The organism is Parapedobacter deserti (genome assembly GCF_042646065.1).
In the GTDB taxonomy this organism is placed as follows: Bacteria; Bacteroidota; Bacteroidia; order Sphingobacteriales; family Sphingobacteriaceae; genus Parapedobacter; species Parapedobacter deserti.
Window position 1 is genome coordinate 1 of sequence record NZ_JBHRTA010000061.1, and the last position, 57,671, is coordinate 57,671.

The 57,671-nt window shown below is 51.8% G+C and carries 33 protein-coding genes (1 of these 33 running past the window's edge); 21 read left to right on the top strand and 12 right to left on the bottom strand.

What is annotated here, in order from left to right:
* The 8 genes from ACFOET_RS19415 to ACFOET_RS19450 all read left to right on the top strand — a co-directional run.
* The coding region (locus tag ACFOET_RS19415) for a hypothetical protein (protein ID WP_379025801.1) at positions 1-831 on the top strand (831 nt) is incomplete at its 5' end.
* A gap of 201 nt (positions 832-1,032) precedes the next feature.
* Positions 1,033-2,094 (top strand): hypothetical protein, encoded by a 1,062-nt coding sequence (locus ACFOET_RS19420; RefSeq protein WP_379025803.1) that lies wholly within the window; start codon positions 1,033-1,035, stop codon positions 2,092-2,094.
* Positions 2,095-2,235: 141 nt separating this feature from the next.
* Positions 2,236-3,120, top strand: a complete 885-nt coding sequence (locus ACFOET_RS19425; protein WP_379025805.1) for a hypothetical protein — start codon at positions 2,236-2,238, stop codon at positions 3,118-3,120.
* Positions 3,121-3,130: 10 nt separating this feature from the next.
* On the top strand, positions 3,131-4,198 hold the full coding sequence (locus ACFOET_RS19430) for a hypothetical protein (protein WP_379025807.1): 1,068 nt from the start codon (positions 3,131-3,133) through the stop codon (positions 4,196-4,198).
* A 60-nt stretch (positions 4,199-4,258) separates the two neighbouring features.
* Positions 4,259-5,821 carry a T9SS type B sorting domain-containing protein gene (locus ACFOET_RS19435; protein WP_379025809.1) on the top strand — a complete coding sequence of 521 codons (1,563 nt, stop codon included), beginning with the start codon at positions 4,259-4,261 and terminating at the stop codon, positions 5,819-5,821.
* A 10-nt stretch (positions 5,822-5,831) separates the two neighbouring features.
* Positions 5,832-6,839 carry a PorP/SprF family type IX secretion system membrane protein gene (locus ACFOET_RS19440; RefSeq protein WP_379025811.1) on the top strand — a complete coding sequence of 336 codons (1,008 nt, stop codon included), beginning with the start codon at positions 5,832-5,834 and terminating at the stop codon, positions 6,837-6,839.
* A 58-nt stretch (positions 6,840-6,897) separates the two neighbouring features.
* Positions 6,898-8,877, top strand: coding sequence for an OmpA family protein (locus ACFOET_RS19445; RefSeq protein WP_379025813.1), 1,980 nt, complete (start codon positions 6,898-6,900; stop codon positions 8,875-8,877).
* Positions 8,878-8,974: 97 nt separating this feature from the next.
* Positions 8,975-9,349: a hypothetical protein gene (locus ACFOET_RS19450; protein WP_379025815.1), complete on the top strand. Its 375-nt coding sequence runs from the start codon at positions 8,975-8,977 to the stop codon at positions 9,347-9,349.
* A 58-nt stretch (positions 9,350-9,407) separates the two neighbouring features.
* On the opposite strand, the gene ACFOET_RS19455 is transcribed toward ACFOET_RS19450, so the two are convergent.
* The 7 genes from ACFOET_RS19455 to ACFOET_RS19485 all read right to left on the bottom strand — a co-directional run bounded on the left by ACFOET_RS19455 (position 9,408) and on the right by ACFOET_RS19485 (position 25,621).
* Positions 9,408-10,988 (bottom strand): sulfatase, encoded by a 1,581-nt coding sequence (locus ACFOET_RS19455; protein WP_379025817.1) that lies wholly within the window; start codon positions 10,986-10,988, stop codon positions 9,408-9,410.
* A gap of 97 nt (positions 10,989-11,085) precedes the next feature.
* Complete coding sequence (locus ACFOET_RS19460) at positions 11,086-15,159, bottom strand: hybrid sensor histidine kinase/response regulator transcription factor (protein ID WP_379025819.1); 4,074 nt, start codon at positions 15,157-15,159, stop codon at positions 11,086-11,088.
* Positions 15,160-15,349: 190 nt separating this feature from the next.
* Entirely contained in the window at positions 15,350-16,762 is a 1,413-nt protein-coding gene (locus ACFOET_RS19465; protein ID WP_379025821.1) for a glycoside hydrolase, read from the bottom strand.
* A 26-nt stretch (positions 16,763-16,788) separates the two neighbouring features.
* Positions 16,789-19,269 carry a sugar-binding domain-containing protein gene (locus ACFOET_RS19470; RefSeq protein ID WP_379025823.1) on the bottom strand — a complete coding sequence of 827 codons (2,481 nt, stop codon included), beginning with the start codon at positions 19,267-19,269 and terminating at the stop codon, positions 16,789-16,791.
* A gap of 42 nt (positions 19,270-19,311) precedes the next feature.
* Positions 19,312-21,015, bottom strand: coding sequence for an FAD-dependent oxidoreductase (locus ACFOET_RS19475; RefSeq protein WP_379025825.1), 1,704 nt, complete (start codon positions 21,013-21,015; stop codon positions 19,312-19,314).
* Between the two features lie 14 nt (positions 21,016-21,029).
* The gene (locus ACFOET_RS19480) at positions 21,030-22,562 is read right to left on the bottom strand and encodes a RagB/SusD family nutrient uptake outer membrane protein (RefSeq protein ID WP_379025827.1); all 1,533 of its coding nucleotides are present in this window, start codon (positions 22,560-22,562) and stop codon (positions 21,030-21,032) included.
* 11 nt (positions 22,563-22,573) lie between these two features.
* Entirely contained in the window at positions 22,574-25,621 is a 3,048-nt protein-coding gene (locus ACFOET_RS19485; RefSeq protein WP_379025829.1) for a SusC/RagA family TonB-linked outer membrane protein, read from the bottom strand.
* A gap of 286 nt (positions 25,622-25,907) precedes the next feature.
* Here ACFOET_RS19485 and ACFOET_RS19490 point away from each other — a divergent pair, with 286 nt between their 5' ends.
* The 5 genes from ACFOET_RS19490 to ACFOET_RS19510 all read left to right on the top strand — a co-directional run bounded on the left by ACFOET_RS19490 (position 25,908) and on the right by ACFOET_RS19510 (position 33,806).
* The gene (locus ACFOET_RS19490; protein ID WP_379025831.1) at positions 25,908-26,606 is read left to right on the top strand and encodes an SRPBCC family protein; all 699 of its coding nucleotides are present in this window, start codon (positions 25,908-25,910) and stop codon (positions 26,604-26,606) included.
* 98 nt (positions 26,607-26,704) lie between these two features.
* Positions 26,705-27,316 carry a TetR/AcrR family transcriptional regulator gene (locus ACFOET_RS19495; protein WP_379025832.1) on the top strand — a complete coding sequence of 204 codons (612 nt, stop codon included), beginning with the start codon at positions 26,705-26,707 and terminating at the stop codon, positions 27,314-27,316.
* 97 nt (positions 27,317-27,413) lie between these two features.
* Positions 27,414-28,604: an efflux RND transporter periplasmic adaptor subunit gene (locus ACFOET_RS19500; protein ID WP_379025834.1), complete on the top strand. Its 1,191-nt coding sequence runs from the start codon at positions 27,414-27,416 to the stop codon at positions 28,602-28,604.
* Between the two features lie 38 nt (positions 28,605-28,642).
* Positions 28,643-33,235: an efflux RND transporter permease subunit gene (locus ACFOET_RS19505; RefSeq protein ID WP_379025836.1), complete on the top strand. Its 4,593-nt coding sequence runs from the start codon at positions 28,643-28,645 to the stop codon at positions 33,233-33,235.
* A gap of 58 nt (positions 33,236-33,293) precedes the next feature.
* Entirely contained in the window at positions 33,294-33,806 is a 513-nt protein-coding gene (locus ACFOET_RS19510; RefSeq protein ID WP_379025838.1) for a TlpA family protein disulfide reductase, read from the top strand.
* A gap of 75 nt (positions 33,807-33,881) precedes the next feature.
* Here ACFOET_RS19510 and ACFOET_RS19515 read toward each other — a convergent pair whose 3' ends face one another.
* From ACFOET_RS19515 to ACFOET_RS19535, 5 genes are all read right to left on the bottom strand, one after another.
* Complete coding sequence (locus tag ACFOET_RS19515; protein WP_379025840.1) at positions 33,882-34,721, bottom strand: hypothetical protein; 840 nt, start codon at positions 34,719-34,721, stop codon at positions 33,882-33,884.
* An 18-nt stretch (positions 34,722-34,739) separates the two neighbouring features.
* A complete protein-coding gene (locus ACFOET_RS19520; protein ID WP_379025842.1) occupies positions 34,740-36,434 on the bottom strand; it encodes a RagB/SusD family nutrient uptake outer membrane protein in 1,695 nt (564 codons plus the stop codon).
* A 10-nt stretch (positions 36,435-36,444) separates the two neighbouring features.
* Positions 36,445-39,663: a SusC/RagA family TonB-linked outer membrane protein gene (locus ACFOET_RS19525; RefSeq protein ID WP_379025844.1), complete on the bottom strand. Its 3,219-nt coding sequence runs from the start codon at positions 39,661-39,663 to the stop codon at positions 36,445-36,447.
* Positions 39,664-39,716: 53 nt separating this feature from the next.
* The gene (locus ACFOET_RS19530; RefSeq protein ID WP_379025846.1) at positions 39,717-42,587 is read right to left on the bottom strand and encodes a TIM-barrel domain-containing protein; all 2,871 of its coding nucleotides are present in this window, start codon (positions 42,585-42,587) and stop codon (positions 39,717-39,719) included.
* 137 nt (positions 42,588-42,724) lie between these two features.
* Positions 42,725-46,738: a hybrid sensor histidine kinase/response regulator transcription factor gene (locus tag ACFOET_RS19535; protein ID WP_379025848.1), complete on the bottom strand. Its 4,014-nt coding sequence runs from the start codon at positions 46,736-46,738 to the stop codon at positions 42,725-42,727.
* Positions 46,739-46,917: 179 nt separating this feature from the next.
* Between ACFOET_RS19535 and ACFOET_RS19540 the strand changes: the two genes are divergently transcribed.
* From ACFOET_RS19540 to ACFOET_RS19575, 8 genes are all read left to right on the top strand, one after another.
* Positions 46,918-47,526: an RNA polymerase sigma-70 factor gene (locus tag ACFOET_RS19540; protein WP_379025850.1), complete on the top strand. Its 609-nt coding sequence runs from the start codon at positions 46,918-46,920 to the stop codon at positions 47,524-47,526.
* 121 nt (positions 47,527-47,647) lie between these two features.
* Positions 47,648-48,646, top strand: coding sequence for a FecR family protein (locus ACFOET_RS19545; RefSeq protein WP_379025852.1), 999 nt, complete (start codon positions 47,648-47,650; stop codon positions 48,644-48,646).
* A 204-nt stretch (positions 48,647-48,850) separates the two neighbouring features.
* Complete coding sequence (locus tag ACFOET_RS19550; RefSeq protein ID WP_379025854.1) at positions 48,851-52,216, top strand: SusC/RagA family TonB-linked outer membrane protein; 3,366 nt, start codon at positions 48,851-48,853, stop codon at positions 52,214-52,216.
* A gap of 24 nt (positions 52,217-52,240) precedes the next feature.
* On the top strand, positions 52,241-54,103 hold the full coding sequence (locus ACFOET_RS19555) for a RagB/SusD family nutrient uptake outer membrane protein (RefSeq protein ID WP_379025856.1): 1,863 nt from the start codon (positions 52,241-52,243) through the stop codon (positions 54,101-54,103).
* The gene (locus ACFOET_RS19560) at positions 54,096-55,400 is read left to right on the top strand and encodes an alpha/beta hydrolase (protein WP_379025858.1); all 1,305 of its coding nucleotides are present in this window, start codon (positions 54,096-54,098) and stop codon (positions 55,398-55,400) included. Before ACFOET_RS19555 ends, ACFOET_RS19560 begins: the two co-directional genes overlap by 8 nt.
* A 51-nt stretch (positions 55,401-55,451) precedes the next feature.
* Positions 55,452-56,213, top strand: coding sequence for an RNA polymerase sigma factor (locus ACFOET_RS19565; RefSeq protein ID WP_379025860.1), 762 nt, complete (start codon positions 55,452-55,454; stop codon positions 56,211-56,213).
* A 95-nt stretch (positions 56,214-56,308) separates the two neighbouring features.
* Positions 56,309-57,364 carry a FecR family protein gene (locus tag ACFOET_RS19570; RefSeq protein ID WP_379025862.1) on the top strand — a complete coding sequence of 352 codons (1,056 nt, stop codon included), beginning with the start codon at positions 56,309-56,311 and terminating at the stop codon, positions 57,362-57,364.
* A gap of 42 nt (positions 57,365-57,406) precedes the next feature.
* Positions 57,407-57,671 carry the 5' portion of a SusC/RagA family TonB-linked outer membrane protein gene (locus tag ACFOET_RS19575; RefSeq protein WP_379025864.1) on the top strand. It continues 3,068 nt past the right edge of the window, so 265 of the gene's 3,333 nt are visible here — the first part of the coding sequence; its start codon is at positions 57,407-57,409; its stop codon lies beyond the right edge, outside the window.

Sequence of the window (57,671 nt, forward strand, 5' to 3'; positions counted from 1 at the left end):
TACAATGAGATCGTCTCGATCATCAACAACCAGATCGTTGCCAACAGCGACGCGCTTGTTGACAACGGCGACGGCACGTTCACGCACACCGCGGCCGACGGCACTGTGGTGACGTTCGATATCCCAGCGGATGTTTCCGCGGTAAATGGATTGAGCATAGACGGAACTTCAGGAGCTGTCACGTTGGGAGGTGCACTAACTGAGCCCACGGTACTGACCACAGATGCCACGAACACGCTGGCGATATCCGGACTAGGAGCAGGAGACGCGGAAACGAATCAAGTGATGTCGGTAGATCCCAGCGGCGTAATGCAAACCCTGGAAGTGGGAGACCTTGCCATCGAACCATGGTTACGGCAAAGCGATGCGGAAAAAGCTACGGAAAATACCGATGATATTTACATCATGGGTAAAGTCGGTATCGGTACCAACGATATGCTGGCCACTGCCAACCCAGATGTTATGCTGGCCGTCAATGGCGCTATCCTCACGACAAATTCCATTTATGCCGACTATGTATTCGAGGACTACTTTGAAGGACGCTCGGAGTTGAATGCCGATTACAACTTCAAGTCATTGAAAGATGTCGAGCAGTTTATCAACGAAAACAGGCATTTGCCTGGTATTACAAGCATAAACGGGTTGCAGAAAAACGAAAACGGGGATTACCTATTCAATCTGTCTGAACTCTCCATACAGGTGTTGGAGAAGGTGGAGGAGCTATACCTGCACACAATAGAGCAACAGCGCCTGCTGGAAAGTAAAGAAGAGGAAATCAGGGATCTCCGCGAACGGGTAGAACGCTTGGAAAAACTGTTGCTCGGAAAATAAGCTGGCACTTAGAAAGATGAGGAAAAAATCTAGCCGCCAGCACCGTTTGAGTAGGCCTTGCCGGACTTATCCTTGCAGTTTCTTTTGGAACCGCATAAAGCAGGCTGCTCTCAAACCGGCCGGGTTTTACTTCAGCATAACGAGATACTCAAGTGAAGCTGACAAAATGTGCATAAAAAGGACATGAATTTAACGAAAGGTATGACCACAAGATTGTTGTTTTTGATCTATGCAGTGTTAACGCCGGTCTTGCTGAATGCCCAGGTGGGAATCGGAACCACTGAGCCGCAAGCCGCACTGGATGTGAGATCCGAAAGCAGCGGTATCCTCATTCCCCGTATGACCGCAGCTCAGATTGAACAGATTGCGGGCCCAGATGAAGGTGAGTTGGTTTTCAGCACAACCAATACGGGAACGGTGGTTAACCGGATAGGTTTTTGGTACTATACGGGGAGCGGCTGGATTCCGATCATCGCCAGAAGCAATACGGGCGATAACCTATACAACACAGATGGCGACCTGGCGTCTGACCGTACAGTGATGATGGGCGGTCGCGACGTAAATATTGGTCCGACGACCTTGTTTATCAAAGGTGATGATGGATTCGTAGGGGTCAATACTGACCAGCCTACTGAAAGACTGGATGTCGACGGTCAGCTGCGTATCCGTGAATTAGCCGAGGGAAACCTTGTGACGACCGCAAGCGGCATGCTCGTGATTGATGAAGGCGCCATGCATCGGTACGGTGACGTCCGTTTCTCTTACCTTTCAACCGATCACGATGGATGGTACTTGCTCAACGGCCGGGCGTTAACCGCCTTGCCTGCCGATGCCCAAGCAAGGGCTGCCAGTTTGGGCATCACTTCGAATTTACCTAATGCGACAGGGCTTTATGCCAAGCAGGGCGCTCCGGGCACCATAACAGGCGCGACCAACGTAACCCTCTCCACGGCCAATATGCCCAACTTTATCCTCAGCGGGACTACATCGTTTAGTTCGCACTCCCACAGCCTTATCAGCCCCGGATTTAGCGTGATACGAGGCACCAACGCTACAAACGTGACAACATCGCCGGGCGCTTGGTCGTGGCAGTTGGCAGGGGGAGCTGCGCCGGGATCGGTGTCGAGAAATCGCACTTATACTTCTTCTCAAAGCGGGGCACATAGTCATACCGTAACCGTTTCAACCGGCGGAAGTAACACGCCTATTCCATTGAATCCGACTTTTCTCCAGCTCAATTATTTTATTTACCTCGGGAAATAGAAGTATATGAAAAGCGTTTTAACTTTATGTTTTTTGTCGGCCATAGCGCTTTTTGCGGAAGCCCAAACCGGTATAAATAATCCTGCTGCTCAAGCTGCGCTCGACATTAGCTCAACCGAAAAGGGAATTTTAATTGCAAGGATGACAGCCTTACAAGCGGAGGCTATCGCTACCCCACATGTCGGGGAGCTTGTTTACGCAACGACAGCCGATGGAACAGCGATTACACATACCGGTTTTTGGTTTTACAACGGGGCGGAGTGGCGCCCATTCAGCGACAACCCTTTGCCCCCACAAAATATTTATGTCAGCGATGGGACATTGACCTCCGACCGAACGGTGGGGTTGGCCGGCCATAACCTGCATTTTGATGCCGATAAACTATCGATCCTTGCTGCAGACCAGCGGGTGGGTATAGGCGAGGCGAATCCGGTAACTACGGTGGATGTCAACGGTAATGTGAGGGTTCGCAGCCTTTCAGAAGGCAACGTTGTCGCGTTGGCAGATGGCACGCTAGCGGTAGGGCCGAAGGTAGCCTACGGCACGATCAAAGAGTCCTTGCGGCAGGACGATCACAACGGCTGGTACCTGTTAGACGGCCGAGCCATTAATACGTTGTCGGCGACTGCCCAGGCGAATGCCTCGGCCATTGGTCTCAGTGGCTCCTTAGCGAACGCCAATAGCCGCTTGGCGCGTCAAGGAGCACCCCTATTAGCAGGCGGTGCAAACGCATTCGCACTGACACAGGCCCATCTTCCCGCATATAACATGACCGGCACAACAAGCACCGCCGGTGCACATACCCATAGCGTTACCCCCGGCGGGCATGGAATGACCTATGTGGCTGGCGGAAATGCAGCGCTACTTGATGCCGGTGGTACGGTGGCCGGGACAACGAATGTTGCACTGCCGTCCGCAGGTGCACACACGCATGGCGGCTTTGTCAATTCAGGGGGTAGCGGGACCGCTTTCAGTATCATTCCGGAAAGTATAACCTTTACATATTTCATCTATCTAGGCGAATAACATGGGATATATGCAGAAAACAATGTTTTGGATTATCACTGCCACCTGCATAGGTTTATCTGGCGGTATGGAAGCGTACGCTCAGGAACGGCGGGTCGGTATCGGAACTACTGAACCGCAATCGGTTCTTGACGTGGTATCGACTACAAGAGGTGTCCTAATTCCACGTATGACAGCCAGTGAAATCGAAGCGATTGTAAGTCCCAGTGAGTCGGAACTGGTCTTTGCTGTAACGGGCGATGGAACCTCGGTAAACAAGACGGGATTCTGGTTCTTTCAGTCAGGCACTTGGAAGCCGCTTACCGACGAAACTTTCGTTGCCGAAAATATTTATACGAATGATGGCACACTTGAGTCGCCCAGGGTGGTCAATCAAGACGGGAAAGCGCTGATTTTTGGTCCAAACTTGGTTCATGTCAATGGCAGTTCGGCATCTGTCGGGGTGTTGACAGATGCACCTACCCGTACCATGGATGTCAATGGCGGCTTCCGGACGCAAAGCCTTAATGCCGTGAATAATGTGGTATCCAGCCCTGAAGGCGTCTTAATGCACGAAGTTGAGTTTTTCGAGTATGGGGATGTGAAGCCCTCTTATCTATCGGCTGATCATGACGGGTGGTATCTGTTAAATGGAAGGGCCGTTAGCGAACTGCCAGCCAATGCACAAGCCAATGTGGTTGAAGTGCTGGGGAGCGTCACCAATCTCCCTGATGCTACAAACCGGTATTCGATGGGAACCACAGCGGCACCTGGAACCACTACCGGAAGCAACGCTGTTGTGCTGGCGCGTGCAAACTTGCCTAACGTATCTTTTTCTTACACGACGACATCGGCTGGTGCTCACAGCCATACATTTGCGTTCGGGAACACCCGAATCAACAGCGCCCATGGCGGTGGCAACAACATTCATGTGTATTGGTTGGGAGGCACGTTCAGCGCTGGAGCGAATTATAACATAAACACAAGCACTCTCAACCATAACCACACGTTTTCGGTAAATTCTGGAGGAAGCGGTGCGCCACTAAACATTGCCCCAAGGGCTATTAATTTCAACTACTTTGTTTATTTGGGGCAATAATGGCGGCGGCAATCGGATAAAATACAACGGCAGTAAACTGCCTGACTTTAACAGGGAAATATGCAACAGATCAGAAAGCGAATAACAATACTTACCGTTTCCTTGCTTCTCATCGGAAAGATAAGTGTCGCCCAACCGGGTAAGGCGAGCGCCACCTATGACAACTCTAAAGTGGTTATTGACCCAGGCACTACGGAGTTGATCTTCTCCGAAGGCTTCTATCTAGGTCCCGAAAGCGATTGGGAAGTCAATGGCACCCTCGAAGTATGGAGCAAGTTTATCTGGATAGCGCCGACTGCCCGATTGCACGGTACCGGCACGCTGATCATCCACGGTCCCGGCGACAACCTTTACTACGAAGGCTGGGACGATTCGCCGACATACATTGACGGCAATGACGGCGAGCCGCTAGCGATCAATATCGAGCTTCGCAATCCGCACAACCTGGTGTTGCAAAACATCGCCGTCCCCGAATTCGACTCGCGAGACGGAGTCAACCCTGAGGGCGCCGGGTTGCATATCAATGGTCAGTTTTCTTTCGGAGTTGACAACGGCGATATTATGTTGAACGGATATGATTTAAGGCTCGGTGCGAGCGCCTCTTTTTCCCGCTATAATCAACGCCGCATGATTGTGACCGGAAACAGTGTTTCGGGGCATGTGATCAAAGATTTTCCAAACAGTCAGCCGTTTGTGTTTCCTGTGGGCATCAGCGAGGGCGACTACACACCGGCTACCCTGGCCCCTTCCGGGCCAGCAACAATGTATGTTAGTGTGCAAGACTATGCGGCTGCGGGCATTGAGCTGGCAGACGCAGAGCGTGGTATGGACCGTATCTGGCATATTTATGCTAGCCAGGGCGTACAGGCCACCTATACTTTGCAGCACAACAGCATCACCAATGGGACAGCCTATGTCGATGCGGAAGCGCGTATCGTACAATACGCAGGCGGTGGAAATTGGATAGGCGATGTTACGGTGGTTGGCGGAGAGGGTATCCATACCCGCGCGGATATTATGGCGGCGGCAGGGGTAAACGACCAGGGAAGATGGTTGACCAAACTCGTCGACGGAGAAATAGAGGGTCCTCAGGCAACCGACGATGTGACAGAAGCTACCTCTGGTTCATCTACTGTAATTCTGATTTTAGAAAACGATGCGCCCGGCAGCGCCCCCATTGATGTGTCCAGCATTGAAATTGTCGAGCCACCTCGTAATGGCACGGCAACGGTAAATTCAGACGGTAGCATCACCTACGTCCCCGTACGTGGATTTATGGGCACGGATGTTTTCGTTTACCAGGTTAGCGATCTCAACGGGTTGGTATCGACAGCCACCGTAACTATTGTCGTGGCACAAGAGCCGTTGCGTATTCCTAATGTATTTACGCCGAATGGCGACGGCAGAAACGATGTGTTCGAAATCCAAGGAATGGAAGCCTTTGACCGAGTGGAGGTTACCGTTGTGAACCGTTGGGGCAATGAGGTGTACCGCAGTACCGACTACAAGAACGACTGGAATGGTGGTAGTCTGAACGAAGGCACCTACTACTACGTTATCAAAACGCATAAAGGGAGCGAAGTGGTAGAACATAAGGGATGGGTATTGATCAAACGGCTATAATATGTACGTTATGAAGCACACCAGGATACTGACAGCGATTGCAATACTTAGCCTTACTCAGGCAGTGAAAGCACAGCAGAATATTCAATTTACTCAATACATTTTTAATTCCATGAGCGTAAATCCAGCTTATGCGGGTTACAAAGAGGAGTGGTTCGGCCAGCTGGGTTTGCGCAGTCAATGGACAGGGCTTGAAGGCGCGCCGCAGACGGGGCTCCTTTCCCTCGACGGGATCCTTGACCCCACATACAAACGTCATGGAATCGGTCTACAGCTTACCGCTGATAGGTTGGGGCCACAAACGGCGACAGCTGCTTATGCCAATTATGCCTTTCGCCTGCGGCTGAATGACGAAGACACACAGCGCCTCAGTTTCGGGATAGCGGCGGGGGCCACCCAGTACAGTTTAGATGGCACCCTATTGGATGCCATAGAGAGCGGCGATCCATCTATACCGCCAAACAAGATCAGCAATTTTGTCCCCGATGTGCGATTTGGTATCTATTACTACAACCCATCATGGTACGCCGGTTTATCGGTGATGGACTTGCTTGCCGGCGACCAAAGTAATAATATCTTCCGCTGGGACAACACCACGACGGACAACATGCGACGGAAACGCCACATGTACTTTATCGGCGGAGCGTTGATCGACTTTTACAGCGGATTGAAACTCCGGCCCAGTGTATTGATCAAAGAGGATTTCAAAGGACCCACAAGTCTTGACGTGAACGCCATGTTCATCTTTGGCAACCGATTCTGGATCGGCGGAGGGTGGCGTACCGGAGTAACGGCTTTCCGTAAAGAATATCAACGCGTAACCGGCAACAGCCTGAGCAAGCGAAATTCATTTTCAGCCATTGTACAGGTTTATGCCACAGACCGACTCAGGATCGGGTACTCATACGATTATGTTGCGAGCCGGCTAAGCGGTGTACAGAACGGTTCGCACGAGTTCACGTTAGGTATTACATTTGGCAGCCAGCAAAACAGGTTGCTTAGCCCAAGATTCTTTTGACCTGTAAATATCGCGGCATACGCTAAAGGTGAAGGCGGCGTAGTTTTTAAAAGCAATTATGAAAAAAAGATTACTTATGACTTTGTTCCTTTCCTGGCCAAAAATTAAGACCTATTTAACAACGATATTATTCCTGTGCGGCCTTGTCGCAGTTGCACAAGAGCAGCCGAGCCTGCGCCAAAGGGCCGCTGAGCTTTATGACCGGTATGAGTATGCGCCGGCGGCGGTGCTATACGCAAAACTGGCCGACAGTCGGAAACCACGCCTTGAAGATCTGGAGCGGGCGGCTGATTGCTATCGGCAGATGAAGGACTATGAATCTGCAGAAAACTGGTATGCGCGGGTTGTGCAGCACGAAGAAAGCGGTCCGGAAAACCTCATTCGCTACGGCGATGTGCTGAAAAGCAACGGCAAGTATAAACAGGCAAAGCAACAGCTAGAGGCTTACGCTGAAAAAACTGGCGACCGGGAGCGGGTAGCTGCTCAGATCGCGGGATGTGATTCCGCAGTGGTTTGGATGGCCAATCCTACTATACATAAGCTGCGCAATGAGCAAGCGGTGAATACGGAGCTTTCTGAATTCGGTGTATTTCCTGCAGGCGATAAAGTGTACTACGTAGGAGAGCCGGATGCACTGATGGGGCAACAGCGTTACGGCTGGACCGGTCACCCATTTCTAAGGGTGTATATGGCAGACAGAGCCAGGGATAATCGCTTGGGCATGCCTACTATAGCAGAGCAGCACATTAACAGCGAACCGTATCACATCGGGCCTGTAGCCGCGGATAAATCCGGCACCACTTTGTATGTCACGCGAACATATCCCGGGAAGAAGGGAGCTAAAGAAAAGGAAAATGGTCGTCGGTATCAAACAAACCGACTGGAGCTATACATCCACACCAAGGATGGAAATGCCTGGACCATCGAACCGTTTGCTTATAACAATGTGGCAGAGTACTCCGTTGGCCATGCGGCACTGAGCGCTGATGGTCAGCTGTTGTATTTTGTAAGCGATATGCCGGGTGGCAACGGTGGAACAGACATCTGGTATTGCGAAAAGCAGACCGATGGGAGCTGGGCGCCACCTGTGAATGCAGGGCCGGTATTGAATAGCGCTGCAGATGAAATGTTTCCGAATGTCAGCGACGATGGCAGCCTATATTACTCGAGCGATGGCTTTCCTGGCATGGGAGGCCTTGATGTTTTCCGCAGCAAAGGCACTAAATCGACCTGGAGCCGACCCGAAAATCTGAGGTATCCTGTCAACTCGGCTGGAGACGACTTTGCGTATGTGGTTAATTTCGAAAGCGAGCAGGGAATAGCGGGCTATTTATCAACAAATCGCCGCGGTGGCGTAGGGGCCGATGACATTTATTCGTTTACCTTTGAAAAACCGAAAATTATTATTGTTTTAAAAGGCACAACCGCTGACAAGTCAACCGGTGATCGTTTGGCAGAAGTTGCGGTTGTCTTATTTGATGGAGAGCGGGAGATCGTAGCCAAGAAGTCGAGCAGCGAAGACGGGACATTTCAGTTTCTACTCAATCCAAACGAGCGGTATACCGTCCTCGGGCAAAAAAAGGGTTACCATGCCGATTCCGCCAAAGTTAGCACCGAAGGGATCACCAAGTCGGACACGCTGGAGGTGGCGCTGTTGCTGGAGCCGGTCTTTAGGGTAGGCGACTCGTTTGAGCTGAAGAACATATACTACGATTTTGACAAGCACAATATTCGTGCTGATGCAGCGGCGATACTAGACGAACTGGTTCGGACGATGCGGGATAACCCGACATTACGGATCGAGTTATCGAGCCACACGGACAGCCGCGGAAGCGATGCGTATAATATGGCGTTATCTCAGCGTCGCGCGCAGTCCGCGGTCGACTACCTCGTAAGCCGGGGTATAGCGCGGGACAGGATGGTAGCGCAAGGCTATGGAGAGAGCCGCCTCGTTAACCATTGCAGCAATGGCGTTCCTTGCTCACGGGAAGAACACCAAGCGAATAGGCGTACTGAGGTAAAAGTATTGAGTTATTAGGCCGCACGCATTCATACCTATGAGAGATTTAAACGGTGAGCAAGTTTGTTTTAACATGCTTGGATGACCTGATAGCAGACAGCTCGAAAAGAACACGATGGCACCGGATGCCCATTCGCTTATCCTTGCAGGAGAGTGCTGCGCTTTCAAGCGGCATGATTACAAAAAAGCTATACGTTTGTGCGAGCGGGCGTACCTTGCTGCTTGCCGGGAAAACAACAGTGTGTTGGAGTTCCGTTCATTGCTCCGGCTTATCCAATTCTCATTTGCAATAGGAAAGTACGAGGCAATACTCGTAAATGGCGGCAAAGCGGAGTATCTCGCCGTTAAAACCAAAAACTATTACGAATTAGGGCATATACTGCGCATGAAAGCGCGGGCGCTTGCTGCCTTCGGGTTTTATCAGGAAAGCGCTACCGAGTTGGATCGTGCCATGAGAGTTGCCGAACTTGTCGCCGATGAGGAAAAATAACCTCGGCAGGCAATCCTACAACGACTTTGCGAGTTGCTGATTGTCTGTTTTTTTAGTTTTATGGTAATTTCGGACGCACAACCTTACCGGTCTGCGCAGAAATGGGAAATTGAGCGTCTTTCTCCTGCAGTTTGCGCGACATTTCGGCCAGCAGTTCCTGCACTCTATCCGGATGGGCGTTGGCTAGGTTTTGGGCTTCGCCAATGTCGTGCCGTAGGTTATACAATTCGACATGACCAGTACCATAAAAATAAATCAGTTTCCAGTCGCCCCGCCGCACAGCAGTGGTTGGCCCGAAGCCTACGTCCTCTATGCGCATAACAGGGAAATATTTCTGAAGGGTGCCCAATCCTTGCCCCCAATTGCTCGGAAAATGCCAAAGCAATGTACGGGAGCTATCATAGGCCGTGCTGGCTTTGAGCGATGGTACAAAGCTAACCCCGTCAATACGCTGTTGGGTGGTGTAATCCGTTACACGGGCTATCTCCAGGATAGTTGGAAAGAAATCTTCGGCCTGAATGTATTGCCGGGCAATGGAACCGGGCTGGGTAACACCGGGCCAATAAGCGATCATGGGCACACGGATACCCCCCTCATAAACAGCGCCCTTGCCAGATTTAAGCGGATAATTGTGTTTGAACGGCGCGCCGCCACGAGGCGGATTGAGCGAGAGCCCCCCGTTGTCCGACATAAACAGAATAATGGTGTTGTCGCTGATGTGCCGTACATCCAGGTAGTCCATCACGTCTCCCAAACTCTTGTCCATTCCCTCCACCAAAGAGGCATATTTGGCCTCTGTAGAGTCAAGCCCGCGGTCAAGGTATTTCTGATAAAACCGATTGTCGGCCATAATGGGCGTATGGACAGCATAGTGCGAAAAATATAAAAAAAAGGGCGTGTTTAAATCCAACGCTTTATCCATGGCTTTCTGCGCTTCCAGCGTGAGTGCTTCAGACAGGAATATATCCTGCCCATGATAGGCTTCCAACCCTCTGACGCCCCGGTCAAAGGTCTTAGGCACGCTGTTGCCGAAGTTGTCAGTGCCCAAATAACTGCGCGGACGGCCGGTTGCGTCGCTGGCAACTGATTCTATAAAACCGATGTTCTCCGGATTGCTCGCCGGCACTCCATAAGGCGCGAAGTGGCCCTTGCCGACAATAGCGGTATAATACCCTGCTTTGCGCAGCAGCGACGGAAGCGGGGTGGCAACGGCTGTATTGGTCTGCCCAGGCTCGGTAGCCAGTCCATTGTAATTCCAATCGGGCCAGTTGAAGCGGGGGTAAGGCGCATCTGTAGGCTGGTTGGTGCCGCTATTGGTCCAATTCGTAACGCGGTGTCGGGCAGAATTCATGCCGGTGACCAGGCTCACGCGTGTGGGCGTACAAACCGACTGCGCATACGCATCGGAAAAACGGACACCTTTAGAAGCAAGTCGCTGCATGTTGGGGGTATCGTATACCCGGTTATTAGGGGCCGGCTCATCGCCGAAGGGAACGGAGGTGTCTGTCCAACCCATATCGTCTACCAAAAATAAAATAATATTTGGCCGCTCAGGACGTTGGTTCTGGGCATGTAGCATACTGCTGATCGTAATACACGTTAAAAGGGCAAATCCGTGAATAAGTGTTTTTTGCATCATTTAGTTTTCGCTATTTCGTACTCCAAAACTAACCAGTTGGACCTTTCTATTTGTCTCAAATCAGGAGCAATTTTGTTCCAATCACAAAATATTGTATTCACGTTCGTTCTGCACGGTTATATTCGGAGGGCAGTACACCAAATTCGGTCTTGAAACATTTAGAAAAATATCGCGGATTGCTAAAACCGGATTTATCGCTGACCTGTTTAAGCGTATAGCTGCCCGACTGTAGATACATGATAGCTTTTTTTAACCGGTATTTTTTAATAAAGGATGACGGCGGCTCATTGAACATCTCTTCCATTTTACGGTAAAATGTAGCCCTGCTCATGCAGAGTTCATCCGCAAGAAAGTCGACGTTGAGGTAATCCTTATCGATATGCCGCTCTATCGTATCGACCACTTCTTGGATAAACCGCTCGGTTACCGTTTCATGGACGACGGCTTGTGGCTCGGGAACAATGACTGTGCGAAGTTTTACCTGCCGTTCGGCGTTTTTCAATAAGCTTTTTACGCGCCAGGTGAGCAGCTCTGAGCGAAAGGGCTTTTCGACAAAATCGTCGACGCCGTGCTCAAAGGCAACCAATTTTTGGGCTTCAGATCCTTTGCCGGTAAGCAATAAAAACGGGATTTTCTCATAATCGGCATTGCGTTTCACGATGCCGCACAGGGTGAGGCCGTTCATGTCGGGCATATCCAGATCACAGATGATAAGGTGGATGGCCTGCTCTTCAATCAGTTGGAGCGCCAAAACACCGCTGCTCGCAGTATACACTGTGAAATCGGCGGACAAGAGCTCCTCGAGGTAGGCCAGGAGGTCCGGATCGTCATCAACGATCAAGAGTTTGAACTCCTTACCCGGTAGCTGTTTAACAATTCGCTTTTTGTAAGGGACGTCCGGGAAAATCAGCTCACTGGTTTCCTTAAGGTTCCGCTCTGCAATCACAATGGGTTGGCTTTTCAAGTCTGGCCTGCGTTCCTGCGCTGTGAAAGCAAGCTTATCTATAGGTAAGTAAAAGGCCACGGTGGTAAACTCATTTTGCCGGCTTTTAATCTCGAAATGGCCACGATGCTTTTTAACTAGGCGTGCCACCAGATCCAGCCCGATTCCCTTGCCTGATATTTCTTTGCGGAGCTGTTTTTCTTGCGACCTGTAGTATGGCTGAGTAACTTTTAAAATATCGGCTTCCGGTATGCCGATACCCGTGTCAGACACCATACAAACAAGGTAGTCACCCCTAACCACCATAGCATCAAACCTTTCGTCATCAGCCCCGTATTGTACGTCCAAGGCAACCTTAACTGTATCGCCGGGTCTACAGTACTTAATGGCGTTGTTAAGGATGTTGGTAATGATGATTTCTACGATTTCCGCGTCGCACCAACCGGCAACGTGTTGATCGGCCGTCTCAAACATGATATTGATGTCTTTGACCAATGCCAACGGCCGGGCATCTTCCACGATTTTTGAAACCAGTGCCGAGATATCTTCTTCCTCAACGGTGAGCAGAAAATCGCCCGACCCGCTTTTGCGGATATCCATAATCTGATCGGAAAGCCGTTCTAGCCGTTGGCCTTGGTCATAAAGTCGAGTAAGCATTTGAAAGTTGACTTTTTTGTTCTTCAGCGCGTCTTCCAACGGCCCCAACATAAGGGTAAGCCGATTTTTTATCTCGTGCGATAAGTCGGTATAGTGCACCATTTTCCGGTCGAATAACTTCACGCTTTCCATTTCGGCTTTCAGCTTGCGGTTGATGGATTTCCAGCGCAGAACAATCTTATAACAAGCCAGAATAAGTCCTCCCAACACCAGTGCATACAGCACGTGGGCCAGATCAGTCTGCCAGAATGCAGGTTTGATGGTCAACGTAATTGATTTGGGGCTATGCTGCCAGCTGTCGTCAGAATCTGTAGTCATCACCTGAAACACGTAGTCTCTGGGTGGTAGATTAACATAGCGCACGACGCTGTTTCCACCCTGTTTTACCGTCCATGTAGTATCGTACCCCAGCAAGCGATACATATAAATGTGCTGTTCGGGTACGGCATAGTCCAGCTTGGCAAATCCAATCTGCAGGCTGTTTTGATGATGTTGTAAGACGATGGCGCCTGACTCCTCGACCTTTTGAAGCATTTTGGTGGAGAAGTTGTCTGAGGAGGTTCGCTTTGCTTGCTGCTTGTTGCCGTCGATCAGGTCGATGTTGGTCCAAGCAAGAGGCACCTCCTGATAGCTTTTGGGCAGCCCCGCAAATTGGTATATGCCGTTGGCGGAGCCAAAGTAAACTGTATTGTTGCTTCCCCTTGCCGTAACGTTAAACGAAAATTCGGCGTTGAAGATTCCTGACTCTTTGTTATACGCCCGGAAAGACCAGATTCTACCCTCGCTTAGACGGGCTATGCCATTTAGTGTAGAAAGCCACAATTTGCCATCGGCACTTTCTTGGATGGCACAGACGGTGTTGGAGGGTAATCCGTATCGATGGTCGAACAACTGGAAATCGTCTGTTTCCGGCCGGTACAATAGCAAGCCCTTGTCCCGCGAGCCGACCCAGAGCCGGCCGCGGCTATCTTCTTTAATGGACAAAATCTGGTCTGGAAAATGATCGTTGCGTGAAAATTTCTTAATGCTGTGATTGGTCAGGTTAATTCGAAGCAAGCCTTCGCCGCGCGTACCCACCCAAAGATTGTTTTTGGAGTCGATTTCTAGCACATAAATGTGTACGTTTGACGAAAATGAACGTATGATCTGCTCATAAACAGGGTCGAGTTTAGCATCGGGCGGGCCGTCGTGCATGCGAATAATCTTTTGCCGCCAATGTGAAAACCAGTATTCGCCATCTCCGATTTCAACGACATCGTTTACCCCGCGCATGGCAATCTTCCGTCCGGTATCAACGGGTTGGTGCAGGCGGTGAACATCGGTCTGGTAAACCCGGTTATTGGCAACAACCAGCAAACGCCCGTTTTTTGTCTTACGCAGCAGTTTAACTTCTCGAAACGGAGTTTTTAGCGGTGTGATTTGGTGGGAACGCGTGTCCAGCCGCGCAATTCCCGAAGAATTGGCCAACAGCAAGCTGTCTTCGGTAAGCCACAGCATGTCATTTACCGCCTCCTGTTGGTAAGGGCCATTGTCAAAGCTAGCAAAACGGGTGAGCAGACGCTGCGGCGACAAGGTAAATAACCCGTTGCGGCTGCCAATCCACACAGTCTTGGTATTATCCACAAATATGCGATGAATCGCATGCTGCTCGAAAAGGGTTTTCCGCTGAATGGAGCCGGAGGCAGGAAAATTTTCTTTCTGCACAAAGAACAACCTTTTGGTGGTAGCGAACAGCAGCCCCTCATGGTTGAATGCCTTAATTTCCTGGATGCTTTCAATCTTTCCTGCCGAATCTTTCGGAATGTGCCGCCCAACCGTTGCAAACCCGCCGGCAACTACTGTACACCGGTAAATGCCGTCGAAAGCCGTGCCTATCCAAGCCGTATCACCTTCTGTATAGAGCGCGGTGACCGACCCTTTAATTGGCGTGGCATGAAGAGTGCCGTGACCCAGTATCCATAATCCATCGGCCCCGCCGATAAGGTACTGTCCATTTGCCAAAGTGGCAACCGTTTTGACGCGCAGGTTTGCCTGAGGCCCACGTTTCAAAATAGCTTCTCCTTGATAACTCTGACCATCGGAAGCGAGCTTTAAGTGGTAGACGTTGCGGTGATCGGTTATGTAAAGTATAGCGTCGTTTCCGGATTGGATGATTTGGTTAACCACCTGGTCTCGATTGCCAACCAGGGATATCGTGTTAGAATCGACCAGGAACCGTCCGATTCCACTCTGTGTGCCCACAAGAATGCTCCGATCTGACAGTCCGCAAATGCTAAACAGCTCGTTATTCAGGTATTTGTCTTTGGTGTACCGCGTAATGTCGTAATGTGCCGTGTTATTGATGTTGTGTTTATACAGGCCGGCGCTTGTTGCAACCCATATGCGTCCATCGCGGTCTTGAAAGATGTCTTTGATGGCGTAATTAGGCAGCCACTTCTGCTCAGTAAGTGCTCCGTAATGCCGCCAGATGGATTGCTGCCCAGAGGTACGGCCGTGCCAAAAGCACAGTACCCAGATCCACAGCGTAAATCGCAGAAGCGTATTGGCGAATTGCCGCGTTGTTTGTGTCATTTTTGACATCTTCAAGCTTCTCTTTGTCGGTAGCGTCATAAACGCTATTCGGCTATAATTTCTGCTTAAAAATAAGAAGCTTTTCGAAAATAGCCTTGGCGCGACAAGAGGTTTATTCGGAAAGCAAGGAGCGGTGCGGCCATTGCCAGCTCACCGCTTCCTTGCAAACTGATTTTAATCGGGCATTGGACTACTGTAAGTCGATCTTAAAGAAATACAAGGATTCTCCTTCAATATCATATGTGAAGTGATGCGTATTTGTGGCAACAAAATCCGTAGCTGCCCCGGCGTTCGGGAGGCTTTCATGCCAGTAGCTGACATTAATGGTTTTACCGGAGATGTTTCGGCTTCCAAACTCAATGGTCTGGTTAGCCACTGTTGCGGTGTCTTTGTTCAGCACCCAAACCGATAGTATATTGTCTTTCACAAAAGCAGCTGTGGAAAGCTGTTCCACGGGGCTACTCACCTCAACATAGTTTCCGCCATTAGCGTTGTTGACCACCTGTTTAAAAATCTCGTATTTCCCGGTTCTAATAATGGTTCCATTATTCCAATGTGACCAGATCATAGCATGCTGTGCACCACCAAGCGGTCCAAAGAACAGCCAAGTATCCACACCGGTAAACCCAGCTTGCATATGCCGCCAGAATACGTCAGAATTCAAGATTTCATCGCGGAGCACCAAACCTGTCCAGCCATGCATTTCAGTATTCCACGCGTCTTTGCCCCACGAATTTGCGGCAGTGACAAATGCCGGTAACGACCCTGGTGCTCCAGTATTATGGACAGACGCGACATCAAAGCCGTGTTGTTCCCCGTTTGCGGTGTTGATAGCGGCCAACCAATCGATGCCTAATTGTACGCTCCATGTCGATGGTGCAATCACCAATGGCATGTTTACCCCTGCATTCAATTTGGCGGGCAAACTATCCTTAATATGCTTCGCATATGCCGGGGTAATGATGGTCTGCTCATTCGACAGATCCAGGTAGGCGATGTCAAAACCTTCCGTTTTCATCAGGTTTAAATAGTCAGCATAGTACTGCACCAGCTTATCTACGTGAAAATCTCCTTTTGCCCATCGCGGTACCACAACACCATTGATGTTCCTAGTGCCCACGCTGTCCCACTCCTGTATCCATGCCGGATAGGGCGACCAGGGCACGTTGTCTACATGGCCCCAGGTGGTTTCTTTCTCTGCGGCAGTATATGCTTCAAATAAGGGGCGGGGGCTCGCAAAAAAGTCAATCTGCGGATTCGCTGTTTTCAATGCATTCATCAGCTCGAGTATCTGATTGTATGCCGCCGGATTGATTGTGCCCTCTTCACGCTCATAGGCGCAGTTGATGGCCACCCTTACGTAGTCTGCCTCAAGTTCTCCCACAGCCAACTGGGCCAGTTGAGATTTTATGTTGCTCCGCCAATGCCATAAACGCTCGGCGTCTATGCCCAGTTGAATGGGCTGCTTTAGTGTAGTGGTCACTGAAATTGCCGTGGGGTCGATTGTTCCGGTGAGCGGATGGAGCGACTCCATGATCCGCTGCTCGCAAGCTGAATGGACAATGGCAATGCCCACACAGACTGAAAAAAGTGAAGTTTTCATAATTTAATAATTATTGGGTAAACGAATTAATGAATTACAATGTTCTTCGGTGCCATGCCATCTGCAGAGATACGTACCGTAACATTGCCTGTTTCGCCAGTACGTTTTACGTATGCGGTGAGCGCTCCCCGAAATGCACGCTGTTTATTGTCGGTATAGTTCCCCATATCACGGTTGTTTCCTGATTCCAGCCCAAGCAGGACACCCGAACCCTCCACTTCGCAGCTGATTTCAGTATCGGCAGTGGGCACAATTACACCCTTCTTGTCAACTACCCGGATATTGAGCTGAAGCACATCGCCGTCGCCGCGGACAGCCTCGCTGGCCTGTAGAATCTGGATGGCTGCTGGTGAGCCGGCTGTTTCAATCATATAGCGGGCAATTTCTCTGCTATCCGTGCCTAATACCATCACTTCAAGTACTCCTGGCTGATAGGGAATGTCCCAATGAATTATTGCGGTTTCTGAATTGTAAGGCTTCGGCGCGCCGACCTTTCTTCCATTGAGCGTGAGTTGTGCATAAGCCCCATTGGTATAACACACCACGCGAACCAGCTCGTCAGGTTTGTAGTTCCACACCGGCCACGCATCCATAGATAATTCCGGCCTTTTTTGGTGCGATTCCGATTGGGAAAGCACGTCGTCCGATTTAACCTTAGGCTGCGCAATTGCGTATGTACCCAAGTAAGCCATCGGCTTGTCGCTCCAGAGCGACTGGCGGAAATACCCCCGTGGCTTCATTTCTCCTTTTAAATCTAGCAAACCCGAATAAAAGCCCCGCGACGGCCATCTGCCTGACTCACCCAGATAGTCAATGCCCGTCCATAGAAATTGTCCAAAAATATGTTCATTGTCGGTAACGGCCTTCCATGCGGCCAGATCATGCCGATTTTCACTACCATAGATAACCCGGTTGGGGAAATTTTTATGGTCGCTGATATACCGATTTTCAGTATAGTTATAGCCTACGATGTCCAATACCGCCGGATAAACCGTTTCGTTTGACATGGCCACACCTGCCAGCCCGGCGGTGACGCGCCGGCTGGGGTCATGCTGCCTCACTACAGTCGCCAGCCGGGAAGCGATGTCTCCAAGCCGATTTGCGTCGGGAGCGTCTTTTTTATAGCCGCCGAACCGTTTCTGCGTGAAGCCAATTGCTTCATCGCCGTCCAATATTGGATGCGAGTACGGGTCGTTAGGGTAGTCTACTTCGTTGCCAATACTCCAAGCAAAGATCGACACGTGGTTGCGGTCGCGCCGTACCATATCGGCCAGGTCTATCTCGCCCCACTCCTTAAAAAAGTCATATGAACCTTCCAATGCCGGCGTGCCGACATTCCACCCTTCTACCCACTTGCGTTTGGGGAACTCCCATTCATCGAAGGCCTCATTCAAGACAAGAATACCCAGTTCATCGCAGAGCGCATACACATCCGGATTATGTGGATTATGCGTCGTTCGGATGGCGTTGCAGCCGATTTGTTTGAGCGACAACAGTCGTTGGCGCCAAACCTCTTTTGGCACAGCTGCACCCAGCACGCCCGCATCATGGTGGATGCAAACGCCCTTCATTTTCAGCCACGCGTTGTTCAGGGCAAAACCCTTATCCGCATCGAAAGTAAAGGTGCGGAAACCTGTTATGGTGGTTGTACTGTCTACCAGCTTACCAGCCTGCTTCACTGTGGTGACGAGCCGGTATAGGACTGGCGACTCCAGACTCCAGAGTTGGGGGTTGGCTACCTTCAGCGTTGCGAAAACCGGCCGCCGTTGGTTAGCGGCAAGCGGCGTTTCAGCTTCAGCGTGCGCTACCAACCTGCCGTCGGGGCCGAACAATGTGTGGTGAACCGCCACCGCTGTTGACTGCGGAGTTTCATTGACCACCTCCACATCTACCAGCAAAGTGCCTTGCCCATCGATAACCTCCGGGCGAGCAAACACACCCCACTGCGCGATGCGCACCGGATTAGCATATACCAGCCAGGCATTACGGTATATACCGGAGCCGGTGTACCATCTGGAATCTGCATTTCGGCTATGATCTACCCGTATCGCGATCACATTGTCGCCACCATAATGAATGAAGGGTGTGGCGTTATACATAAACGAGACATACCCATTTGGGCGTTTACCGAGCAACTGTCCGTTGAGGTACACCTCACTGCGGTTGTATATTCCTTCAAAATAGAGGTATATTTTTTCCCCGCGCTTGCTGGCCGGCACCGTCAGGTGTTTCCGGTACCACCCAATGCCGCCAGGCAGATAGCCTTGGCAGCTCGCCAGCGTAGAGTCCAATTTACCCTTTATGCTCCAGTCGTGTGGAAGGTCCAACCGCTGCCACTTTCTGTCGTCGATCGCGGCACCCTCGTAGCCTTCAGCGTCCGAAAGTGTAAATAGCCAATCGTCATTCAGTAACGCTGCGCGGCCGAAGCCGGGCTGGGCTTGGGACTGAACGACCACAATCGCGAAAAAGGCTGAAAGCACAATGCGAGACAAGGAGTATCTATTCATTAAAAACTTCGTAAGGCCAAAAATAGTCGGTTTCATATATTTTCAATCTACCGGCCAGCGTAGGCGCTGCCCTCTTTCCAGTAATGCATTCTTGTATTCATCTCTGTTAATGTCCTGGACAGCGACTCCCGTTTTGAGCGCATGGCTTGCAGCGACACCGGCCGACTCACCTAAGATCATAAACACCGGTTCCATTCGCCCGGAGGCATACCCCACATGCGTAGCTGAAAAGCAAACCGGTACCAACAGATTGGTACATTCTGATCGTTTGGGAATGATTGCCCGGTAGGGGATCTGATAAGGAACTTTTGTTGGCCCAGCGTGCCCGCCGATAAACATATCGCCCTCAACAGCCACAACGGTTTCACCATTGCGATCAAGGGCATATCTTCTTGACGGATAGGTATCAATGCCATACTGCGCCAAACCCACTGGGTCAACTACCTCTTGCTTGTTGTAGACGTCGCTTTGTGATACGGTATATTCACCGGTCATACGGCGTGTTACTCGCACATAGAGCTGATGCGGCCACCCGTCCGAACCCAAAAAATGCCGCTTGTCAAATCCGATGTTTGCTGTTTTGGTTCTAAACTCCTCAGGCACCCGCGGATCAGTTGTCAAAAACGTGTAGATTCCCCGCAAATAGTCTTGGTGCAACTTCCATATTTCCGATTTCGTAGCATAATCTCCATCAGCATAAAGCTGGCTTATTCCTAAAGGAGCTATCGTAAAGACGCTGTTCCGGTGGTAGTTATAGTCCTGCACATTTCGCCACCCGGGAAAGATATTTCCCAAATAGATGAGCACACTGTCTTTCGGCTTGTTTGCCTTGACGTATTCTACATATCTGCCCAGCAGTTCGTATTGTTCTGGTTTGTAATCAGCAGGTGGCACAATGTCGGTACGGTACTTCGGTTCTTCTGTAATATAAAATCGATAGTTATAGGCCTGCGTGTAACGGTCGGCGCTGCCAATTTCCTTCTTATGATCGGCATCCACCCAAGGCAACAACCCACTGTTTTTGTCCCCTTTGATCCGATAAGGATCTATCGGAATTATGTGCGCGGGCGGTCTTACCCCGGCCAAACTTTCGCTAAATTCCGCGACAGACTCCCTGCCGGTACGATAGCTGACACCCGTGGCTGCCATCAAGTCGCCTTCATAGCTTGCATCGATAAACTGCTTTGCGTTAACAGCCAGGCTCCGTTTCGCCTGCGGTAAGGGGATAGGGCATCCGGTGGCGTCTGGCGGAGCGAAATCCAACCATATCCGCTCGATTTTGCCGCTATGCTTCTCCACTTCGGCGACTCGATGTTCGTAAACGACCGTTACCTTGTGATCAGCGAGCAACTGCTTGAAGTCTTCCTGAATGACCTTAGGACTCATGTAAGTCCGCATGGCTTGCCGTACATCCTTTTCTGTGTAATTCTCAAACCGGTTTTCCATGCCCAGGGACAATAACAGCGTCCTTGTTATGCCGCCCACGGCTTCGAAATTGGGGCAATCTTGCATGGGTTTCAAGCCCGCACCAAGAATACCTCCCGCCCACCTGCTGGGCTCTACCACAATTACTTTATGCCCTTCTTCCACGGCAGCAAGGGCAGCAGTGACCCCAGCGGGTGTGGCTCCGTAAATGCAAATATCAGCGTCCAGTTGTTTGGAAGATTGGGCAAAGGAAAACGTGACAACCCATGTGATTACTCCCAAAACCGGAAGGCTAGCTTTAATGAACCGATGTATCATCATATCCTCTCTTCTTTTTAAAAACCATCGTTTTGTCCCTGTCCGCGCAATGCTGGATTCCGATCCATCTCTGTAAGCGGATAGGGCCAGTTAAAAATCCGGGGCTCGCTATATTTTTTCTTGTTGGGCATTGCAGCCGCAGAGATGGGTCCAAGGATTCGCCACCGCTTCAAATCAAAATAACGCTGGTGTTCAAAGGCGAACTCCCACCTCCGCTCGTCACGGATGTATTGCCGCATTGCTTCCTGGCTCAGCCCTTCCGGCAGAAAGGGCATATGTACGCGGTCTCTTACGGCATTCACGGCGTCGTATACACTTTGGTCAGGCCCGTCGGCTTCGTTTTTCGCTTCCGCATACATCAACAATACATCAGCATACCGGATAGCGTAATAATTTTGAGGACCACCGTTTTCGTATTGCTGGCTTGTGATGGTTGAATATTTCTTAACGGCAAAGCTGTTATTGTTGGTAAAGTTCCAAACCTTCTTCCCCCCAGGAGTTACGTCTGCTGACGTATAAAGGTTTGCGCGTAAGCGCGGGTCGCGGTTTTCAAAAGGTTTGCTGGCATCGTATAATGGAGAGGCTTCGCCGTAAATAGGGTGTTCATAAATTGGTTTGCCGTCAGCAGCCAGGTATGAGTCCGCCAACGATTTCAGCGGCGTCCAAAAGATAGCAGGAGTACTGGGTGCTAAATTGGTGTCTACCCGCGTTGAGAAATTTTCACCCTGATCGAGTGCAGACCCAACGAAATTGATTTCAAACAAATTTTCTGAAGAAAATTCACCAGACACTGTAAACAGCTCCGCATAATCGGGATAAAGTTCATATGTCTCCGAGTTTATGACTTCCTGGAAAGCAGCTGCTGCAGCAGGCCAATCTTCACCTAACAACAAGAACTTGCCGAGCAACGCTTGGGCTGCTCCTTTGGCTATACGTCCTTGCTCTGCGGCCGCCAGTTCCTCAGATAGGTTGGGCACTACATTATTGGCCAGATCGACGACAAAAAATGCGATGATATCTTCCTTTGGCAAAGCAGCTTCAGGCGAATCAAACGCCCCCTTTGGAGTCTTGTAAAGCGGCACGTCTCCATAAAGCGCAACCAGATCATGGTATGCATAGGCCCGGAGAAACGCCGCTTCAGCTATGATGCGCAACCGTGATGCTTCGCTGATGCCATCAGCAGAAATATTAGCGGTTTTGCTCATCACTTCATTCGCGCGATTTATCACCTGGTAAAAGTTTGTCCAGAAGGCAACGACATGGTTATCGGACGGTGTATGGGTATCTGTCTCAAACGAGAGCCATCCCTGGTTTTGGCCCGTCGTTGAATTGTCTGTCAGGTGGTCAAACTCCCGATACTTTTTACCCATGAGGGGGTTTCCCTGAAACACATCAAATACGCCCGCCAAGCCCAAGATGGCATCGCGTTCATTCTTCCAGAAAACTTCTTCCGTTACATTGTTCGGGTCGGTCAACCCCAAAAAATCATTACTGCAGGATGCCGCAAACAATCCGGCGCCCAATCCCATCCATACGATAAGCTTCTTCATTTTTCTATGTATTAAAATGAAACATTAAAACCAAACGTCATTACTTTCAGTTGCGGGTAACTCACATTCCGGCTCACATCAGCCCGCCTTTCGGGGTCTATCTGCTTGATAAGCGGCGTGAACGTCAACAGGTTTTGGCCGGCAGCAAAAATGCGTACATCGGTAATACCGGTGCTAGACAGCCATTTCGTTGGCAGTGTATAACCCAGTTCAATATTTTTCAAGCGCAGATAGGAGGCATCATGCAACCAGAAGGTCGATGTTTCTCCAGACCCTGGTGCACTCCGGTTCAGCACCGGCCAGGTGCCCTCGGGATTATTCACCGCATCGTAGCGGTTGTCCCACCATTCGCGCCAGAAATTCATAATAGCGCCGTCTCCTGGCCGGTTACCCCAATCGCGGACAAAAATTGTTTTGCCTTTGACTCCCTGCAACAGAAAGGCGATGCTAAGTCCTTTGTAGGTAAATGCTCCGTTGATGCCAAATGCGTACGGGATGTTGCTGGACCCCAATACCATGCGGTCCTTGTCATCGATTTTGCCGTCTCCATTAATATCTTTAAATTTCATTGACCCAATTTCTAATGCATTCCTATTGGGAGCAGGAACCGTAGCCAACTCTGTAGAGTCTTTAATAATACCATCGAATACGAGCCCATAGAACGAATTAAACTCTTCGCCTTCGCGTAAAATAAAGGGTGACGAGAGCACTTCTTCACCACGGAGCGATACAACGTTGTTCTTGTTATAGGATAAATTTCCGCCGATCTGAAAAAAGAAATCAGACCATGATTTTTGATAGCTTACAGTAATTTCCCACCCCCTGTTAGCTACCATAGCTACGTTTTGGATTGCAGGGGTCGCACCGCCAAATGAGGGAGGCAGCGGAACACGGAACAAGATGCCATCGGTCATCCGGTCATAAATATCAACCGTAATATCAAGTGAGTTTTTCAGTAAGGTCAGGTCAACACCCAGCCCCTTGGACTCGGTGCTTTCCCAGCTAATGTCCTTGTTCGCAAAAGCGGTGATTGCCGCGCCCGGATAAAGGTTTCCTCCAAAATAATAATAGTTTTCTAAGTTGAGGGTCTGCTGATGGACGTAATTGCCTAGCTGCCCGGTGCCTGGTGCCATACGGTCGTTTCCGGACTTGCCCCACCCCGCCCGGACTTTGAACTGGTCAATTATATTTTCCAAATTCATACGCTTAAAAAACTGCTCATTAGAAATCATCCAGCCGCCGGATAATGACGGAAGCAGTATATACTGTTTGTTTTCAGGAAAGCGCGACGAGCCATCCATGCGTAGGTTTCCTTCCAGGAAATAACGGTCTTTGAGAGCATAATTCACCCGGCCAAAGAACGACTGCATACGCCAGCCCTCTTTCGTTCCATTAATACTGATGTCAGTAGTAGCACGGCTCAGCACCTGATGATCGTTTGTTGGCAGGTTTGATCCCCGGGCTTGCATGGTAGATCGATTGAAATCAATGTATTCGTGCCCTGCCAACAGCGTAATCCGATGGCCTCCTCTCATGGCTTGTGAAAAATTTGCTGTAGTGGTTGTCTGTAGCTGGTTGTCTTCCGCGCCGTTATTGATCAATGTGTTGATATTGTTCATCGCTGCAGGAGTACCGTCCGGTGCATTGTAGGAGTACGTAGGATTAAAGCGTTCGGTCATCTGATTGCGGCTGGTATAGCCCACTTGGGTTTTCAGGTTCAGTCCGCGAATGGGCTTGTACTCCAAGAAGTAAATGATATTTGAGCGCCGCTCCTTAGCATCCGTACGGCCGATCTGCGCATAAAGGGGAGCGGGAATCAAGGTACGCCCGTCGTGCAAATTATAAACTCCCCAGTCGCCGTTAGCATAGTTACGAGGCGTGATCGGATAATTGCGGAACAGGTTTGTCATCAACCCATTGATCCCGCCGAAACTTCCATGGCTTTTCAGCGTGTTTCCGGAGATGTTAAGCCCCATTTTGACTGCGGCAGAAATCTCAGCAACGGCATTTGACCGATAGTTGAAGCGGTCGCTGTTGCTTCCGATCAAAATTCCCTCTTGGTCGAGATACCCTACCGACCCCTGAAAGGAAATCGCCTTCGATCCGCCGGAAAGATTTAGGTTATGGGCATGCTGGGGTGCCAGGCGAAATACATCGTCTACCGGATTGTAGTTGGCAAACGTGTCCGTATAAATGCCATTGCGAACATTATCAATCGCCCACTGGGGGTATAGTTCTCTGTTCGCCGCCTCATTATGCAGAATCATCCACTGCCAAGTATTTACGAATTTCGGCTTTTCGGTCGCATCCTGGATGCCATAATAGCTGTTTACCGCCACCTTAAAACGCCCCTCTTTCGGAGCCTTGGTAGTCACCAGAATGACGCCGTTGGCCCCTCGTGCCCCGTAAATCGCCGTGGATGTCGCGTCTTTCAGCACGGACACCGATGCGATTTCGTTTGGGCTCAGCACGCTGAAGTCCTGCATTGTGGCCGCGATCCCGTCGATAATGACCAACGGGCTCGCGTCATTCACGGTGCCAACACCACGAATGGTGACTTCATTATTGTTGTCGCCCGGTTCACCGCTTGCTTGCACCACGTTCAAGCCAGCCACGCGGCCAGCCAACATGTTCATCGTGTTTGCCTGCGGCACATTTTGTAAGTCTTCGAAATCAACAGTAGAGACCGAGTTCGTGACATCTGATTTCTTTTGGACACCGTAACCGACGACGACCACTTCACCCAATTCGCCAACTTTCGGTATAAGTTCGACATCAATTCGATCTCCCTGTCCAACAGCTAATTCCTTCTTTTCATACCCAAGCGCGGTAAAAATTAGTATATCATTAGCCGCCGCGCTGATAGCATACACCCCTTGGTCATCGGTAACCGCCTCCTGGCTTTTGCCATGCAACTTTATACTTACCCCCGGTAATGGCGCGCCCTCTGCAGTAACCTTTCCCGTTACTTTCCGGGGCTGCGCATGTGCGGGAACGGTTATGAAACCTCCCAGCAACGCACAAAGGGCTAGCCGGGCGCTAAGAATGCACAAATTCATGGGAAATTGGATAGTTTTATACATATCTCATTATTTGATTTAATAATCGGGTCTATAACGATTCGCCTTCCAGAAGGGCGATATTGCAAAGTAACGTTACGGCAAGTAAAATAATGTCTCAATTGGGTGAGGCAATCATCTCAAAATTCACCACAAGGAAGACAGCTCCCGGCCAATGCAGCCTAACCAGCCTTAATGAGCGCTAAAGGACCGATTGCCGCGAGCAATGTAAGTTTATCCGGTACGCTGCGCTTACAGGATGAAGGACCGCTGATAGGATAAATGAATGAACACCTATAAATCAGCGGTTGAAGCCAAAAACGGCGGTCCGTTTGCTGCCTCCAATCGGCCCGTTTGTCCGGGTGTTGCTTTCCAGTGGATCGATAAGTTCGAATTTCTGAAAAGATTGTTGTCGCATATACCCCCATATATTGTCGTGTACTACCAGCGCTGTTTCGAGCATTCGATATTACCTTTGCTGTATTATACACGAACATGGAGTGACATCAAAAAACAGATGAACATGGAAAAGCTGCAATTTAAGACAACGATCAATGCCCCTACAGCTAAGGTGTATGAGACGATGATCGGCGAAACGACATTCAAACAGTGGACAGCGGTTTTCAACCCGTCTTCCGACTTTGAAAGCGACGCCGTCGGCGGAGGCTGGGAGAAGGGTTCAAAGATTCTATTTGTCGGAACCGGCGAAAACGGTAAACGCGAGGGAATGGTTGGATATATTCGGGAGAATACCCCCAATGAATATGTCTCTATCGAATACGTCGGTGTCGTAGATGGCGATATCGAAATCACCGAAGGGCCGGTAGCCGAAGAATGGCGGGGATTCGAGAACTATACGTTTACTGCCGATGGCGAGATGACCACGGTAACGGTGGACACTGATGTGAACGACCAAATGGTCGACTACTTCCGTGAAACCTATCCGAAAGCGCTTAAGAGCCTGAAGGAGCTCTGCGAAGGGTAACAAGTGAGGAATGTCACCCAATCTTCAGGTTTTCAAAATTTCCTTGCACCGATAGCCAAACCCCGTTACTTTTGCTAACAGTGTTAGGTAGTAGTTAGATGAGTATCGTTGCTGAAAGAAGAATACGGGAAAAAGAGGCCATGCGGGCCAACATCCTCACCACGGCGTGGCAGATTGTGAAGGATGAAGGGTGGCAGTCACTGTCCATCCGCAAGATTGCCGATGCGATACAATACAGTGTACCCGTTATCTACGACTATTTTGAAAATAAGGAAGCAATTTTACTCGAATTTGGCAAACAGGGATTTGAACTGGTTATCAAGAAACTGACGGCAGCGAAAGCGAGCACTAACGATCCTTCAGAACAACTCAAAGCAATGGCGGATGCGTATTGGGCTTTCGCTTTCAAGAATAAGGAGTATTACCAACTGATGTGGGGAATGAGCGCGCCCAGCTGCGAGATGGACAAGTGCATGCCCGAACGCTCGGTGTTCAGGGATTTGGTGATGGCGCCCATCATTGAAATCATAGAGACGACAAATCACGACGATGCTGAGGGCAGCGCATGCCTCAAGTACCATACCTTCTGGTCCATACTTCACGGATTGATCTCCATTAAAATGGTGGCACCGCCGGACGATACAGAACAATTGAACAAACTGGTGCTCGATGACGCCATTACTGGATTCATCAAAAATTTGAAGGGCTAATTTTTTTTGCCTGATTACCTAACGGTGTTAGGAAAGATAATAGCGATAGGAATATAGTACGCTTTTTTTACATCATCAATCACATAATAACAAGATCATGAACAATACCTCTTCAACGCACGTGAACGATAAGCTTTTCCCGTTTCCACAGCTGCTTGCATGGCTATTTATCTTGGCCGTTGCCCAAGCATGCAGCACATCTTCGGGAACTGAGCAGGCTGTCGAAGCGCCTCAGCGCCTACCGGTAATCACGCTGCATACCCAGCATGCTACCACCTACGACGAATATCCGGCAACTGTGGAGGGCAGCCGGGATATCGAGATACGTCCCCAAGTGGACGGTCAGCTCGAACATATCTATGTAGATGAGGGGGCCTACGTCGTGCAAGGGCAGCCGCTTTTCCGGATCAACGCTCGAGTATACACCGAGCAGCTCAACAACGCGAAAGCAAGCTTGGCTGCGGCAGAAGCGAACCTTGCAAATGCACGCATCGATGTGGGCAAACTTACCCCATTGGTAAAAAACCAGGTACTCTCGGATGTGCAGCTGAATGCCGCGTTGGCCGCCGAGCGGGCCGCTGAAGCCAATGTCCAGCAGGCCAGGGCTGTGGTGGAGAGTGCCCAGATAAACCTGAGCTATACTGTGATATCAGCTCCGGTATCCGGCTACATTGGGCGCATTCCCTTAAAAATGGGGAGCCTGGTCGGCACCGCTATGCCCCAACCGCTCACTGTGCTTTCGGAAATCCGGAATGTGTTTGCCTATTTCTCCTTAAGCGAAAATGACTTTATCCGGTTCAAAAGCCGGGTGCCAGGCAATACGATTGATCACAAAATCAGCAACTTGCCGCCGGTGGAGCTGGTGCTATCAGACGGGAGCACTTATTCCCACAAAGGGCAAGTGGAGGTTGTGTCCGGGCAGTTTGACAACCGCACGGGTACCATTACCTTCCGGGCGGTATTTCCCAATGAAGACGGCCTTTTGCGCTCTGGCAATACCGGAAAGGTCCGTATTCCGAATGAGTCTCCCTCGGTCATCCTCGTGCCCCAAGAAGCGACCTTCGAGCTGCAGGATAAGGTCTTCGTGTTTGCACTTGCTGATAGCAACCGCGTGGAAACCCGCCCAATACACATATCGGGCAGAAGCGGTACGAATTACCTCGTGGAAAACGGTGTGAAGGTGGGCGATCGTATCGTCTATGCTGGATTGGACCGCTTACAAGATGGCACTTCCATCATTCCGGAGCCAATGGCTCCCGACAGCTTGATTGCCCGAGCGGCAAGGTAGCGGACAATAGTTATTCTTAGTTAAAACAACCCTATTCAATGTTACAAAAGTTTATTGAACGGCCGGTACTATCGACCGTCATATCCATCTTACTGATTATTCTCGGCGCCATTTCGGCGCTTACGCTGCCCATTTCCCAATTCCCCGACATCGCCCCGCCCACTGTCGTGGTGACGGCATCCTACCCCGGAGCCAATGCCGAAGCGGTGGCCCGCTCGGTCGCCACCCCCATCGAAGAGGCGGTAAACGGGGTGGAAAACATGACATACATGACCTCCAACTCCAGCAACGACGGGAGCATGACCCTGACCGTGTTTTTTAAACAGGGAACTGATCCGGACATCGCGGCTGTAAACGTACAAAACCGGGTCTCCAAAGCCAGCAACAAAATGCCGCAGGAGGTGATCCAAGCAGGTATATCCACGCAGAAGCAGCAAAACAGCTTTTTGATGTTTGTAGCGTTGACAAGCAAAGACAGCTTATATGATGAGGCGTTCATCCAGAATTACTTGAAGATCAACGTCATTCCTCAGATGCAGCGGATACCGGGCGTGGCGGAGGTGCAGCCCTTCGGTGGCCGCGAATATGCCATGCGCATATGGCTGAAGCCGGACCGGTTGGTGGCCTACCGTCTGTCGCCACAAGATGTGATGCGGGCCATAGCCGACCAGAACGTGGAGGCATCACCGGGCAGGCTTGGACAAAGCAGTCCCGAAATGTTTGAGTATGTGCTTAAGTACAAGGGCAAACTCAGCCAAAACGAAGATTACGAAAATATCATTATCCAGGCTACAAACGACGGGCAGGTTGTCCGTCTGAAAGATGTTGCCCGAGTGTCGTTCGGCTCTTTTTCCTATGCGGCCAATAGCCGGCTAAACGGTGGGGCCACCTCCGGCATTGCCCTGCTGCAAACCGCGGGTTCAAATGCCAACGAAATTCTCATCGAAGCGAAGAGACAGATTGACCTGCTCTCGGAGACACTGCCCAAAGGCATTGAGCCGATTGTCATGTTCAACGCAAAGGACTTTCTGGACGAATCCATCAGTCAGGTAAACCATACGCTCATCGAGGCTTTTATCCTGGTCTTTCTGGTGGTGTTCATCTTCCTGCAAGACTTCCGTTCTACGCTCATTCCGGCCATAGCGGTGCCCGTAGCTATCATCGGCACGTTTTTCTTCATGCAGCTTTTCGGATTCAGCATCAACCTGCTCACATTGTTTGCCCTGGTATTGGCCATCGGCATCGTGGTTGACGACGCCATCGTGGTGGTGGAGGCCGTTCATTCGAAAATGGAGCGCACTGGCTTGCCACCGAGAGTGGCTACACAGGAGTCGATGAAAGAGATATCTGGCGCTATCGTCTCCATCACATTGGTCATGGTTGCCGTATTTGTGCCGGTCACCTTTATGCAAGGACCGGCCGGCGTGTTTTATACCCAATTTGCTTTTACGCTGGCCGTGGCCATCCTCATCTCGGCCGTAAACGCGCTCACCCTTAGCCCGGCCCTGTGCGCCTTGTTCCTGAAAGGTACACACGCAGACGGCCATGCTGGCGGACCTCGCGGAGGGCTGATGAAGCGCTTTTTCACGGCGTTCAACGTGGCTTTTACGGCTATCACTACGAAGTACCTAAAGTCTTTACAGCTATTGATGCGCCACAAATGGGTAGCAGTATCGGGCTTGGCGCTGGTGACTGCCGCAACGGCGCTGATGATTCAGCGGACACCCACGGGATTTATTCCTACAGAGGACCAAGGCTTTGTGCTCTATGCGGTAAATACCCCTCCTGGCAGCTCACTGGCCCGCACAGAGCGGGCGATGAAGCAGATCGAGGAAATCGTAGCCAACGAGCCTTTCACCCTCAACCATTATCAGGTAGACGGCCTCAACTTTATTTCAAACGCCAATGCGGCGCCGTATGGCGCGGGCTTCATCCGCACGAAGCCGAAAGACCAGCGCGGACCCATCAAAGACTATGAAGCGATCGCAGCGAGCCTCACGGAAAAGGTGGCGGCCGAGGTAAAGGGTGCGGAAGCGGTATTTTTCACCTTTCCGACCGTATCGGGATTCGGCAATGTAGACGGCTTCGAATTTATGCTGCAGGACCGCGGCAACGGATCGCTGGAAAAGCTTGACGCTACCGCAAAGGAGTTTATTGCCGCATTGACCGCGCGGGATGAAATCGCCTTTGCCTTTACCACATTTACGGCCAACAATCCGCAGTACGAGCTGGTAGTCGACGATGAAAAGGCCAAGCAGCTGGGCGTCAATGTAAGTGATCTGCTGCAAACAGTGCAGATCTATTTCGGAAGCAGCTTCGTCTCTGACTTCAACCGTTTCGGAAAATTCTACCGCGTGATAGCGCAAGCGGATATACCCTACCGTGCCAGCGCATCTTCTCTCAATGAAGTTTACGTGAAAAATGCGGACGGCGGCATGGTTGCCGCCAATACGATGGTGACGCTGAACCGCGTGTATGGCCCTGAAACCGTAACACGCAACAACCTGTATAATGCGGTGACCATCAATGGCAAGCCCAATGCAGGATACAGCACCGGTGACGCCATTTTGGCCATTGAAGAGACGGCCAGAGAGGTGCTGCCGCGAAGCTTTGCCTACGAATGGACCGGCATGACGCGCGAAGAAAAGAATGCGGGTTCACAGCTGACAGTTATCTTCATCATGAGCCTGGTATTTGTATTCTTCCTACTGGCAGCACAGTACGAAAGCTACATCCTGCCGCTGGCGGTGGTCACGACCATACCTCTTGGAATATTCGGCGTCATGCTATTTATCAACTTGATGGGCATTGAAAACAACATCTATGTACAGGTGTCGATGATCATGCTGATCGGTTTGCTCGCTAAAAATGCTATCCTCATCGTGGAATTTGCCTTACAGCGGAGACGGGCGGGCATGGGACTCATCGAATCGGCATTGGAGGCCTCACGCCTGCGGCTCCGCCCCATATTGATGACTTCCTTTGCATTTATTGTAGGAATGATACCGTTGCTTCGCGCGACTGGCGGATCTGCATTGGGCAACCATTCCATCGGCGCAGGAGCCGTGGGCGGGATGCTCACGGGGGTGTTGCTGGGCATATTCATCATCCCGATTCTCTTCGTGATTTTCCAATACCTGCAAGAGCGGGTCTCTGCCAAGCGGCAAAACCGGCCGGCCATACAGCCCGCCGCACTTGTGTTGGCGGTGTCGGCACTGGCCTACTCGTGCAGCGCCGGCAAGGAGACCGTCCGGATGGATGGCGCGATACCGGATGCATTCCGGACAGTAGCCACCCCGACAGCCGCGGCCTCAGCCGCTGCACCGTCAGCCGCCGCGACGGCAGCCGACTCGGGCAGTATAGCGCAACTGGAATGGAGACAGTTTTTTACTGACACAGCCCTGCAGGAGATCGTCGACAGTGTACTGGCCCGCAACTACGATATGCAGGTAGCCCTCAACACGATTACGCTGAACGAGGCATACCTCAAGCAGGCCAGGGCAGCTTGGCTGCCGACGGTGCAGGCCGACCTCTCGGCTAATACGTCGCGGCCGTCGGAAAACAGCCTGAACGGATTGAGCCTCAGCAATTTTATCGGTACGAACCACATCGAGGACTTTACAGCGGCTCTGGGGGTGAGCTGGGAGATTGATATCTGGGGCAAAATACGGCAACAAAAGCAGGCCTCTTTAGCGGCCTACCTCCAAAGCATGGCGGCAGTAAAGTCGCTGCAGACCCGTCTCATCGCAGCCTCGGCGTCCGCCTATTACACCTTGCTGATGCTGCACGAACAGCTCGACATCACCCACCGCAACGTTGCGTTGAATGACAGCACACTCCGTGTCATCCAACTCCAATATGCCGCTGGCCAAGCGACCATCCTGGCCGTTCAGCAGGCCGAAGTACAGCTGGAGCGAACGAAGGCATGGGTACCCAGGCTCGAGCAGGCCCTACTCATCCAGGAAAACGCCCTCAGCATCCTGATGGCGAGCGAACCGCAGGATATCAAGGTAGCTGCTCAGTTGCACAGCTTTGCAGTACCCGAACAGTTTGACATCGGCATACCGGCAGCCATGGTAAGCCGCCGGCCGGACGTCAAAGAAAGCGAGTATGCGCTCGAGATGGCCAACGCACAGGTGGGGATAGCGCAGGCCAGCCGTTATCCGGCGTTGCGCATCACCGCGGCGGGCGGGCTGAATACGTTTCAGGCGAGCAACTGGTTTGTTATGCCAGCCTCGCTGTTCGGCACCTTGGCAGGAAATGTGATGCAGCCTGTCTTTAACAGCCGCAGGCTGAAGACGCAATATGAGGCGGCCAAGATTCAGCGAGAGAATGCCGTGATCCGTTTCAGGCAGACCGTCATGAACGCGGTGGGCGAGGTATCCGATGCCCTGGCGCAGATCGACAAACTACGGGCGCAGATCGAAATGACCCAGTCGCAGAAAGACAGGCTCGAAAAGGCCATTCCCAACGCGCAGCTGCTTTTCACCAGCGGAATGGCTTCCTACCTGGAGGTGATCACAGCCCAGCGCAATGCGCTGCAAAGCGAGCTGGAGCTCGCCGATCTCAAACGCCAGCAGATCGAAGCCTACGTGTTGCTGTACCGGAGCTTGGGCGGCGGGGTAAATTGATGAACGCTGGGATGTCTATGAAATTGACCGGCCGACTGATAAACCGTATCTTTGCCCCATGAGACTCTTTTCAGCAATCTTATTCGTTGCCTGCTTCGTGCAGTTTGCGTGCGGGCAGGAAGCACCCGCCGTCTCAAAAACTGAATTTACGGCGACCGCCCTTAAGCAGCCGCTATTCGCACTCGGCGGGCAACAGACAACCGCCAAATCGGTACTAGAAGGCAACAAGCGCAAGACGGTACTGCTTTACATCTGGGCCACGTGGTGCCCCGATTGCATTGACGGCTTTCCCGCCCTTTACGCATTCCAGCAGGCGAACCCCGATGTACATACCGTCTATTTTTCCCTCGACCGCGAGGAGCAACAATGGAGGGAGGGCGTCGAGAAATTTAAACTCGAAGGAGAACATTATTGGTTTAAGACCGGCTGGAAAAACGATTTCACCACCGCCATTGATTTGAACTGGATTCCGCGCTATCTCATCATCAGCCCGGATGGCAAAATAGCCCGATATTACTCGGTGAAGGCGGACGATCCGGCGCTGCAGCAAGCCGTAGATGCCTTGCGATGATGGGGCTGGTGGCAAACAAAAATCCCCGGAACAATAGCTCGTCCCGGGGATAGTTAGTTTTAACGGCGATGCTGTTTACTCCACCGCCCTGAATACCCAAAAAAAGGCTGGATCCCAAGCACCGGAGCCGGGAGGGGCGTAGCTCAACACCATGCGGTCATCATCGAGCACGAGGATGTCGTACTCGTAAACCGGCGCATTCCCCTCATCGGGCGACTTGCCGCACAGTACGGTCACCCCACGTGTAGTGAGTTTTCCCTTCGCCCAAATGGTGCCATCATCCTGAGTGGTGGTCCGGGCCATATTGAACGAAAAGAATCCGGCTTCTTCCTGTCCGTCGGCTTTTACCTTAGTAAGCATGGCGCCCCGCAGTGAGAAAACCATTTTGGCGCCGGGTCCCTCACCCGGGGCCTGACCGTTGATGTCTCCGATCGGCACCATCCACCATTCGGGCTTGGTACTGGCCAGGTAACCGCCATTGCCCCAAACGGCGGGTTGGGTGTCATCCCATATCCACTCCCTTTCGGTACCGCCGGTGAGATAGCCCCACTCCAGCGGAACCTCAAAGCTGAGCTCATCTACCCGAACGGTCAGCGTCTTGGTGATTTTTGTGCCGTCAGGGTTCAGGCCGGTAAAGATAATTTCATTCTCCCCAGTGGTTACCAGCAGCACGGTGTCCGTTTTGCGTGCCGTGGTACCCACGCCGAAATCCCAAGAGGACAGCACCGGGCTCTTGTTGTCCAATACGATTTTGTTGGAATTCTGGCCATCCACCACCACAGGGGTGGCCGTGATGTTCAGTTGATCGGCAGTGATTCCTCCGCCCATTGCCATGCGTTCTTCGATGGGTTCGCAGCCGGAATATACCAGCGCCAGCATCATGACCCACAAACTATATATCCTATACGTTTTCATTGTCTTTAGCTTTAATGTTTACCATCCCGGAAATTCGGCGGCTGGTGTGCCCCAACCCGGATTCTGTGTCAACACCCCGTCTGACAGGTCAATTTCATTTTGCGGTATAGGCCAAAATCCGCCTGTTGCTTCATACCGGGCGCGGTAGCCGCCCCCGAAAGCCCGCATCTGGGTGTCAGCTCCCTTGTTTCTGATCGGTACGCCTTCCTGCGTGGCCAATGCGGCGGCAGCGTCATGCCAGCGCATCAGGTCGAACCAGCGCTGCCCTTCGAAAGCCAGCTCCCAACGGCGTTCGCGCTTCAGGGCGTCCAGCGAGTAAGCCACCTCAGGCAGGCTCACCCGGCGGCGCACCTGGTTAAGTCTTGTGGCATCTTCAGTAAGCTCCGCATGCATCAACAGTACATCGGCAAAACGGATCAGCACGAGATCCTGCGTATGGGCACGCTGGAAGTCGTTGATTGATCCGTCGCGCACTACAGCGTAAGACGGCACCAGGTTGCCGTTGTCGTCATAGGCAGTAACGGGCATGTATTTTTTCTGCCAAAATCCGGTTTCTTCAACCATGTTGTCTGCCCCCCACACGTAGTTTTCCAAGTCGTTTGGGGCATCGATAATGGATGCTGCGCGGCGGAGGTCGTTGGGTTCAGCCTGCCGCCATTGGCTCCACAGGTTGCTGTTTACCGGTCCAGCACCCCATCCCTGGCCGAAAGGGAACGTGCCTGCTTGCCCATTGGGCGAGCGCATGCCAAAATGGAGCACATATTGGTTTGAATAACCTAGCGTGTAATCTTGGCCCCAGTCGGAAAAATTACCAAACTTAACCGCAAACACGGTTTCCCTGTTGCCATCGCCTTCCCACCCCATATTAGGAAAGTCGTAGTCGTAGTCCTTGGTAGTGAGCGGGTTCGTATAGGGCCAGAGGTTCCTGAAGTCGCTCACCAAGCCGTGGCCGCTGTTGTTGATACAGTCATTCAGCCAAGCAATGACCTCCTGTTTGCTGACCTCGCCGCCATCGTTGGCCACCGGGAGTGCAGTCTGGTTGTAATAGCCGGTATAGAAGAGAAACACCCTTGCAGCCAGCGCCTGGGCGGCCCATTTGGTGGCGTGCCCCGCAACCACATTACTGTAGGCCACACTGGGCATCAGCGATATGGCTTGCTTCAGGTCGTACCCAATCTGCGCATACAGCTCAGCCGCTGGTGCCTTGGGCAGGTTCTCCGGTTCCGTCCGGATGGTCAGCGGCACCTCACCAAACATCTGCGCGAGTTCGAAGAAGAACAGCGCCCGGAGGAAATGAGCTTCGCCCAGCAGCTGGTTACGCTGCGATTCGCTCGCCCAACTGGTTACATTATCCAACGTTTCGATGGCGGTGTTGGCCCGGAATATCCCTTGGTAGCGCGCCCGCCAGAAAGGTTGGAAGCGGTTGGGCTGCGTATTCATCAGGTGATCCAGTCCCTGCATATCCCGGTCCTGGTCGCCCCCACCGCCGAAGCGGTCGTCCGATGCCAGTTCTGCCATATAGAAGTGGGTGTGCACCGCATCGGATATGGCGGTACTCATGGTTGAGTAGATGCCGGTGATCATCTGCTCGGCATCTGCCGCGGTGCGGGGGAAATTGCCGGTATTCTTTTTATCATAGCTTTCCGTATCCAGAAAGCGCTCGCAGCCGGTCATCGTACAGGCGAGCATCGTGATATATAGTATTCTTTTCATGTCTCAATCGTTAAAATGTAAGATTCAAACCGACCAGGAAATTGCGCGGACTCGGATAAAAACCGACGTCTATGCCAGACACCCATGCACGATCGTCTCCGTACCCGATCTCAGGGTCCATGCCCGAGTACCCGGTAAACGTATACAAGTTTTGCGCGGCGACATACACCCGGGCCTGTCCGAAGGGCATTTTCGGAAATGCCGACTTCAGGTTGTACCCGAAAGTAACATTCTGTATCCTGATGAAATCAGCCTCCTCGATATAGATGTCGGAGATATATTGCGCATTGGGATGACCGCCGGCCGTAATCCTCGGATAGCGGTTGGACGTGCCCTCGCCATGCCAGCGCTGGAAGACTTCCGTGGTGTAGTTCTGCAGCGGGCTGTCGGCGAATGATCGGTAAGATTTGGCAATCTGATGGCCGAAGGAACCGTAGGCCGTGACATTCAGGTCGAAGCCCTTATAACCAAAGTTGAGGTTCATACCGGCGGTGAAGTCGGGGTGCGGGTTTCCGATCATGGTTTTGTCGGCTTCTGTGATGGCGCCGTCGCCATTGGTGTCGACGAAGATCAGGTCACCGGGCTGTACATCGTCAATTATTCCCAAACCACGTGCGCGGTAGTCTGCAATCTGCTCGGCGTTCTGGAAGACACCAGCTGTCTGGTACCCAAAAAAGTAGCCGACCGGATAGCCCACCTGTGCCCGGTACATGGCGGTGGTTCCCTGGCTGAGCACGCTCGGCTCGCCATGAATGATGCCTTCGGCGTTGGCAATACGCGTCACAGTGTTTTTGTTGTATGCACCGTTGAGGCTGATGCCGTAGGTAAAGTCGCCCTGCGTGTCGCTCCAGTTCAGGCCAAGCTCTACCCCCTTGTTTTCGATGTCACCACCATTGATGAATGGTGGGTTTGTGCCATAGCTTGCCAATACTGGCGCTTCCACGAGCCAGTCCTTGGTGGTCTTGCGGTACCAGTCAAAAACGACCCCGAGCCTATCCCGCATAAGCCGCGCGTCGAACCCGATGTTCAGCTGCTCAGACGTCTCCCAGGAAACATCCGGGTTGGCCAGGATGTCGGGATAAGCCCCGCGGATGAGCGACCCCTTATTATTGCCGAAATAGTAGCCGTTTTGTGTGTCGATGGCAATGGTGGCCAGGTATTGGAAATTGTTGATGAACGAGTTTCCGTTTTGTCCCCAGCTTCCGCGGATCTTGAAAAAGTTCAGCCAGGAAGCAGCGGGTTGCATGAATGACTCGTTCGTCATTACCCAACCTGCCGAAAACGACGGAAAATATCCCCACCGATTGCCACGGGCGAAGTTGGCCGATCCGTCAGCCCGCATAATCACCGATGCCAGGTAGGTTTCCTTGTAGTTGTAAAGGACACGGCCAAAGAACGACGCTATGGCGTCTTCTGGCCAGTGCGTGCCGCCGACAGCACGCACAGCCCCTGTGCCGTTGCTAATCCATGCATTGCGCCACGAGCCCGGAAAAGACGACTCCGTGTTGGTGACACTGAGGTCCTCACCGATGCCGATTTTTTCCATCGACTGGCCCAGGAGGGCATCGAAGTGGTGGCCGTCGCCCACTTCGCGCTGATAAGCGACCGTGTTTTCCCAAAGCCACCGGTAGCCCTGGCTCTGGTTCTGGTGTATTTCATCGGGCGATCGCCTGGCGAACGAGGAGAGATCAAAGGCCGGCACATACGAGCGAAAAGACGAAGCATTCAGGCGGTAGCCGAAGTTGCTCCGGAAGCGGAGGTCTTTGATCGGCTGCAGCTCCAAAAATGCATTGGCCATGATCGAATGGTTCTTGCTGATGTTCTGGCCACGCTCATACTCCATCAACGCTATCGGGTTGGCTGCGGCGCCATCCAGTCCCCAGCGGTCTGCCTGCTTGCTCGCCTGGTCGTAGTAATTGCCTTCACTGTTGTGCATCGGTAGCAGCGGATTGGCTTTCAGCATGTTGTTGATATCGTTCCAATAGATGTTGCCGATACCGACGCCGGCCCGCGTATTGTAGGCATAGGTAACGTTCTCTCCGAATTTAAGCACATCAAAGTCGTCGTTTTTCCAGATGACATGCTCGGAGTTCAGGCGTACGGTGTGTCGATTGAATTGCGGCTCCACTGGTCTCCCGAAAATCCCCTCCTGTCTATTGTTAGAGTAGCCGAAGGCAAAGGTGGAACGTTCGTTGCCCCCGCTGAGGTTGACGGCATGGTTTTGGGTTGGAGCATTGCCATTATAGCCTTCTTTCAGCCAGTTTGTGCCATTCCAGGTGCCGTTCACGATCTGCTCGTACTGCACGGGGATTTCATTAGCCCAGTTGTAGGGCTGTAGCCCATCGTTGAACCGCCGCTCGTCCTGAATGGCCATGTACTCCTGCGCATTGAGCAGGGAGGGAATCTTGTATGCATTTTGCCAACCGTAGTAGGCGTCGTAGTTGAGCGTCATCCGGCCGCTTCTGCCCCGTCTGGTGGTCACCAACACCACGCCGTTCGCTGCACGGGCTCCGTAGATCGCGGCTGACGCGGCGTCTTTTAAAATGTCGATAGATTCAATGTCTGTCGGGTTCAGCGAGTTGATGTCGCCGCCGACGGCGCCATCAATGACATACAGCGGCTGCGACTGGCCGATAGTACCAATGCCCCGGATGTTCACGTTGAATCCTTCCCCCGGCATGCCCGAGCTCTGGGTGATCTGCACACCAGGCGATTGGCTTTGCATGGCGTTCAAGGCGCTTCCGGTGCTCAGTCTCTGGAGGTCTTCCCCTTTCACCTGCACCGTGGCGCCCGTGGTCAGCCGCTTTTTTTGCGTACCGTAACCGACGACCACCAATTCATCGAGGGTATTTAGTGCAGGCTCCAGCGTTACGGCTATCGATTGCCGCCCACTCAAAGCAATTTCCTGCGGTACGTATCCTATTGATGAAAACACCAAAATGGCATTTGCTGAAGATACCGTTAAACGGAAATTGCCGTCGGCATCGGTCGTTGTCGATCTATCCGTACCTTTTTCGGTAATGGTAACACCGACCAGCGGCACACCGGAATCGTCGGCTACCGTCCCGCTGACAGCTTGCTGAAGCGCGTGGAGCTCTCCCGCCGACGTAAGCGGGGGAATTCCATGAGCAGCTACGGGGCCGGGAAGCACCGTAGCATTCAAGGCCAGGCATCCCACGGTGAGGTGCAGCAGCCTTCGCCTGTACTGTGTGTAAATTATTGATCGCATGATTTCATTGTTTATAATGGTAATAACCTAAGTTTACTTATTCATTCAGTGGTTTACTTTTTGTTTAACATGATCCGCTCCTCCTTTCCAGTATAGGTAATCGTCTTGGTTACGCCTGCTTCCCTATCAAATCCCTGGGGTTTCCCTGGCTGTACATAGACAATATGAAATTTCCTGTCGGCCAACATGCCGTCAAATGCGCCCTCGCGATTGCCGATACGCAGCTCGCCCGTATCGTCGCGGTACGTGAAGGCGATCGTGCTGAACTTACCCTGCTCATAGTTATAATTGGTCCCCTCGTCTTCATACAGCGTAAACATGCCATCGTCCCCGGCATATATCCACAGCGTTATTTCGCTGGCCGGCTTTTCATCGGTATACTGCACGGCTGGGCCGATCGGTACGATGCTACCCGCTTTGGCAAACAGCGGCACACGTTCGTAGGGTGCTGGGGCGTTCAGCATTTGTCCGCCGTGATGGTATTCACCGCTGTAAAAATCGTACCAGCCCGCCCCTTCTGGCAGATAAATTTCGCGCGAGGTAGCACCGCGCCGTGTCACAGGGCTGACCATGAGCGACGGGCCGAAGAGAAACTGATCGTTGATGTTGAGCACCTGCGCATCATGCGGGAAGTCCATGGCCAGGCCACGCAGCATGGTATAGTTGTGGAGGTATACGTCGCCAGCCAGCGAATAGATATATGGCAATAGCCGGTAGCGCAGCTCGATGGAATACACCATACTGGCGTAGGCTGGGTGCCCTTCAGGGGCAATATGAAACGGCTCGCGGTAGGGGAATTGCCCATGGGCGCGAAACATGGGCAGGAACGCGCCGTATTGATACCACCTGGCGTTAAGCTCGCGCCATTCTTCCAGGTCATCCGCGTTGGGCTGGTGGAATCGCTTTTCCACCAAAAAGCCGCCCGCATCCATCGTCCAGTAGGGAGCACCCGACATGGAAAAATTGACGCCCGCGGCAATCTGGTCTTTCATGTCGTGCCAGCGAGAGGAAATATCACCGCTCCATGCGGCAGCGCCATAGCGCTGCTGGCCCGCAAAAAATGATCGTGTAAGGATAAAGACCCTGTTGTTGGGGTCAGTGCCACGCTGTCCTTCGTAGATGCCCCGCGCGTTTTCCAGCGGAAACGCATTATAGTACCTCACCGAAGAACCAATGGCAGGCTGCATGACCGATTTGCGTTCTTCAATGTTGATGTTGGAGTGAATGTCCGGCTCACTGGCGTCCATCCACCAAGCATCTACGCCTTTCTGATAAAGTTTCTCGTTCATGAGTTTCCAAAAGCCCTGCCGGGCTCCGGCGTTGAATGGGTCATAAAACGTGGAGGTGTATCCCTCGCCGATCCAGTCTCGCCGGCCATCGTAGATATTGCGCATATACAGCCAGCCGTTGTCTCGGAAAAGCGGGTATACGCTAGACTCTTCATTGATCTTCGGCCACACCGAAATCATGAGTCGGAAGTGTTGGTCGTGGAGCCGTTTGATCATGCCCTCCGGGTCTGGGAAACGGGCGGGATCGAATGTATGGCTTCCCCAGTCGTGTTCGGGCCAATACGACCAATCCTGCACCATATTGTCGATCGGTATCCGCCGCCGGCGGAACTCGCGGGCTACCTCTTCCAGCTCTTTCTGGGTCCTGTACCGCTCGCGGCTCTGCCAGTAGCCGAAGGCCCACCGGGGCATGATGGGCGCCCGTCCGGTGAGGTGGCGGTAGCCGCCGATGACCTCATCCATGTCTTCACCCGCAATGAAATAATAATTTACGCCGTCGCCCGCTTCCGAATCAAAAGAGAAGCGAGAGCGATCAGACTCCGGTATGGGGCGCTGCCATTGGACGCCGAGGTAAGATTGCCCACCGTCAGGCAACCATTCAATACGCACGTCGTGCCGTCGGCCGGCTTCCGTTTCCAAATCTATTTCAAAGGAGCCCGCGTTCCACGATTCCCGCCAGCGGTCTTCCTGCAGCTGTCCGTCTATCCATACCTTTACATAGCCCGAATAGATAAAATGCAACCGGTGCAATCCGCTGTAGGGCGATTCAAGCTGCCCTTCATAGGTTACGTGGCTGCGAACCAGGTCTATCGAATCCGGAAACTTGGTTTGGTCACTCAGGTACTGAAAGGCGATTTCCGATTCCGGGCGGGACACCCACACGGAGTCGGGCTGGTACTTATCGCGGTAGGTGGCCGTAAGCCACCCGCGTTGCCCTTCTTTGGAGTACAGCCGAAAGGCCGACAGCGGCAGTAAGGGCCGGACATCTCCGGCTTTCGTAATGGAATAGTTGTGCCATAGGATACCGTAGTTACGTGTAGAAATCAGGAAGGGGACACCGATCATGGTATTGTATTGAAGCAAGGTCACCTGCCTGCCCCGGTAGTTCATTATCCCATTCTGATGCTGGCCCAAGCCGTAGAGGCCTTCGGTATCGGACACCGTGAAATGCTGCCGGACGCGGTAAAACGCATCACCATCATACGCATCATGGGCAAATGTGGTGGCGTCTCTGCGCTGCTCGGCCAGGAGGGGCTGGCCCTGCCTGTCCAGGAAAGTGACCACGCCGGAAGCTTTGGCAACCTGCGCCGTCAGTGCCGCTGTTTTCACCAGCACGAAGTCGGCAGTCTCTTCCAGCTGCCAATCTCCCGCCGTGCGGCGCAGCGAATCGATGATAATAAGCGACTCACTCGGTTGAACGGTACTCCCCAGCGGACGTGCCACCACGTGAATGATCCGATCGGTAATGACGGCTAACTCCAGCTGCTGGTTTGCCGCCGTAGCCATACCCTCATAAGTCAGCGATATACCGTTTTCATGGCGGACAACACGAGGCTGGTCATGCTGGGCAACCAACGTTGGCGCAGCCGAGATGTAAAACAGAAAAAATAAGCCGACAGGAAATGGGCGCTTCATTTTTATCATAATGGCAATAAATGGTAACAGATGCTACATTGGTTACGGCACAAAAATACACTTGCCCGGTATAGACAGGGGGATGGTTTTGTTAATAATTGGGTATTGTTTGGTTAACTATCCGGTGGTTGAAACGGCTACTTTCGATACGCAGCAGGCCCCACACCATATAACGCTTTGAAATATTTGCTGAATTGCTTGGGGTTGTTGAACCCCACCTTGTATGCTATTTCAGCCACGGTGGTGCCCGATTGTTCCAGCAATTGCGCAGCATGCTTGAGGCGTATATTGCGAATAAATTCAGAGGGGGTATGTCCGGTCAACGTCAGTATCCGCTTATAAAGTGCTACTCGGCTTAGGTTCATCTCGCTTGCCAGGCTTTCTACCGAAAAGCCGGGCTCTGCCATATGCCGCTCTACGCTTTCGAGCGCTTTCCGCAAAAACAGCTCATCGGCAGACTCCCCCTTGGATGTCGCAGCACGCACATCGATGCGTTTCTTGTAGGTTTGCTCCATCGAATCTTTCTGTCGGAGGATGCTGTTGAGTTTCGAGCGCAGCAGTTCAAAATTGAACGGCTTGGTGATGTAATCAGTAGCCCCCGAATCAATGCCTGCCAGCTGCATGGTTTCATCGTCCATGGCGGTGAGCAGGATGACAGGGATATGCCGTGTCCGCGGATCGCCTTTCAGCCGGCGGCAAAAGGCGAGGCCATCTTCGCCGGGCATGGCCACGTCCGATACCACGATATCTGGATGCACGGCCAGCGCTTTCACCCAGCCAGTGGCAGCGTCGCCGGCTTCATATACCGCCAGACTGTCGCGGAGGTGGTCTTTTAAGTAAAACCGGAAATCCGCATCGTCTTCGACCAGCAGCATGCGTTTCTTCGCTTTGCTTTCGCCCTTGCCGCCTTCCGGGGGGTTGTTGCCCGTCTGGCCAGGGGGCGGGCTCAGCGGCAGCACAACCGTAAATACACTTCCCAGTTCAGGGACGCTCTCCACGTCGATACGCCCGCCAAGCAGCTGGACATATTCTTTGGTTATGGCCAGGCCTATGCCGCTTCCCTGATTAAGCATGCTCGAAGGCATATCGTGCTGGAAGTAGCGGTCAAATATGTGTTTTCGGGCCGTTTCGGGTATGCCGATGCCGGTGTCACGGACCACCAATGTCATGGAGTCTTCGAAACTGACCGATACCGTTACCCGGCCGCCCACCGGGGTAAACTTAAAAGCGTTTGACAGTAAATTAAATAGAATGCGCTCTACTTTTTCGAGGTCAAACCATGCCTCATACCGGGCATCGCTGAGCGAGTAGTGGTAGGTTATGTTTTTGCTTTCGGCAAGGTCGTTGAATGACTCCAAATGCTGCACAACGGCGTATGCAAGATCCGCCTGCTCCACGTGCGCCCTGAGCTCCTGCATGTCGGCTTTTCTGAAATCAAGCAGCTGGTTGACCAGGTGCAGCAGGCGGCGGGCATTGCGTTCGATAACGCTCAGGTGGCGGCTGCCTATCACCGAGCGGGTTTCCGCTTGCAGTTTATCCATCGCCGCCAGAATCAGGTTGATCGGGCTGCGGAACTCGTGGCTCACGTTGGTAAAAAAACGAGTTTTCAGTCGGTCAAGCTCCGCAACCTGGGCCGCGTGCTGCCGTTCCTGTTGCAAGGCGAACCGCGTTTTCTCACGTGTGCGTTCGACGTGCCTGATGGCGAGGATAGCGCCTGCAAAACCTGCAATGTACAGCAGATAAGCCCACCCTGTCTTCCAGAAAGGGGGCATTATCTTCACGGTCGCCATTGTATAGGGCTCGCTCCACGTTTCGCCGTCGGCAGAAACCATCACCTCAAACCGGTAGTCGCCCGGATCCAGGTTGGTAAACGTTACCTTACGGGTATGCCGGTCCATCGCCTGCCATTGCTTATCAAAGCCTCCCAATCTGTACCGAAAGTGGGCGCGGTCTTTATTAAAGAAGTACAGCGAAGCGACGACAAATCCCAATACGTTTTGGTCATATGCGAGCCGCAGTTGATTATGGCCTGTCCATTGCGCTACGTCCACGCTGCTATTAAACAGCTGAACATCCGTAAGCACCGGCCGATCCGGCGCCAGGGGAGGTGATTGTGCGCGCGCCGGATCGATGATGTTGAAGCCTGACGGACCGCCGAAAAAGAGTTCCCCCGTTGACATCCGGAAAGCGGCGTCTTCATTGAACGCGTTGGCTTGTAAACCGTCGCGGCGGTCATAGTTCCAGAAGCGCCATTGCCCCGGGCTGCCCTCCTCCTCCCGAATGGCCGATATTCCCCGCGTTGTACTCACCCAGATCGTTCCATCTCCGTCTTCGACCACTCCCAGCACGGTGTTGTCGGGCAGGCCGTCTGCCGTGCGAAAGGCCCTGAATGTGCCTGCAGACGCATCATACAGGTTGATGCCGTCGCGGGTGGCGACCCAGATCCGGTGGCGGCTGTCTTCGATAATAGCGTTTACGTGGTCGTGGCTGAGAGCTCCAGGCGTGTTTGCCGTGAAGGAAAACCGTTGGAATGTCCCGTCGGGGGTCAGTAATTCGATGCCCGAGGCGGTACCGAACCAAAGCCCCCCGCTGTGATCTTCGGCGATGGCCGATATATAAGCCGAAGACGTAAAACCCTGCTCTCCCGATCCGAGCCTTGTGAAAATGCCGGTATTGCGGTCCAACAGGGCCAGCCCCGAGGTGAGCGTGCCCACCCAAAACCGCCCTTGGCTATCTTCGTAGATTTCCCACACACTGTTGTCTGGGATAGATGCCGGATTATCGGGGTCGTGCATGTAGCGCACAAACCGTTTTCCATCAAAGCGGTTCAGGCCGCCGAAGTATGTTCCTATCCAAAGCATGCCTTCGCGGTCTATGTACAGGTTTACGACCACATCACTACCGAGGCTGTGCGGATCATCGGGGTCGTGCTGATATTGGGTAAACCGGTTCGCGCGCCGGTCATAATAGACCAATCCGCCGCCATTTGTGCCGATCCATACGTTTCCCCGTTGATCTTCCACAAACTGGTTGATATCGTCAAAAGGTAGCACCGCTTCGCCTGTACCCCGCTGCCGCTGGTGCAGCACAAACTGGATTTGGCTCGAATGGTAGTAACTGACCCCCCGCTTGAAGGTGCCGGCCCACATAATTCCGTCCCGGTCGCAGTAAAGCGTCATGACGCTGTTCTGGCTGATCGTCCGGTCATTGTATGCGTCATGAAGCAGGTATGAAACCTGGCGGGTTTTTGTATCCACCAGGTTTACACCGCCATGGTCGGTGGCAATCCAGATGTTCCCGTCGGGATCTTCAGCTATTCCAAAAATAATCGGATTGCTCAGCCGCATACCAGCAGATGACGTGGTCAGGTGCACTGGCGATCCCTGTCTTTCCGGCCACCAGTATACGCCCATAGGGCGACCGGGAGCATACACCCACGGACGACCATTGCGGTCGATCATCAACCTGAAATCGGCCATTACCCCTCCGCTTCCGATACTTTCCCGCAGCCGAGCACCTGCCGCAGGCCCGCTTCCCACTTGATAGACCGACCCATTTCGATCGACCGACCAGGCATTGCCCGCGTCATCCAGCGCAATTCCCGTGACGGGAACCTCCGGATCTGGCCATGGAAGCGAGGTAACCGCCCGCTTCCGCTCATCGAAGCAAGACACCAAGCCGCCAATTTGTAAAAACCAGCACTCGCCTCCCGGCGACCGGCGGATATCCAGTATTTCCGCTATGGGCAGCCCCAATGATAGCAGTACGCTGTCTACGTTGCGGACAAAGTGCTCCCGGGAGCCATCGTAAATGTTCATCCCCGACTTGGTCTTTACCCACAACCGGCTGTCAGGGCCGATAAACAAACCCTGTATATCATTGTCGGCTATACTGTGGGGCTTTTGGGCCTCATGCCTGAAGACCTTTATTTCGTGCCCATCGTATCGGCTAAGGCCAGCAGGCGAACCGAACCACAAGAAACCCCGCCCATCTTTCACAATGGTAGTAACATGGTTGTGGGACAGCCCATCTTCCACGTTCAATTGCTGAAACTGGAAAGGCTGCGCAGTGCTCCGAAGAGAAAGTAGCAACGCAAACCCTATTACTGATAGGTACAGCAATAGGTTCATATCTCCATCGTATTTAGCCATCCGCCAGCCAACAGCTTATCGTCCCCCGATAGGATGTGCATTATCATAATCATACGGTCTCTCCCAATTGGACGCCCCAAGTTAGCATTTTTAGGCGTTATTCAAAGAATGGGGCTCGCAGGCAGTTGTTCGTTATATCGCGTAAAACTGTATGTTTGTATAAAAGGTTAATCCATTTCATGCCAAATAAGCGAGATTTGACAGACAAGGGCCTTGTTTTGGGCATCAAAGCTGGGGAAGAATGGGCCTTCCGGGCCGCCTTTGATCGATATTACAACCGTTTATTGCGGTTTGCTGTATCCTACCTCCATGACGTTGGCTTAGCGGAAGATGTAGCACAGGATACTTTTATTTTACTTTGGGAATATCGCCCAAACCTGCAGGAAAACACCCCAAATCTGTTCGCCTTTCTAATACAAGTTGTCAAATTAAAGATGCTGAACAGTATGGAGAAAAGGCGGAGGCGCTATCAAATCGAACAGCACCTGTTTTCGCGTGGCTTACGCCAAGTGGAGCTTGATCTGCATACGCTCCAAACACTGAACACCTCGATTATCTATCTTTCAGAAATTGAGCATTTGGTAGGTGATACCTTAGCCCATATGCCCGAACAGACCCGCATAATATTCAACCTCAGCCGAGAACAAGGTTTTTCCAACAAAGAAATTGCCGATCAAATCGGGAAAACCGAAAAAACCGTTGAATATCATATCAGTAAGGTGCTTAAACTGTTGCGGCTTAGATTGTCAGACTACCTTATGTCAATCCTGCTTTTGGGTGGTTTCTAAAAAAATCCTTTCTTTCTTTAGGGGTAACGCCTGCTCGCAAAATTACTATTTACTAACGGACGAAAGCGTTAATCAAATTATAAGCCGTACCGCGGATACTTTAGTAAGTTGATTGAAAACCATGTCGGATCAACAGTTATTGGCATACATTAGAGGAGAACTTTCCGAAGAGGAAACGGACAGTTTTTTAAATTGGGTTGAGGCTTCTCCCGATCACAAGGCACGCTATCGCCTGATCCGGAATGCATGGGATTTAGTGGTCCTCAGCTATCACGACGATATGGATTCTGTCTCGGCAGACCAAGCATATGATTTGCTGAAAATCAAAATGCAAAGTTTACGGAAAGAAGTTGTAGGCGGGGAACCCCTAACATGGAATATCCGGAGCATGTTACGGGTAGCAGCCGCGATACTGTTATCTGTCGCGGGGAGTTGGTATTTTTTCAAGTATCGGAGTGATACCATAGGCCACCACCACATTGAGGTATCCGTAGGGCAACGGGTAAAACTGGTGCTTGCCGACAGTACCGTTGTTTGGCTGGCGGCAGGAAGTAAGTTTACCTATCCAGAGCGGTTTGGCCGAAACAAAAGACACGTGGTGCTTGATGGCGAAGCCCAGTTCCATGTGGTGGCAGATAAGCAGAAACCTTTTGAAGTTGAGACCGCCACCCATACTGTGAATGTATTGGGGACCGAATTTAATATCTATGCGTACGATGAGTCCTCGCATTTTGAGACAACCTTATACGCCGGCTCCGTCTCTTTAAGGCACCACAAATCGATAAACCAAGATTTTCTACTGCAGCCCGGCCAAAAGCTGAGCTATGACAAAGAAAGGGCCAGCACTAAACTTCAAAGCGATATTGACACTACGGAGATGATTGACCGGATAGAAGGTTACCTGATATTTAACAAAACGCCATTTTCTGATATGGCAGAACGGCTATCGCGCTACTATCAAAAACCTATTCGTATCAAGGATCCGGGGATCGCATCCTATGAATGTACAGGTAAATTCTATTATCAGGAGAAATTAGAAAAAATTCTCGAGGTGGTTAGGGCGGGAAGACCATTCGGCTACAAAATCACGGAACACGACGTCGAAATATTTGCAATATAAATCATCAATAGAAAAAGGAGGAGTGCCAATGAAAAAAGATTGAACGATCTGGTAAAAGGGTAAGGCGTGATTGCAGCACACCTTACCAAACTTAGCCTAAAGTAAATAGATTACAGAACTTTAAAACTAGACAAAAATATGAAGAACAATTCATATGTGATGTGTATTGCCTTACAAAATCCAATTATACGCCTGGTAATATATATGAAACTGACCATCACCTTAATAACGATCTGTTCGTTGGTTCTTAGCGGAAAGGAGGTGTACGCGCAGAAAGAGCGCATAACGCTAAAGGTTGCCGCTACAAGCATCAGCGATATCTTGAAGGGGATTGAAAAGCAGACACCCTATCTGTTTTTTTATAACCACAAGGAAATTAATGCTGAGGAGAAGCAAACGTTATCATTACAGAACGAACCGCTAGATCAGGTTCTTGCGAAACTATTTGCAGGGAAGCAAATCACCTACAAAGTGGTTGATAAGCATATCGTTTTGTCCCCGTTATCCCACCTACATTCGATAGGAAAAATTCTTCAGTCAGCAGTGTCAGGTACGGTGCAGGCGAGTGGGACACCCTTAGCTGGCGTAAACGTAGCCGTAAAGGGAACCAACATCAGCACCGTAACTGATCAAAACGGCCGGTATCAAATCGAAAGCGTACAGCAGGGAGCGACCTTGGTATTTACCTATGTCGGATATCTGGCGCAAGAAGTTGCGGTGGGCGCATCGTCGATGATTAATGTTGCTTTGCAAGAAGATGTGCAGCTATTGGAAGACGTAGTGGTAATCGGGTATGGGACGGCAAAAAAGCGGGATTTGACAGGGGCTGTTTCCAGCATCAAAGCCGCCGAACTGGCCTCGCAGGGGCCACGCAACGTGCAGGACTTGTTGAGGGCAAATGCACCGGGATTGAATATCGGAGTAGGCACGGATGCAAAAGCTGAAGCATCGCTGTCGATACGAGGCAATGGAACGCTGACAGCCAGCAACAGCCCACTAATTGTGTTGGACAATGTCATTTACGAAGGTGCGTTGGCCGATATCAATCCCAATGACATCGCTACGATTGACATCCTCAAAGATGCGAGCGCCGCCGCAGTGTACGGCTCCAGATCATCCAACGGAGTGATCGTGGTGACCACCAAGCGTGGTAAACAGGGCAAGCCATTGATCAACTTAATCAGCAACACCGGTTTTGCTACCTCGGCTAATCAGCCCGACATACTCGATCCGGAGGGCTTCCTTAAATTTCGGCAGGATTATAATGAAGGTAGGTTTTCGGAAGAATACCTTGCCCAATATCCGCAGATGTTTGTCAATCCGGATCAATTGAACGGTATAAGCCAGTTAGCATGGTATAATTATGACCAAAGCACGCCGGTGAACAGCGTCACCCAGGAACAGCTGGTGACCAAATGGCTCTCGCGCCTAAACCTGACTTCGCCAGAGATTGACAATTATTTTTCCAACAAGATCACCCGATGGGACGACCTCGTATTCCAACGTGCGCTACAGCAGGACTACAGTCTCAATATTTCGAACGCGTCTGAGTATGTCGCCCAATACTTTTCTCTGGGTTATACGGACCGTGAAGGCGTAATCACCGGGGACCGGTTCAAAAACATCCGTGCGCGGGCCAATGTCGAATCAAAAATCACCTCATTCTTGACCACCGGGGTGAACGCACAGTTCGCCTCACGCAATGAAGGGTTCCTGAAATCAGATTGGAACCAGATGACCATGATTTCGCCATACGGCTCAAACAACATCGATGATCCCAACAGCGAGTTCCAGCGCCGTCCGACCGGGCTAGACCCCGTTAACCCGTTTTACGACAATTTATATACAAACCGTATCGATAGGCGCCAGAACGTCATTGCCACCCTGTTTGCGCGAGTGTACCTACCTTTCGGCATTGAGTATAACCTCAATTTTACGCCGCGCTATGAGTGGTCTGAATACTACAACCATTTCTCGTCAAAAGGAGACCGTTGGGCCTCAATCGGTGGCGCGGCCAGCAGACAGCATACGAAAACCTTCAGCTGGCAGTTAGACAACATTTTGCGCTGGAGGAAAGAATTTGCTGATATACACAACGTCGAGGTGACGTTGTTGGCCAATGCCGAAAAAGGACAGTACTGGTCTTCGGTCGCAAACGCCCAGGGATTTTCGCCAAACGACTTGTTGGGATTCCACCGTTTGCAGGCCGGGTCCATCAACACCGTATCAAGTAACGACACCTACAAAACAGGCGATGCCCTGATGGGCCGGCTGTTTTATTCGCTGAAGGGCCGCTATATGCTGACTGCATCCGTACGGCGCGATGGCTATTCTGCATTCGGCAAGCGCAATCCAAGGGCCACATTTCCAGCGCTGGCGTTTGGATGGACATTTACCGATGAACCATTTTTTCCAGCGGTGGGCTGGCTAAATTATGGGAAACTGCGTTACTCGTGGGGCGAAAACGGCAACCGGGAGATCGGCCAGTATGCGGCTTTAGCACAAATGATTTCTGGTCTGGTGCCCTACATAGACCAATCAGGCAATGTCTACACCACGTCGCAGATTTTTGTGGAGACCATGGCCAATTATGACCTGAAATGGGAGCGAAGCGCCTCCCACAATATCGGGCTGGACTTTGGTCTGCTAAATAATCGGGTCAGCGGTTCAGTGGAAGGCTATCTGGCTACTACCCACGACCTGTTGGTAGACCGCTTGCTGCCTGATGTCACAGGGTATGGAAAAGTCACCAGCAACCTCGGCAAACTGCGCAACAAAGGACTGGAAGTGTCTATATTGGCTGGGATTATCCAGCGCGAACAACTGAGCTGGAACGCTACCGCTAACTTTTCACTAAACCGCCGGACCATCAGGTCGCTCTATGGAGATATGGTAGACGTCGTGGACGGAGCGGGGCAGGTCATTGGCCAGCGCGAATCCAACGACGAAGTAAACGGATGGTTTATCGGCCAGGATCCAGATCGCATCTGGTCTTACGAGCGGGCAGGAGTATGGCAGCTCGGTGAAGAAGCCGAAGCGGCAAAATACGGGCTCCAGCCGGGTGATTTCAAATACATAGACCAGAACGGCGATGGACTGCTGAGTAATGAGGACAAAGTGTTTCAGGGATATAGAACTCCCCGGTCACGGCTTTCTTTGCGGAATGATTTGCGGCACAAAGGATTTTCGCTGTCTGTTATGTTTTACGCCAACCTCAATTACTATGGCGAATTCCAGCGTGCGGCAAATTCATATTCCTTTCCGGACCGGACTTCGGATTATGCGTTTCCACGGTGGACGGCCTCTAACCCGATCAACGATTATGCCCGGATCGGCTCAAAAAATATCGGCACAAACTGGGTAAACAGGTCGTTTGTGCGTCTGGAGAGCGTTGTTTTGTCGTACCAATTTCCGACACCATTATTGCTGCCCTATAAAATTCAAGGATTGCAGCTTTCGGCAAGTCTTCAGAATGCAGCAGTGTTTTCTCCGCACTGGACATTCTGGGATCCGGAAAACGGCTCAATTACTCCCCGCAATTTTAATTTTGGTGTGAACATTACCTTATAATTTACTGATTTAGTCAAAGCTCATATGATCACATATAATATGATAAAGCGATACGCTGCCACTTCCATAGCCGGAATGATGCTGATGACGGGATGCAGCAAAAATTGGTTGGATCCCAACCCGCTATCTTTTTACACGCCGGAAAACACTTTCGTTGATGCGCAAGGGTTCGAATCTGCACTTGCGGCCTGTGAAAAGGTCATGTTCAGCGAGTACAACGGCGATGGCATGGCGGCGCTTACGGAAATGATCCTTTCGGATATTGCCGTAGAAGGCACAACAGATAAAGCCGGGCCGCAAATGGATATCGATATTTCGCTCTTACCTGATGCCAATCTTAACAGTACCGATTTCACGCGCGTGGGCTGGTACTGGACCAATGGCTATAAAGCGATTCAGTATGCCAATATCATCGTATCCCGTATTGATCAAGGGATTTTCGGAAGTGAAGCAGAACGAAATCGTATCCTAGGGCAAGCTTATTTCCACCGGGCGTATTGGTACTATAAGCTGGTGCATCAGTTTGGTGATGTACCGTTTATACCAAACGAAGTCACTGAAGCGCGAACCGATTACTACACCACGGACCGATGGGATATTTTGGTATTCCTCAAGCAACAGCTTGAATGGGCTTATACGGTTGTCCCCGATGCGGTTGATCGCGGACGTGTTAGCAAAAGCGCTATCGGTACGCTGTTGATCAAAATAAACATTGCCTTGGGTGAATTTGATCAAGCCATATCGATTGGCCGGGAGATTGTCGTGACACATCCATTGATGACCCAGCGGTTTACGCCCAATGCGACAAAGCCCAACACTAATCTGATGCACGACCTCCATTCCGTGGAGGCGAAGCTGGACGCATCTAACACCGAGGGCCTCATGTATATCGTTTCATATCCTGGAATCCAAGGTTCGGCTAGGTCCCAGCTCATGCGTCAGCTTTTACCGCGTATCGTGGGTGTAACTACTCCCGATGGTGCTACCGGTATTGTCTACACGGCCAATGTAGAGCCTCAGTACGAAATCAACACCACCTACGGACGTGGGATTGGAAGGGCGCGCTCTACCAACTATTACCAATATACGCTATGGACGGACAAAGAACGAGGAGATATGCGTGGAGTATACAACCGGGACAGTTGGGTCAGTCCGGCAGATCTTCGGTACAATGATCCGGCGTTGAAAAACCGTGGAAACCCGTACTATGGACAGCACCTGATTAAGAATCCGGCCATGTCTGTAGAAGACTCCATCCGATCCTGGTACCAGTGGCCCCATTTTAAGACCTTTGTGCCCGATCCGTTATCCGCTGATTGGTTCTGGGGCGGGGAAACGCCAATGTACATTTATCGCTCGGCGGAAGTTTATCTGTTGATAGCCGAAGCCCATTATTGGAAAGGCGAAAGCGCATTGGCCGCCGAGGCGCTCAATGTCGTCCGGCAACGCGCCGGTGCCGATGCTCTGACTGCCGCAGATGTAGACATCGGTGCCATTGTGGATGAACGAGCAAGAGAGCTGTATTTTGAAGAAAACAGGCACATTGAACTGACACGCATTGCCTACACCTATGCAAAAACGGGTAAGGCGTGCGAATACTTCGGTCGAACCTATACCTTGGATCGGCTTTCCGGACCTGGAGGCACCGGATCCAATATCAAACAAGAAGGGTATAATTTTTATTACGACTGGGTAACTGCCAAAAACAACTTTTACAACAAAGGCATCAAACATCGATGGGCTGAGTATAAACTCAGTGTACACCACATTCTGTGGCCGATTCCGGCAGCAGCAATTAATGCCAATACCAAAGGGGTGATTAATCAAAATATCGGCTATCCCGGTGCGGAACGGAATGTGCCGGCTAAGCGACTGGAACTTGAATAGAAACGTCAATTTCAATACCATGAAGAAAATCACGTATATTACCATTGTGGCGCTGGCCTTGTCTACGACAGGCTGGGCGCAGCGAACCGATGTCAACTATGACGAATCAAAAGTACCTGCTTATACGTTGCCGGCGCTGCTGGTGACCGATGGCGGACAGCAGGTTACCACCGTTGCGCAATGGGAGCAGGAGCGGCGGCCCGAGATCCTGGAGCACTTCACTTCCCAGATGTACGGGCGCACGCCAACGGCACATATTCCCGTGCGATATGAGGTGCTCACCGAAGATCCGCAAGCGCTTGGCGGCAGGGCCACCAGCCGGCAGGTCAGGCTCATCTTCAGCAACGGCCAGAAAACGCAGGAAGCCCTTTTGCTGCTGTACCTGCCCAACCATGTGGCGGGCCCGGCGCCCATGTTTGTCGGTTATAATTTCAAGGGCAACCACAGCACTACGCTTGATACTACCATTCTGTATTCGAAAAACTTCGCCCTGGTAAAAGAGCCCGGCCATCCCGACTGGGAGCGGGGCTGCCAAACCAACCGGTGGGCGTACGAAGACATCATCGGCCGTGGTTATGGCGTGGCCACCATGTGTTATCACGATATTTTCCCCGATAAGCCGGGCTTGAAAGACCATAGCGTCGTTTCGCTCTTCCCGGGCTACGGCGAAGGAGGGAGAGCCCCGGACGAGTGGCAGGCTATCGGTGCCTGGGCTTGGGGTTCCAGCCGTATTTTGGACTATCTGGCTACTGACCCCCGTGTGGATATGGAACGCGTTGCTATCATGGGCCATTCCCGGCAAGGCAAGGCCGCACTGTGGGCCGGCGCGCAGGATACGCGCTTCAAAGTCGTGATTTCCAATAATTCAGGCGCCGGCGGCGCTGCCCTTTCCCGGCGTAAATATGGTGAGACCATTGCCATAGTGAGCAGCATCAAGCCTGCTTGGTTTTGCCGTGCGCTTGATCAGTACCACGGCCGCGAAGAAGCGATGCCGTTTGATCAGCACCAGCTTATTGCGCTGATGGCGCCGCGGGCCGTATATGTCGCCAGCGCTGAGCGCGATCAATGGGCTGACCCTAAGGGCGAGTATCTGGCGGCTTACCACGCCGGTCCGGTTTACGAGCTGTATGGGCTGAAGGGCCTGCCCTCCCTTACGATGCCCGCTATTCATCAGCCCATTATGAATGACGTGGGGTATCATATACGTGCCGGCAAGCACGACGTCACGGCATACGATTGGCAGGCTTTTCTGGACTTTGCAGATAAGCATTTCGAAGTGAGCACAGTATCTCCATAATCGGCAAAGCCGCAAGCTGCACCGGATGCGTTTGGAGCATCCGGTGCAGCGTTGTGCCAGATAAGATGGCGCGGTGTCATCCAGCGTCCACGGCCCGGTCAGTTCGCCGCTTCAGACCGGGCGATGCCGAAGGCGTATTTGCCGGTTTTCGTAGAGCTGGAGTCGGCTCACCTACGGCTGCCTTCAAGTCGGCCGATATATGGCGTTCTGGAGATAAATGCCGTATCTTTAGCGGGCTTCACGTCAGGGGGCAAACGAAAAGGCATGGGTTCAACCTTCGTAACGTACTGGAATGAATTGAGAGCAGGCAACAAGGAGGCTCTGTATTCGCTATACACCGCGCTTTATTTCCACATGGTCCGTGATGGCTTACGTATCGGGGCCGATGAGGATCTGACTAAAGACTGCATCAACCAGCTGTTTTTGAAGCTCTGGGAGCGGCGTGCGCACCTCAAACCGGTAGCCGAGGTGCGCGGATACCTGATGACGGCTTTTCAGCACCTTGTGCATGACGAATTGCATGATCGCCGCAGGCTTGGCCAGGCGCTGGATCACCTGGCTGCTGAAATACCGAAAGCCGAACGATCGTATGAAGAAATCCTCATCAGCAGCCAACATTCAGACGAGCGGCGCATGCGGTTGGGCGAAGCCCTCTCAAAGCTTACGCCCAAGCAACTTGAGCTGATCAGGCTGAAGTTTTTCGAAAACCGGACCTATGAAGAAATCGCCTATCGGGAAAGCATTTCCATCAAAACCGCTTATAATACCATTTACGATGCTGTAAAGCGGTTGCGGACGCTGCTGAAACCCTAGCAGCGGTACTTGCAACCAAAACTTTCTTTTTTTTTAAAAAAAACCTTAGGAAAAAAGGCTAATCTGTCAGTCTTTAATAGAAAATCAGGAGCTCCATGGACTTTGAACGTTACGATGTAATCGATTTCGTCTGCGATCACAGCTTTCAGCAGTACTGTTTGGGGCAAGACGAGGCGGCTTGTCACTTTTGGGCCGGGTGGATAGCCGCTCATCCCGAAAAGGGTGCCGCTGTTGCCGAAGCTAAAGCACTATTCGCGCTGCTGAGTGCGAGGCAGGGCAATTTACAAGAGCAGCTCCGCCAGCTTAAACTCGGGCTCATAGGGGCAGAGGACTTCAAAAAGCAGATCGCCGGCGTACCGCCGGTAGGCGCAGGCCAGCGAAAGCCGCTGGCGCGGGCCATGCGGTTTGCGATCCCGATCGGAGTGGCAGCGGTCGGCGCACTGTGCTTCCTGACCATGCGCTATTGGCCGGAAGCAGGCTTTCCAACTCCTGAATTTTCGGAGCAACTCGCACCCTCCGAAACCGTGGGCGCGCGCAAAACGATCACCTTGCCAGATGGGACGGTGGTTCTACTGGCTGATAGCAGCAACATCCGCACAGCGGACGGCTTCGGCCGTACCAATCGCACCGTTTATTTGACCGGGCAGGCATATTTCGATGTTACGCATCAGGCGGACCGGCCGTTTACGGTGCTCGGCACACTGACCAAAACGGTTGTCTTAGGCACGGCGTTCACCGTGAGGGAAGATGTCCATGCCGGCATTGCCGAGGTCACATTGCTACGCGGTAAGGTCGAGGTCAACCCCCGGAAGCATCCCGGTCAGGTTGCAACCATTCTGCCGGCACAGCGGTACGTATACCGGCAGGACAGGCCCGCCAATGGAAAGCGGGATACGATTCTGGCAGCTCCTAGGGAAGTGGCCTGGGCAAAGCAGACATTCGATTTTGAAAACGATCCGTTAGAAACCATCATCGAGGAGCTAAGCGCTTGGTACGGTATCCAAGCCCGGTTTGACGATCAAGACGTGAAGCACTACCGGTATACGGGCCGCTTCCAGGGCGAAAGCATTCAGCAGATCCTGGAGTCGCTGCAGCTCTCTTATCCGTTCCATTTCCGTATGAAAGGTAACACATTATATATCAGCAAGTAAATATCACCAGATCATTCACTAACATATAATCCATTCCAAACTATGACAAAAACACGTACTATTCGGCTATTGCAGACGAAGCTGCTGATGATGTTGATGGTTCCGTTCTGCATGAATAGTTACGCGGCCGCCCAGTTCAAGATCAATCTTGAGCAGCAAGGGCAGCCGTTGAAGGCTATTTTCAGGGAAGTTGAAAAACAGACCGATTACCGGTTTGTATACAGCAACAAGGTCATTCCCGAGCAGCAGCGGGTCTCTGTACAGGCCAAAGATGCCACCTTGCAGGAAGTTATGGACCAATTGCTTG

What these genes read in the sequence shown, in the direction of transcription:
- ACFOET_RS19420 (WP_379025803.1), top strand. Translation starts at nt 1,033, where the DNA reads ATGACCACAAGATTGTTGTTTTTGATCTATGCAGTGTTAACGCCGGTC.
- ACFOET_RS19425 (WP_379025805.1), top strand. Translation starts at nt 2,236, where the DNA reads ATGACAGCCTTACAAGCGGAGGCTATCGCTACCCCACATGTCGGGGAG.
- ACFOET_RS19430 (WP_379025807.1), top strand. Translation starts at nt 3,131, where the DNA reads ATGCAGAAAACAATGTTTTGGATTATCACTGCCACCTGCATAGGTTTA.
- ACFOET_RS19435 (WP_379025809.1), top strand. Translation starts at nt 4,259, where the DNA reads ATGCAACAGATCAGAAAGCGAATAACAATACTTACCGTTTCCTTGCTT.
- ACFOET_RS19440 (WP_379025811.1), top strand. Translation starts at nt 5,832, where the DNA reads ATGAAGCACACCAGGATACTGACAGCGATTGCAATACTTAGCCTTACT.
- ACFOET_RS19445 (WP_379025813.1), top strand. Translation starts at nt 6,898, where the DNA reads ATGAAAAAAAGATTACTTATGACTTTGTTCCTTTCCTGGCCAAAAATT.
- ACFOET_RS19450 (WP_379025815.1), top strand. Translation starts at nt 8,975, where the DNA reads ATGGCACCGGATGCCCATTCGCTTATCCTTGCAGGAGAGTGCTGCGCT.
- ACFOET_RS19455 (WP_379025817.1), bottom strand. Translation starts at nt 10,988, where the DNA reads ATGATGCAAAAAACACTTATTCACGGATTTGCCCTTTTAACGTGTATT.
- ACFOET_RS19460 (WP_379025819.1), bottom strand. Translation starts at nt 15,159, where the DNA reads ATGACACAAACAACGCGGCAATTCGCCAATACGCTTCTGCGATTTACG.
- ACFOET_RS19465 (WP_379025821.1), bottom strand. Translation starts at nt 16,762, where the DNA reads ATGAAAACTTCACTTTTTTCAGTCTGTGTGGGCATTGCCATTGTCCAT.
- ACFOET_RS19470 (WP_379025823.1), bottom strand. Translation starts at nt 19,269, where the DNA reads ATGAATAGATACTCCTTGTCTCGCATTGTGCTTTCAGCCTTTTTCGCG.
- ACFOET_RS19475 (WP_379025825.1), bottom strand. Translation starts at nt 21,015, where the DNA reads ATGATGATACATCGGTTCATTAAAGCTAGCCTTCCGGTTTTGGGAGTA.
- ACFOET_RS19480 (WP_379025827.1), bottom strand. Translation starts at nt 22,562, where the DNA reads ATGAAGAAGCTTATCGTATGGATGGGATTGGGCGCCGGATTGTTTGCG.
- ACFOET_RS19485 (WP_379025829.1), bottom strand. Translation starts at nt 25,621, where the DNA reads ATGAATTTGTGCATTCTTAGCGCCCGGCTAGCCCTTTGTGCGTTGCTG.
- ACFOET_RS19490 (WP_379025831.1), top strand. Translation starts at nt 25,908, where the DNA reads ATGAACACCTATAAATCAGCGGTTGAAGCCAAAAACGGCGGTCCGTTT.
- ACFOET_RS19495 (WP_379025832.1), top strand. Translation starts at nt 26,705, where the DNA reads ATGAGTATCGTTGCTGAAAGAAGAATACGGGAAAAAGAGGCCATGCGG.
- ACFOET_RS19500 (WP_379025834.1), top strand. Translation starts at nt 27,414, where the DNA reads ATGAACAATACCTCTTCAACGCACGTGAACGATAAGCTTTTCCCGTTT.
- ACFOET_RS19505 (WP_379025836.1), top strand. Translation starts at nt 28,643, where the DNA reads ATGTTACAAAAGTTTATTGAACGGCCGGTACTATCGACCGTCATATCC.
- ACFOET_RS19510 (WP_379025838.1), top strand. Translation starts at nt 33,294, where the DNA reads ATGAGACTCTTTTCAGCAATCTTATTCGTTGCCTGCTTCGTGCAGTTT.
- ACFOET_RS19515 (WP_379025840.1), bottom strand. Translation starts at nt 34,721, where the DNA reads ATGAAAACGTATAGGATATATAGTTTGTGGGTCATGATGCTGGCGCTG.
- ACFOET_RS19520 (WP_379025842.1), bottom strand. Translation starts at nt 36,434, where the DNA reads ATGAAAAGAATACTATATATCACGATGCTCGCCTGTACGATGACCGGC.
- ACFOET_RS19525 (WP_379025844.1), bottom strand. Translation starts at nt 39,663, where the DNA reads ATGCGATCAATAATTTACACACAGTACAGGCGAAGGCTGCTGCACCTC.
- ACFOET_RS19530 (WP_379025846.1), bottom strand. Translation starts at nt 42,587, where the DNA reads ATGAAGCGCCCATTTCCTGTCGGCTTATTTTTTCTGTTTTACATCTCG.
- ACFOET_RS19535 (WP_379025848.1), bottom strand. Translation starts at nt 46,738, where the DNA reads ATGGCTAAATACGATGGAGATATGAACCTATTGCTGTACCTATCAGTA.
- ACFOET_RS19540 (WP_379025850.1), top strand. Translation starts at nt 46,918, where the DNA reads ATGCCAAATAAGCGAGATTTGACAGACAAGGGCCTTGTTTTGGGCATC.
- ACFOET_RS19545 (WP_379025852.1), top strand. Translation starts at nt 47,648, where the DNA reads ATGTCGGATCAACAGTTATTGGCATACATTAGAGGAGAACTTTCCGAA.
- ACFOET_RS19550 (WP_379025854.1), top strand. Translation starts at nt 48,851, where the DNA reads ATGAAACTGACCATCACCTTAATAACGATCTGTTCGTTGGTTCTTAGC.
- ACFOET_RS19555 (WP_379025856.1), top strand. Translation starts at nt 52,241, where the DNA reads ATGATCACATATAATATGATAAAGCGATACGCTGCCACTTCCATAGCC.
- ACFOET_RS19570 (WP_379025862.1), top strand. Translation starts at nt 56,309, where the DNA reads ATGGACTTTGAACGTTACGATGTAATCGATTTCGTCTGCGATCACAGC.